Annotated in this window: 43 protein-coding genes, 2 tRNA genes and 4 pseudogenes (2 of these 49 running past the window's edge); 22 read left to right on the top strand and 27 right to left on the bottom strand. The window is 70.2% G+C overall.

Annotation, left to right across the window (positions count from 1 at the left end; all coding sequences use genetic code 11):
- Positions 1-432, bottom strand: the 5' portion of a protein-coding gene (locus ACWENQ_RS03930; RefSeq protein ID WP_449916487.1) for a YqeB family protein. 243 nt of this gene lie to the left of the window's left edge; the window shows 432 of its 675 coding nt (coding positions 1-432); its start codon is at positions 430-432; the stop codon falls past the left edge of the window.
- A gap of 310 nt (positions 433-742) precedes the next feature.
- Here ACWENQ_RS03930 and ACWENQ_RS03925 point away from each other — a divergent pair, with 310 nt between their 5' ends.
- The 5 genes from ACWENQ_RS03925 (at position 743) to ACWENQ_RS03905 (ending at position 6,961) form a co-directional block, all read left to right on the top strand.
- The gene (locus tag ACWENQ_RS03925) at positions 743-1,792 is read left to right on the top strand and encodes an NAD(P)-dependent alcohol dehydrogenase (RefSeq protein WP_449916489.1); all 1,050 of its coding nucleotides are present in this window, start codon (positions 743-745) and stop codon (positions 1,790-1,792) included.
- A gap of 81 nt (positions 1,793-1,873) precedes the next feature.
- Positions 1,874-3,703 (top strand): glycoside hydrolase family 15 protein, encoded by a 1,830-nt coding sequence (locus tag ACWENQ_RS03920; protein ID WP_452412817.1) that lies wholly within the window; start codon positions 1,874-1,876, stop codon positions 3,701-3,703.
- Entirely contained in the window at positions 3,700-5,094 is a 1,395-nt protein-coding gene (locus ACWENQ_RS03915) for a glucose-6-phosphate dehydrogenase (RefSeq protein ID WP_452412816.1), read from the top strand. The genes ACWENQ_RS03920 and ACWENQ_RS03915 overlap by 4 nt, the downstream gene beginning before the upstream one ends.
- Before the next feature lie 193 nt (positions 5,095-5,287).
- Entirely contained in the window at positions 5,288-6,271 is a 984-nt protein-coding gene (locus tag ACWENQ_RS03910) for a GlxA family transcriptional regulator (protein ID WP_452412815.1), read from the top strand.
- An 81-nt stretch (positions 6,272-6,352) separates the two neighbouring features.
- A complete protein-coding gene (locus ACWENQ_RS03905) occupies positions 6,353-6,961 on the top strand; it encodes a cysteine hydrolase family protein (protein ID WP_452412814.1) in 609 nt (202 codons plus the stop codon).
- A 6-nt stretch (positions 6,962-6,967) separates the two neighbouring features.
- On the opposite strand, the gene ACWENQ_RS03900 is transcribed toward ACWENQ_RS03905, so the two are convergent.
- The 4 genes from ACWENQ_RS03900 to ACWENQ_RS03885 form a co-directional block, all read right to left on the bottom strand.
- A complete protein-coding gene (locus tag ACWENQ_RS03900; RefSeq protein ID WP_452412813.1) occupies positions 6,968-8,452 on the bottom strand; it encodes a serine hydrolase domain-containing protein in 1,485 nt (494 codons plus the stop codon).
- Positions 8,453-8,773: 321 nt separating this feature from the next.
- Positions 8,774-10,576 (bottom strand): DUF5107 domain-containing protein, encoded by a 1,803-nt coding sequence (locus ACWENQ_RS03895; protein WP_452412812.1) that lies wholly within the window; start codon positions 10,574-10,576, stop codon positions 8,774-8,776.
- A 249-nt stretch (positions 10,577-10,825) separates the two neighbouring features.
- Positions 10,826-11,869 carry a CAP domain-containing protein gene (locus ACWENQ_RS03890; protein WP_452412811.1) on the bottom strand — a complete coding sequence of 348 codons (1,044 nt, stop codon included), beginning with the start codon at positions 11,867-11,869 and terminating at the stop codon, positions 10,826-10,828.
- Positions 11,870-12,294: 425 nt separating this feature from the next.
- Entirely contained in the window at positions 12,295-14,136 is a 1,842-nt protein-coding gene (locus ACWENQ_RS03885; RefSeq protein WP_452412810.1) for a serine hydrolase domain-containing protein, read from the bottom strand.
- A 394-nt stretch (positions 14,137-14,530) separates the two neighbouring features.
- Here ACWENQ_RS03885 and ACWENQ_RS03880 point away from each other — a divergent pair, with 394 nt between their 5' ends.
- The gene (locus ACWENQ_RS03880) at positions 14,531-14,695 is read left to right on the top strand and encodes a hypothetical protein (RefSeq protein WP_449916514.1); all 165 of its coding nucleotides are present in this window, start codon (positions 14,531-14,533) and stop codon (positions 14,693-14,695) included.
- 137 nt (positions 14,696-14,832) lie between these two features.
- Here the strand turns inward: ACWENQ_RS03880 and ACWENQ_RS03875 are convergent, their stop codons facing one another.
- On the bottom strand, positions 14,833-15,978 hold the full coding sequence (locus ACWENQ_RS03875; RefSeq protein ID WP_452412809.1) for a serine hydrolase domain-containing protein: 1,146 nt from the start codon (positions 15,976-15,978) through the stop codon (positions 14,833-14,835).
- A 123-nt stretch (positions 15,979-16,101) separates the two neighbouring features.
- Between ACWENQ_RS03875 and ACWENQ_RS03870 the strand changes: the two genes are divergently transcribed.
- From ACWENQ_RS03870 to ACWENQ_RS03855, 4 genes and pseudogenes are all read left to right on the top strand, one after another.
- A complete protein-coding gene (locus ACWENQ_RS03870) occupies positions 16,102-19,230 on the top strand; it encodes an AfsR/SARP family transcriptional regulator (protein WP_452412808.1) in 3,129 nt (1,042 codons plus the stop codon).
- Between the two features lie 44 nt (positions 19,231-19,274).
- Positions 19,275-19,391: pseudogene (locus tag ACWENQ_RS03865) on the top strand (serine hydrolase); the annotation flags it as partial.
- A gap of 172 nt (positions 19,392-19,563) precedes the next feature.
- Positions 19,564-19,791 (top strand): hypothetical protein, encoded by a 228-nt coding sequence (locus ACWENQ_RS03860; RefSeq protein WP_452412993.1) that lies wholly within the window; start codon positions 19,564-19,566, stop codon positions 19,789-19,791.
- A 119-nt stretch (positions 19,792-19,910) separates the two neighbouring features.
- Positions 19,911-22,826: a BTAD domain-containing putative transcriptional regulator gene (locus ACWENQ_RS03855; RefSeq protein ID WP_452412986.1), complete on the top strand. Its 2,916-nt coding sequence runs from the start codon at positions 19,911-19,913 to the stop codon at positions 22,824-22,826.
- A gap of 34 nt (positions 22,827-22,860) precedes the next feature.
- On the opposite strand, the pseudogene ACWENQ_RS03850 reads toward ACWENQ_RS03855, so the two are convergent.
- The 3 genes and pseudogenes from ACWENQ_RS03850 to ACWENQ_RS03840 all read right to left on the bottom strand — a co-directional run bounded on the left by ACWENQ_RS03850 (position 22,861) and on the right by ACWENQ_RS03840 (position 26,798).
- Positions 22,861-24,920, bottom strand: a pseudogene (locus ACWENQ_RS03850) (ABC transporter ATP-binding protein).
- Positions 24,917-25,825 carry an ABC transporter permease gene (locus ACWENQ_RS03845; protein ID WP_452412807.1) on the bottom strand — a complete coding sequence of 303 codons (909 nt, stop codon included), beginning with the start codon at positions 25,823-25,825 and terminating at the stop codon, positions 24,917-24,919. Before ACWENQ_RS03845 ends, ACWENQ_RS03850 begins: the two are co-directional and overlap by 4 nt.
- Positions 25,818-26,798, bottom strand: a complete 981-nt coding sequence (locus tag ACWENQ_RS03840) for an ABC transporter permease (RefSeq protein ID WP_449916526.1) — start codon at positions 26,796-26,798, stop codon at positions 25,818-25,820. Before ACWENQ_RS03840 ends, ACWENQ_RS03845 begins: the two co-directional genes overlap by 8 nt.
- 152 nt (positions 26,799-26,950) lie before the next feature.
- Here ACWENQ_RS03840 and ACWENQ_RS03835 point away from each other — a divergent pair, with 152 nt between their 5' ends.
- The 3 genes from ACWENQ_RS03835 to ACWENQ_RS03825 all read left to right on the top strand — a co-directional run bounded on the left by ACWENQ_RS03835 (position 26,951) and on the right by ACWENQ_RS03825 (position 31,410).
- Positions 26,951-28,558, top strand: a complete 1,608-nt coding sequence (locus ACWENQ_RS03835; RefSeq protein WP_449916529.1) for an N-acyl-D-amino-acid deacylase family protein — start codon at positions 26,951-26,953, stop codon at positions 28,556-28,558.
- Between the two features lie 199 nt (positions 28,559-28,757).
- Positions 28,758-30,497 (top strand): ABC transporter family substrate-binding protein, encoded by a 1,740-nt coding sequence (locus tag ACWENQ_RS03830; protein ID WP_452412806.1) that lies wholly within the window; start codon positions 28,758-28,760, stop codon positions 30,495-30,497.
- 127 nt (positions 30,498-30,624) lie between these two features.
- Positions 30,625-31,410, top strand: a complete 786-nt coding sequence (locus ACWENQ_RS03825; protein ID WP_452412805.1) for a carbon-nitrogen hydrolase family protein — start codon at positions 30,625-30,627, stop codon at positions 31,408-31,410.
- A 20-nt stretch (positions 31,411-31,430) separates the two neighbouring features.
- Here the strand turns inward: ACWENQ_RS03825 and ACWENQ_RS03820 are convergent, their stop codons facing one another.
- The 7 genes from ACWENQ_RS03820 to ACWENQ_RS03790 form a co-directional block, all read right to left on the bottom strand.
- A complete protein-coding gene (locus ACWENQ_RS03820; RefSeq protein WP_452412804.1) occupies positions 31,431-31,736 on the bottom strand; it encodes an ATP-binding protein in 306 nt (101 codons plus the stop codon).
- A 52-nt stretch (positions 31,737-31,788) separates the two neighbouring features.
- Positions 31,789-32,967 carry an ABC transporter permease gene (locus ACWENQ_RS03815; protein WP_452412803.1) on the bottom strand — a complete coding sequence of 393 codons (1,179 nt, stop codon included), beginning with the start codon at positions 32,965-32,967 and terminating at the stop codon, positions 31,789-31,791.
- 2 nt (positions 32,968-32,969) lie between these two features.
- Complete coding sequence (locus tag ACWENQ_RS03810) at positions 32,970-33,647, bottom strand: ABC transporter ATP-binding protein (RefSeq protein ID WP_354913179.1); 678 nt, start codon at positions 33,645-33,647, stop codon at positions 32,970-32,972.
- Positions 33,640-35,601, bottom strand: coding sequence for a peptidoglycan-binding protein (locus tag ACWENQ_RS03805; protein WP_452412802.1), 1,962 nt, complete (start codon positions 35,599-35,601; stop codon positions 33,640-33,642). Before ACWENQ_RS03805 ends, ACWENQ_RS03810 begins: the two co-directional genes overlap by 8 nt.
- A 57-nt stretch (positions 35,602-35,658) precedes the next feature.
- The gene (locus tag ACWENQ_RS03800) at positions 35,659-36,411 is read right to left on the bottom strand and encodes a hypothetical protein (protein WP_452412801.1); all 753 of its coding nucleotides are present in this window, start codon (positions 36,409-36,411) and stop codon (positions 35,659-35,661) included.
- Positions 36,412-37,122: 711 nt separating this feature from the next.
- Positions 37,123-37,257 carry a hypothetical protein gene (locus ACWENQ_RS03795; RefSeq protein WP_452412800.1) on the bottom strand — a complete coding sequence of 45 codons (135 nt, stop codon included), beginning with the start codon at positions 37,255-37,257 and terminating at the stop codon, positions 37,123-37,125.
- Between the two features lie 732 nt (positions 37,258-37,989).
- Positions 37,990-39,198, bottom strand: coding sequence for a vanadium-dependent haloperoxidase (locus tag ACWENQ_RS03790; RefSeq protein WP_452412799.1), 1,209 nt, complete (start codon positions 39,196-39,198; stop codon positions 37,990-37,992).
- 410 nt (positions 39,199-39,608) lie between these two features.
- On the opposite strand from ACWENQ_RS03790, the gene ACWENQ_RS03785 reads away from it, so the two are divergent.
- The 3 genes from ACWENQ_RS03785 to ACWENQ_RS03775 all read left to right on the top strand — a co-directional run bounded on the left by ACWENQ_RS03785 (position 39,609) and on the right by ACWENQ_RS03775 (position 44,536).
- Positions 39,609-41,291, top strand: a complete 1,683-nt coding sequence (locus ACWENQ_RS03785; RefSeq protein ID WP_449916545.1) for a hypothetical protein — start codon at positions 39,609-39,611, stop codon at positions 41,289-41,291.
- An 838-nt stretch (positions 41,292-42,129) separates the two neighbouring features.
- Positions 42,130-43,218, top strand: a complete 1,089-nt coding sequence (locus ACWENQ_RS03780; protein ID WP_452412798.1) for an RICIN domain-containing protein — start codon at positions 42,130-42,132, stop codon at positions 43,216-43,218.
- A gap of 475 nt (positions 43,219-43,693) precedes the next feature.
- Positions 43,694-44,536, top strand: a complete 843-nt coding sequence (locus tag ACWENQ_RS03775; protein ID WP_452412797.1) for a sulfurtransferase — start codon at positions 43,694-43,696, stop codon at positions 44,534-44,536.
- 235 nt (positions 44,537-44,771) lie between these two features.
- Here ACWENQ_RS03775 and ACWENQ_RS03770 read toward each other — a convergent pair.
- The 6 genes and pseudogenes from ACWENQ_RS03770 to ACWENQ_RS03745 all read right to left on the bottom strand — a co-directional run.
- Positions 44,772-44,933 (bottom strand): annotated as a pseudogene (locus tag ACWENQ_RS03770) (IS5/IS1182 family transposase); the annotation flags it as partial.
- A gap of 75 nt (positions 44,934-45,008) precedes the next feature.
- Positions 45,009-45,153 (bottom strand): annotated as a pseudogene (locus tag ACWENQ_RS03765) (IS1380 family transposase); the annotation flags it as partial.
- Positions 45,154-45,191: 38 nt separating this feature from the next.
- On the bottom strand, positions 45,192-46,196 hold the full coding sequence (locus ACWENQ_RS03760) for a hypothetical protein (RefSeq protein ID WP_452412796.1): 1,005 nt from the start codon (positions 46,194-46,196) through the stop codon (positions 45,192-45,194).
- 219 nt (positions 46,197-46,415) lie between these two features.
- A tRNA-Ile gene (locus ACWENQ_RS03755) sits at positions 46,416-46,489 on the bottom strand.
- Positions 46,490-47,111: 622 nt separating this feature from the next.
- The gene (locus tag ACWENQ_RS03750; protein WP_452412795.1) at positions 47,112-47,264 is read right to left on the bottom strand and encodes a PEP-utilizing enzyme; all 153 of its coding nucleotides are present in this window, start codon (positions 47,262-47,264) and stop codon (positions 47,112-47,114) included.
- A gap of 492 nt (positions 47,265-47,756) precedes the next feature.
- The gene (locus tag ACWENQ_RS03745; protein WP_452412794.1) at positions 47,757-48,260 is read right to left on the bottom strand and encodes a DinB family protein; all 504 of its coding nucleotides are present in this window, start codon (positions 48,258-48,260) and stop codon (positions 47,757-47,759) included.
- A gap of 42 nt (positions 48,261-48,302) precedes the next feature.
- Here ACWENQ_RS03745 and ACWENQ_RS03740 point away from each other — a divergent pair, with 42 nt between their 5' ends.
- On the top strand, positions 48,303-48,689 hold the full coding sequence (locus ACWENQ_RS03740; protein WP_452412793.1) for a hypothetical protein: 387 nt from the start codon (positions 48,303-48,305) through the stop codon (positions 48,687-48,689).
- A gap of 79 nt (positions 48,690-48,768) precedes the next feature.
- The gene (locus tag ACWENQ_RS03735; RefSeq protein WP_449916559.1) at positions 48,769-49,443 is read left to right on the top strand and encodes a DUF6766 family protein; all 675 of its coding nucleotides are present in this window, start codon (positions 48,769-48,771) and stop codon (positions 49,441-49,443) included.
- Here the strand turns inward: ACWENQ_RS03735 and ACWENQ_RS03730 are convergent.
- Positions 49,377-50,198: a 1-aminocyclopropane-1-carboxylate deaminase/D-cysteine desulfhydrase gene (locus ACWENQ_RS03730; protein ID WP_452412792.1), complete on the bottom strand. Its 822-nt coding sequence runs from the start codon at positions 50,196-50,198 to the stop codon at positions 49,377-49,379. The genes ACWENQ_RS03735 and ACWENQ_RS03730 overlap by 67 nt on opposite strands.
- Before the next feature lie 43 nt (positions 50,199-50,241).
- On the opposite strand from ACWENQ_RS03730, the gene galK reads away from it, so the two are divergent.
- The 3 genes from galK (at position 50,242) to ACWENQ_RS03715 (ending at position 53,956) form a co-directional block, all read left to right on the top strand.
- Positions 50,242-51,357 carry a galactokinase gene (gene galK, locus ACWENQ_RS03725; protein WP_452412791.1) on the top strand — a complete coding sequence of 372 codons (1,116 nt, stop codon included), beginning with the start codon at positions 50,242-50,244 and terminating at the stop codon, positions 51,355-51,357.
- Between the two features lie 230 nt (positions 51,358-51,587).
- A complete protein-coding gene (locus ACWENQ_RS03720; RefSeq protein ID WP_452412790.1) occupies positions 51,588-52,706 on the top strand; it encodes a nitric oxide synthase oxygenase in 1,119 nt (372 codons plus the stop codon).
- A gap of 476 nt (positions 52,707-53,182) precedes the next feature.
- A complete protein-coding gene (locus ACWENQ_RS03715; RefSeq protein WP_449916570.1) occupies positions 53,183-53,956 on the top strand; it encodes an enoyl-CoA hydratase-related protein in 774 nt (257 codons plus the stop codon).
- A 179-nt stretch (positions 53,957-54,135) separates the two neighbouring features.
- On the opposite strand, the gene ACWENQ_RS03710 is transcribed toward ACWENQ_RS03715, so the two are convergent.
- Positions 54,136-55,065, bottom strand: a complete 930-nt coding sequence (locus ACWENQ_RS03710; protein ID WP_452412789.1) for an aminoglycoside phosphotransferase family protein — start codon at positions 55,063-55,065, stop codon at positions 54,136-54,138.
- Between the two features lie 415 nt (positions 55,066-55,480).
- Positions 55,481-55,553, bottom strand: a tRNA-Asn gene (locus ACWENQ_RS03705).
- A 126-nt stretch (positions 55,554-55,679) separates the two neighbouring features.
- On the opposite strand from ACWENQ_RS03705, the gene ACWENQ_RS03700 reads away from it, so the two are divergent.
- The gene (locus ACWENQ_RS03700) at positions 55,680-55,997 is read left to right on the top strand and encodes a YtxH domain-containing protein (RefSeq protein WP_449916573.1); all 318 of its coding nucleotides are present in this window, start codon (positions 55,680-55,682) and stop codon (positions 55,995-55,997) included.
- Between the two features lie 37 nt (positions 55,998-56,034).
- Here ACWENQ_RS03700 and ACWENQ_RS03695 read toward each other — a convergent pair whose 3' ends face one another.
- The gene (locus ACWENQ_RS03695; protein WP_354906518.1) at positions 56,035-56,508 is read right to left on the bottom strand and encodes a hypothetical protein; all 474 of its coding nucleotides are present in this window, start codon (positions 56,506-56,508) and stop codon (positions 56,035-56,037) included.
- Positions 56,505-57,671 carry the 3' portion of an amylo-alpha-1,6-glucosidase gene (locus ACWENQ_RS03690; protein ID WP_449916576.1) on the bottom strand. It continues 111 nt past the right edge of the window, so only the last 1,167 of its 1,278 coding nucleotides appear in the window; the start codon falls outside the window, past its right edge — the gene reads right to left on this strand; the stop codon is at positions 56,505-56,507. Before ACWENQ_RS03690 ends, ACWENQ_RS03695 begins: the two co-directional genes overlap by 4 nt.

The following is a 57,671-nucleotide window of genomic DNA, read 5'->3' as shown; positions in this document are numbered from 1 at the left end:
GCGTTTCGCGCTCAGGTCGGTCTCTTCCCTCGCGGCCTCCCCGCCGTGGTGGCCGAGCAGGACGAGTTGCTTGCCGTCCTTGAACGCCAGGGCGATGTCACCCCGCTCGACCACCTGGGTCTCGTCCCTGGTGGAGAGCGTCACCTGGGTGTCGGAGACGGTGACCGTCAGGGATTCGTGCAGGGCGGTGAGGCCCAGCAGCAGGCCCGCCAGGGCGCCCACGGCGACGACGCCGACGGTGAGCCCCGGTTCCGGGAACGAGTTGAGCAGCTTGGCCGGGCCCTGGAACGGCGCCCAGGGCAGGGACACCAGCCATCGCGCGAGCAGCTTCACCACCCAGCCGAGGACGGCGCCACCGGCGACGCAGACCAGCATCACGATCAGGGCGGAATCGGCGACGACGGTGGCCTCTGGGTCTTTACCGGCTTTCACGTCATCTGTAGATACCGCCAGCCGAGGCGCGTTGTCCGGCGCATGCCCCGATCGGCGACCAAAGTCCGGAAATCAGCGACTTAAGGAGGGTCGGCGGCACCGATCAGGGGCCGTACGCCGCGAGATCGTGGGCACCCTTGCGCGATCCGTCCGTCATGGGTCTTTTGTCCACATAAGGACTAGTCCTTGCTGGAGCCCCGCTTCCGCCCCCCTGGCAGGGGAAGGCCAGATATCAGCCATGTCGCCGGGGTGTCAGGACGATGCCGGCGGCGTTCGGGGAGTGATCATGACAGGACGAACCGGGGGAACCATGAAGGCGTTCGTGATGAAGGAGATCGGACGCGTCGGCTTCATGGACAAGCCCATACCGCGGCCCGGCCCGCTGGACGCCGTCGTACGGACGACCACCGCCCTGATCTGCACGTCGGATTCCCACACGGTCAAGGGCGGCATCGGGCCCCGCGAGAACCTGACGCTCGGCCACGAGGCGGTCGGCGTGGTGCACGAGGTCGGAGAGGAGGTGCGGACCTTCCGGCCCGGCGATCGTGTCCTGGTCGGCGCCATCACCCCTGACTGGGGCGATCTCGCCGCTCAGAACGGGCATCCGTCACAGTCCGGCGGACCGCTCGGCGGGTTCAAGTTCGCCAACTCCAAGGACGGGGTCTTCGCCGAGTATTTCCACGTCAACGAGGCCGACGCCAACATGGCGAAGATACCCGGAGAGGTTTCCGACGAGATGGCGGTCTACTGCGCCGACATGCTCTCGACCGGATTCATGGGCGTCGAGAACGGCCATCTGCCGCTGGGCGGGACGGTGGCCGTTCTCGCTCAGGGCCCGGTCGGGCTCATGGCGACCGCGGGAGCCAGGCTCTGCGGCGCCGGCCTCGTCATCGGGGTCGAATCGGTCCCCCGCCGCAAGAAGCTCGCGCAAACCTACGGGGCGGACGCAGTCGTGGACTTCACCCAAGAGGATGTCGTCGAGCGGATCCTCGAACTGACGCAGGGCCAGGGCGTGGACACCGCCATCGAGGCCCTCGGCGCGGACGCGACCTTCCAGACCGCGATCAAAGTCACCAAGCCCGGCGGGACGGTGTCCAACACCGGCTATTACGGTGAAGGCGAATTCGTGCGCATCCCCCGTGTCGAATGGGGAGTCGGCATGGCCGAAAAGACGATCACGACGGGCTTGTGCCCAGGCGGCCGGCTGCGCATGGAGCGACTGCTGCGAATCCTCCAGACGAAACGGCTCGACCCAACCCACATGACGACCCATTCGTTTGATTTCGAGGAGATGGAGCGGGCCTTCGAGGTATCGGACAAGAAACTCGAGGATGTCGTGAAGGTGCTGATCACCTTCTAGGACCGCGACCGGGCGGCGTTTCGCCCTCGCAAGCAGCGGTGCCCTCCGACGGCGCGTCGTACGACGAAAGAGGAACCTGGCATGCTCGATCCCGATCCATCGTTCCGCCCGATCCGCCGGCGGGAGGGCTACCTGCCGCTGGAGGATCTCGGCCTCATCGGGGACGGCACGACCACGGCGCTGGTCGGCCTGGACGGCTCGATCCGGTGGCTCTGCCTGCCCCGCTTCGACAGCGAACCACTGCTGTGCGGCCTGCTCGATCACGCACGAGGTGGGCACTTCACGCTGACGGTGGAGGATCTGCGGGAGGCCCGGCAGCGCTACGAACCTGACACCGCGGTGCTGGTGACCGAGTTGCGTGGCCCGAGCGGTTCGGTGCGGATCACCGACGCGCTGGCGCTGCGTGCCGGCGCGGATCTCAGCGACGACGCGGGCGCGAGCCGGGCTGAGCTCGTCCGTTCCGTCCAGGTCCTGGACGGGACCGTCCGCGTGTCGGCGGAGCTGCGGCCCCGTGGTGGCGCACAGACCCGGCTTCTGGGCAGCGGCCTGGAGGTACAGGCGTCCCGGCGGCCGGACCTGCGCCTGCATCTGCGTTCCAACCGTCCCCTGACCGGCCTGCACACCGTCCACGACCTGGAACAGGGCGATCGCCTTGATCTCGTGCTGTCCTGGGGTCGTATTCACCGCCACCACCGCTTCGACCCCGAGGCGATGCTGCGAGAGACCGCCGAGGCGTGGCGCCGGTGGATGAGGAACTGCCGCTACAGCGGGCCGGAGGAGCCGCTGGTCCGCCGCGCCGCGATCACGCTCAAGCTGTGCGACGACTGGGTCAACGGCTCGCTGGTCGCCGCCCCCACGTCCTCGTTGCCCGCGCCGATCGGTGGCGTACGCAACTGGGACTACCGCTACACCTGGATCCGGGATGCCGCCTTCGCCGTGTTCGCACTGCGCCGCATCGGCTTCGACGGCGAGGCCGACGCCTTCCTCGGCTGGGTCCTCGACGCCTTCGAACAGAGCCGCCGGCCGCGGATCATGTACAGCCTCTGCGGCGATCCCGTACCTGAGGAGATCCAGGACGCCGACCTGGAAGGCTACCGGCGTTCCGCTCCGGTGCGATGGGGTAACGGCGCGGCTGATCAACGCCAGCACGACGTTTACGGCGAGGTGCTGGACTGCGCCGACCAGTGGCTGCGCTCCGGGGGTGAGATCCAGCCCGCGCTGTGGACCGGCCTGGCGGAGCTGGCCGACGCCGCTGTGAGTGCGTGGCGGCAGCCGGACCAGGGCATCTGGGAGGTACGCAGCGCGGGCCGCGTCTTCACCTACTCGGCCGGGATGTGCCAAGTGGCCCTGGACCGGGCCGCGTCGATCGGCGAGCGGCTCGGCCTGCCCGGCCAGGTCACGACGTGGCGCGCCACGGCCGGCAAGCTGCGTCAGCTCATCCTGGACCAGTCCTGGAACGAGGACGTGCGGTCCCTGGGCGAACACCTCGACGGCAGCGGCGGGCTGGACGCCAGCCTGCTCGCGCTCCCGCTGCGAAGGGTCATCCCGGCCGACCACCCGCGGATGGCGGCCACCACCGCGGCCATCGCCGAGCGTCTGTCCGCCGGCGACGGACTGCTCTACCGCTACCTGCACGACAACTCGCCCGACGGTCTGCCCGGCGACGAGGGCGCCTTCGTGCTGTGCAGCTTCTGGCTGGTCGAGAACCTCGTCCTGCAAGGCCGTGTCGAACAGGCCGAGGAACTCTACGCGTCACTGTGCGCCCGGGCCGGCCCGCTCGGGCTGCTGCCGGAGCAGATCGACCCGTCGACGGGCACCTTCATGGGGAACTTCCCCCAGGCGTTCAGCCACATCGGCGTCATCGCCGCCGGCGTCCGCCTCGCACGAGCGAAGGAAGGGATGATGACGTGATCAACAGGCTCGTCATCTTCGGCGCCACCGGCGACCTCAACGCGCGCTACCTGCTCCCGGCGCTGGCTGCCCTGCGGACAGCCGGGCACCTGGACGACGGCTTCCAGCTGACCTGCGTGGACCGGGCGGACTGGACCGACGAGGGGTTCCGGCGCTGGGCGGCCGACCAGCTCGGCCGGCACGACCTCTCCTCCCCCGCCGACGCCAGGAAGGCGATCGTGGAGTCCGCCCGCTACCTGCGGGCCGACGCCACCGACGTCACCGACGTCGCTGCGGCCATCGCCGGCGACGGTCCCGTGGCCGTCTACCTCGCCCTCCCTCCAGCGATCTTCCCTGGCACGGTGGCGGCTCTGCGCGGCGCGGGCCTGACACCGGGCAGCCGGATCGTGCTGGAGAAGCCGTTCGGCGAGGATCTGGACAGCGCTGTGGCGCTGAATCGGCTGCTGTCGGAGGTCGTGCCGGAGCAGGCGGTGTTCCGTGTCGACCACTTCCTGGCCATGACGACCGTCCAGAACGTGCTCGGCAGTCGGCTGGCCAACCGTGTGCTGGAGCCCATCTGGAACAGCGCGCACATCTCCGAGGTGGAGATCGTCTGGGACGAGACCCTGACGCTGGAAGGCAGGGCGGGCTACTACGACGGCGCAGGGGCGCTGAAGGACATGTTGCAGAACCACCTGCTCCAGGTGCTGTGCCTGGTGGCCATGGAACCACCGCTCAGCCTCGGCGAGCGTGACCTGCGCGACCGGAAGATCGACGTGCTGCGCTCGGTACGCCGTCTCACGGACGACGACGTCGTGCACCGTACCCGCCGCGCCCGTTACCTGGCCGGCCGCGTCGGCGACCGTGACGTTCCGCCCTACGCCGAGGAAGAGGGCGTGGACCCACGGCGAGGTACCGAGACCTTCGCCGAGGTGGAGCTGGAACTCGAAAGCTGGCGCTGGTCCGGCACGGTCTTCCGGCTCCGCACCGGCAAGGCGCTCGAACAGGACCGCAAAGAGGTCGCGGTACGGTTCCGGCCCGCACCACACCTGCCCTTCGGCGACAGCGAGCACGCGCCCAACGTGCTGCGCTTCGGGCTGGAGCCGGAGAGCATGACCCTCGCGCTGACCGGTGTCGGTCCCGGCGGCCATGCCCTTGCCCCGCTCACCCTCACCGCACAGCTGGAGGCCCCCGATCTGCCCGCCTACGGCCGGCTGCTGCTGGACGTCCTGCACGGCAACGCCGCCCTGTCCATCCGCGGCGACGAGGCCGAGGAGTCCTGGCGGGTCCTCGCACCTGTCATGTCGGCCTGGTCCAGGGACCTGGTCCCGCTTCTCGAATACCCGGCCGGATCGGACGGGCCCGCCCGCCCCCAGGAGGTCAGCCCGGCGGGGGCCCGGTCAGGCCGGTGAGGAGTACCTGATGCCATCTCTCCAGGCGGCCTGCGCATCGGCCGATCATCGGCATCGCCCAGACAGGTAGCGGCCTCGTTCCCCGGCCGCTTCCCGCCGCTGAGCCGGACCCGAGCGACGAGCTGCGGCGATGTCCGTATGTGACAGATAACTGTCGTTGCGGCCACTCGGAGGGGCCGGTAACAATCTGCTCATGTCCACCGCGCACCGCGTCGTCATCGCGCTCTTCCCGAACGTCGACCTGCTCGACGTCACCGGCCCGGCCGAGGTGTTCGCCCTGGCCAACCGGATCGGTGGCCGCGCCCTGTACGACGTGCGGCTCGCCGGGCCCCAGGGCGGCCAGGTCACCACGGCCGCCGGGGTGCGACTGGTCGCGGACCTGAGGTTCGACGAGGTCGGCGACGAGGTGGACACCCTGCTGGTCCCGGGCGCCGTGGACGTCACCCCTGACGGGCCGCGCGCCCTGACGGACGCCGAGGTGGTGGCATGGGTGCGGCGGATCGCTCCCTCCACCCGCCGCGTGGCCTCGGTGTGCGTCGGCGCGCACGTCCTGGCCGCGGCGGGGCTGCTGGACGGCCTGACCGCCACCACCCACTGGTCCACCGCCGCGCAACTGGCCGCCGACCACCCGGACGTCACCGTCGACCCCGATCCGATCTTCGTACGGTCCAGCGGCCGGGTGTGGACGGGCGCGGGCATCAGCGCCTGCCTGGACCTGACCCTCGCGCTGGTGGCTGAGGACCATGGCGAGGAGACGGCTCTGGCGGTGGCTCGCGAACTGGTCATGTACCTCAAACGCCAGGGCGGTCAAAGCCAGTTCAGCGTGCCCATGGCCCACGCCGCCTCCGGCCGCCGCGACATCGACGACCTGCGCCTGTGGATCGGCGAGCACCTCGCCGAGGAGCTCACCACGACGGAACTGGCGGCACGGATGGGGCTGAGCCAACGCCAGTTCACCCGCGTGTTCCGGCAGAAGACCGGCACCACCCCCGCCGCCTACATCGAGTCCGCCCGCGTGGAGGTGGCGCGACGGCTGCTGGAGACCACCGACCTGCCGTTGCCGCAGGTCGCGGCCGACAGCGGCCTCGGCTCGGTGGAGACCCTGCACCGCGCCTTCCGGCGCCGCCTGGGCACCGGCCCCGGCTCCTACCGCCGCCGTTTCCACACGGTGGCCTGACCCCCGTTCATCCCGTTCACCCGTTCACCGCGCGCCCGACGGCGGCGTGAGCCTGCCCGAACCCCGAGAGGAAACCCCGCCATGAGCACCACCGTCTCCCCCACCCTCCGTCAGGTCATCGGCCTGCCCACCGACCCGGTGCGCCTGGCCGACGCGACCCTCGTCCTGATCGACTACCAGAACACCTACACCACCGGCGTCATGGCCCTGCCCGCCGCCGATCGGGCTCTTGCGGCCGGCGCCCGCCTGCTGGAGCGCGCCCGCGCCGCCGGATCCCGCGTCGTCCACGTCGTCAACGACGGCGGTCCCGGCACTCCCTACGACATCCGGGCCGAGATCGGCGCCATCAGCCCACAGGTCGCGCCGCGCGAGGGCGAACCGGTGGTGGTCAAGACGTTCCCTGACGCCTTCCACCAGACCGGCCTGCACCAGGTCCTGACCGACCTGAACGCCGGACCCGACCTGATCCTGGCGGGCTTCATGACTCACATGTGCGTCACCTTCACCGCGCAGGGAGCGTTCAACCTGGGCTACCGTCCCACTGTCGTCGCCGACGCCTGCGCCACCCGCCCGCTTTCCGGCCCCGGCGGCGCGCCGCTGTCCGCCGCCGCCCTGCACGCCGCCGCCCTGACCACGATCGGTGACCTGTTCGGCGTGGTGGTGCCCACCGCCGATGCCCTGCCCTCCTGACCGACGCTAGCGTGCCGTCCACGCCACGAGTACGGCCGAGGCGGCGCAGGCCCACAGCAGCAGCGAGGCCGCCGTGGTCACCCAGCGCAGTCGCGGTGTCCTGGCCAGGGGCAGCCGCGGCGCCCTCACCAGCCCCACGGCCGCTCCGGCGGCGAGCGACACCGCCGCCAGGACCCACAGCCCCGGCCACACGACGGCCCAGGCGCCCAGCATCCAGGTGATCGCGAGCAGCACCAGCCCGCGCCAGGTCATCGAGATCAGCTTGAGCCGGTCGGGGAGCGGCAGCATGGGGCGCTTCCCGCGACGAACGGCCACCTCCGCGGTGCGGGCGACGGCGAGCAGGCCCAGAACCGTGATGGCGATCAGCGGAAGCCCGCCGGCGAGCGGGTCGGCGTGGGCCGGCGTCCGGACGCCGAGCAGTGCCTCACCGATGTAGGCCACCGAGGCGGACGAGTTGCCCAGGACGACCACGCCGCGCCCGCTGCCCCGGTCGAGGCCGACGTAGCTGGAGAAGCCGCCCGTGCTGCCGTCGTGCCAGGTGATGGCGCCGGTGGTGCGCCAGCCGTAGCCGATGAAGTCATCGTCGGCGATCTTCCAACGCGGCTCGGTCGCGGACGCCCCCGGCGCGTCGCCCGCGATGGTGGCCGCCAGGTAGCGGGCCAGGTCCTCGGCCGTGCTCCAGCCGCCCGCGCCGGTGGGCGCGTACCCCTCGCTGGGCCAGGGGTCCGCCTCCAGGCCGGAGGTGAGGTAGCCGTGCGCCCGCTGCTCGGGCAGGCGCGCGCTGTCGCTGATCAGGACCGTGTCCCGCATGCCCAGCGGATCGAGGAGACGCTCGCGCAGCAACGCTTCGTAGGTGGTTCCCGCCCGCGCGGCGAGCGCATGGCCGAGGAGGGCGAAGCCGTGGTTGGAGTAGGCGATCTCGCCCCTGCCCACGGGGACCGTGCGCGCGGCGTCGCCGACCACGCGGGCGGTGCTCTGCCCGCGGTAGGGGTTGCCGCCGGTCTCGCCGGCTATCACCGACGAGATGCCGAACGAGGCAGGAAGGCGCGGAACGCCGGAGCGGTGGCCGGCCAGCTCCTCCAGCGATGTCGCCGCCACCGCGGTGCCGCGCAGGGCCGGAACGACCTCGGCGAGAGTGGTCCGCGGGCGGACCTCCCCCCTGTCCACCATGTCGGCGAGGACCATGGCGGTCATGGTCTTGATGACCGACCCGAACTCGAACAGGGTGCGCGAGGTCACGGGCTTCCCGTCTCGCAGGCGGTCGGTGCCCAGTCCCGCGGTCCTGACGGAGCCGTTCTCGATGCGAGCCACGGCCAGTCCGACGTGGCCGGCCGACGGCAGTGCCGCGTGCCGTACCGCTCCTGCCAGCGCCGGATCACCCGTTGTCTGCGGGCCGAGGTGCGGGCGGGCGGGTACGACCAGGGTGGCCAGCAGCGCCGCGACGGCGGCCGACACCGCGACGACGAGGACGCTTGTCCGTTTCCGGATCACAGGGTGTCCACCTCCGGCCGTCGCCCCCGGGTGCGCGTCACCCCTGCGGAGATCGCGGCCGGCCCGGACGACGGCGGGACGACGTTGCGGGAGGGATGCCAGGCGGGTCCGTCTGGTGGGGCGACAGGGCCCGCCGCGAGGAAGAGCGAGAGCAACGACGACTCCTTGGTTCGAACGATCGAAGCTCACGCTAGGAGCCGCCCATCGCCCGTTCCTCCCCACCGTGGACGATCATCGTCTCCTTCCTGGGGCCAGGAGCCGGACCATCCGGTAGTGCCCCGCTCCCACGACGTGGCCGGGTCGCGGACAACGGCTGCGCCGCTAGCTCATGCGGAAGTCGTATTCCGCCGGGAGGTCGCGGTCACCGCCGTGATAGGCGGACCACAGGTCGTCCAGGGCGTCCTCGCCCTCGCGCAGGTCGGGCACGACCAGGCCCTCCTCCAGGATGCGGCCGGTCCGGTCGCGGTCGCCCGCGGCCAGGGCGGCCTGGGCCTCCAGCAGGCGGATGCGGCCGTGGGCGCGGTCGCCGGGGGCCAGGCCGTCGACGAGCGTCAGGGCGTCGGCCGGGCGGCCGGCGGCGATCAGGGCGGACAGGGCCTCGACGGTGAGCGGGCGTACGGCGGGCGCCAGCGTGTGCGCTTCCAGGAGAAGGACGGCCGCGGCCGGGTCGTCGCCGTCGATGCGGTGGGATTCGGCGAGCGCCCGCAGGACCAGCGGATGGCGCCGCTCGGCCAGTGCCCTGCTCCAGGCGTCCGTGGCCTGGGCCCGGTCACCCGTGGCCCACAGGTTGAGGCCCAGATGGTAGAGGCCGTGCCAGTCCGCCGCCGCGCGCAGCAGGCTCAGCCAGTGCGGTCCGACCACGCACACCGCCTCGCCCGGCAACCGGCCCTCGTCGAGGAGGGTCAGCCACGGCTCCTGTTCCTCCCCGAGCGTGTCGTCGGGGAACGGCGTGACCGCCGATGCCGGCAGTTCCCCGGCCCTGCGCTCCAGCGCCCCCCATCCGGATCCGCGGTGGACGGCCTCGGCGACGGGACGATCGGCCCACGCGCCGCCCGCGTGCCCCTGGGCGGCGGTCCGGGTCCGGGCGAGTGTCCCGGCGGTCGCCTCGACGGCCGCGCGCGCCTGGTCGTAGGGGGCGTGGGGGTCGGCGAGGGTGAGGGGGCTGTAGGTCTCGGTCCAGGTCCAGGTGTTGCCGCCGGGGAGGGGGAGGTGCTGCAGCTGGGTCCGCGCCAGGCCGGCCTGGATCTCCAGGTAGGGAGCGTGCGGGCCGGACAGCCAGCGCTGCCAGTGGGCGCCGCCGGGAGAGGTGCCCCAGCCGAACAGCTTGCGGCCCTTCAGGCGGGAGGTGGAGGTGTGCAGCAGGCCGTGGCCTTCGCCGTCGACGGCGGCTATCCAGGGGGTGTCCGACGTGACGTGGAAGAAGTAGTCGGCGGCCGCGCGCCAGGTGCCGGGATAGCTGGCGTCGGGGTCGCCGGGGTAGGCAACGGTGGTCAGGCGCTGGGTGTATCCGAAGTGATCGGCCTGGGCGGCAGGGGCGAGGACGCGAGTGCCGGGCGTCTGCGGGACGGCGATGTTGGACCACCAGTAGACGGGTACGGTCTCCCGGCGCGGATTGCGGACGGAGACGGACACGACCAGGGCGGGAGAGCCGGGCGGGAGGCCGACGTCGATCTGGACGACCAGGCCGCGCAACCGTTCGTACTCGTACAGCCGCAGCACGGGGTACGGCGCCTCCACCCAGGCCGCGTGCAGCGGGTCGCAGGTCAACGCCCAGTGGCCGGTCGTGCCGAGGTTCCACTCCACGCCGCCGGCGAACCACGCGTCGCGCAGGGCGAGGTTGGCCGGTTGGATCACGGGATTGCGGTGCAGCAGTTCCCGGCCGGTGGCGAGGTCGACCAGCGACCACAACCGCCCGCCGAGGCCGGGCAGGAACACCGCCCGCAACCGCTCGTTCTCCAGCGTGACGGCGGGCACCTCCCGCTCGACCGGGTGCCGCCCGTAGGAGTCGCGCCTGCCGTACGGGAGCATCGAGGGCGGGTGCCCGAAGTCGGTGACGGCCACGGCGGGGGGCCGCAGGATCGGCAGCGCGCTGACCGGCCCGGGGTCGGCGATGGTGAGCTTCATCCGGACGTCCGCCCTTCGCGCAGAACGTTTTAAGAAGATCCGGTGCGAACGGTAGAGACCGCCCGGCGGGTCTGTCAACGGCGCCACCGGTGCGTATAACGGTCCGAATACGAGTCATTGACGACAGGTCTGTGCACCGGCAAGTGACGTCATGCCCCCGGCCCGGCGGACGGTGATCCGCTGGGCCACCGAGGTCCGCCCGCCGACATGCTCCCTCGAGCCTGCCGCGCGGGTGGCGTCCTGCGCGGCTCACCTCAGGGCGAAGTTCTGCGTCCAGTACACGCGGTTGTCGTGGCCGAGGGCACGTCCCACGCCGATCACCCTGTACTCGCAGTTGAGGATGGCGTCGCGGTGACCCCAGCTGGACTTCTCATCGTGGTACAGCCACCCGTCCATCGCCTGGGCCAGCGTCAGGTTGGTGCCGAGCGCCCAGTTCTCCGACTTCTGCGCGGGGGTGAATCTCCCGGACTTGATGCGGTCCGGTGGCATCGTTCCGTCAGAACCGATATGGCCGCGCTTGGAGTCCCCTTCCGGGTACGCGGTGATGAGTCGGGCATAGTTCGCGGCCAGGTCTTGGCTGTGAGCTCTCGCTATGTCGCTGAGCCGAACGTCGATCCGCACGCTCGGATCGGGGCAGCGGCCTTCGTCGCGCCGTACCCGGATGACCTGGTCCACCATCTGCTGCATCTCAACGGTGGGGAAGGTCGTCGACCTCGCCCTGATCCTTTTGCCGAAATCCCAGGTCTGGTTGACGGCCCATGCGCTGGAACTGGAGGTGACGCATGACCATTGCTGCAGGGGGGCGCCGACCTGTGGCGGCTTCGGAAAATTCGGATTGGCCGCATCGAGGCATTTCCGACCGTAGACATTCTGGATTCTGACCGGACCCGAGCAGTTGAGCCTGTCGGCCGAACACTGTCCGCCCTCAAGAGGCTCGCGACGCCAGTGCTGGGTCGGGTGCTCGCCGCATTCCTGCTGGTCTATCCTGACCCCGTCCTGATGCGACGCGGGGAACCGGAGAGCGAGGCATTTCCCCGACTGCAGCGACTTGATGCGAAAGGAGCCGTTCCAGCCGTCCGGCTCACCGATGGGCTCGAGCCTGAAGTGGTCATCTCTCGATGACCAGCGCGGATACCAAAGGACCGGCGGCGCGTCGGCGGACTCCGGCCCGGCCTGCACGAGCAGGCCGCTGGCCACGTTGCCGATCCACACGGTCACGGGTTGACGGACTCGGTCACGGCCGACTTCGACGGCGCCGGAAGCCGGGAGGGTCGACGTGACGACGAATGCCATCGCGACAATTGACCGCGACGCACGCCTTCCCGTTTTGAGTACGCTCGCTGCCATGACAGTGCCTCCTCTTACGAGTTGGCCATATCATCCGACTTCACGAAAAGCGTCTTGCGCAGAGCTCACCGAAATGGGCCGGCCGGTTGAGGGAGCAGAAAAAGCATACCGCTGTTTCGACAGGCCTCGCCCCGCATATCACGTAATCTATGATTTGCAAATCCTTGAGTGTAACGGCCCGACGAGAATAAGGACGCCGATTCCCTGGCCTGTCTCAAGGGTTGGGGAGGGAGCAGACCATGTCCCCGCTCCGGTTCGCCCCCGCCCTCCTCGTCCCGGCCGAGGGCGGGAGGCTGACGGCCGCGCCTGCTGAGCAGCCTGCGGCGGCCGTCCCGTCCCAGCCGGACACCTGCCTGCCGGGCCCTGCGGGCTCAGGCCCAGCCGTAGACCGATCGGATGGCCGAGGCGATCTCGTTGACCAGGTCCATGTTGTCGCCGTTGGCCAGGATCGCGTACCCGGCGCCGAGCTGCGGATAGCCCTTGAACACAGACTTGAAGCCGTAGTTGGAGCCGTCGTGGGTGTAGGAGAAGCTGTTCGTCCCGGAGCCGGCGATGAAGAAGCCGCGCCCCATGGTGGGCTGGGGGCCCGCGGTGAGCAGCGTGCGGGTGGAGGCCTTGGAAAGCGGTCCGGCGATGTCACCGGAGGCGGTCCACGCCTTGTTGAGGTAGCACACCAGGCGGCACAGGTCGAGGACGTTGGTGTAGAGGCCGGCGGCGGCCGACTCCGGGTAGCGGTTGCGCTTGCCCGGGATGACTGCGCCCGCCTTGGTGTGGCCGGCGGCCAGCTCGAAGCCGGGCGACAGCGCGTACGAGCTGTTCTTCATGCCGAGCGGCGCGAACACCTCCTTGTCCATGTACTGGGCCAGCGGCAGGCCGGTCTTCTGTTCCACCATCCGCTGCAACAGCACGAACCCCGCGCCGGAGTAGTGGAACTCGGCCCCCGGGCTGGTGGACAGCTCGATCTTCGGGGAGTCGCCCTGGCCGTTCATGACCTGGAGCAGCGAGGGTACGGCAGCGTCCGGGCCGTACCCGGCGAAGCCGCCGCCACCGGCATCGAAGCCGGAGCAGGCGCTGACCGGAAAAGTGGAGCCACGGCCGATGACGCCGGCCCGGTGCGTCAGCAGGCGGTCGATCGTCGGAACCGCCGTCGAGGAGACGCAGGAACGGCCCGGCAGGGTCCAGCCGAGGTAGGGGCGGACGTCGTTGGTCAGGGGCTGCTTGAGCGTCTGCATGAGGCGCAGCACGCCGACCGAGGCCACGGCCTTGCTGATGGAGGCGGCCTGGAACGCGGTCTCCGGGTGCGCCGCGGCGCCGCTGCCCGCCTCCAGCCAGCCGTACCCGGTGGACCAGGCGATCTTGTTGCCGACCACCACCGCGATGGCCACTCCCGGCGTCTTCCACGCGCTCATCCGCTGCCAGATGGTCGCGCCGCCCACCGCGTTCTCCACCTGCCGCGCCCGGTCGGCGGGCAGCGACGGCACCTTGCCGCGCGTGCTCAGCGACCAGCCGCCGGCCGGCGAGAAGTCGACGTTGTGGATCTGCCAGCCGTCGGCCGCGAGGTCGTTCATCTCCTGGAAGCAGGCCTCATCGATGCCGCGCACGTGCAGCTCGTCCTGCGCGACGACCGCCCACCCGCCGCTCTTGGGGAAGGCGACGCGGGTCACCCGCCGTCCGCCCTGGGTCAGGTTGCGCATCATCTGGTAGCACTCGTCGTCGACACCCCGGGCGAAGAAGGCCTTGGTGTCGGCCACCACCCAGCGGTTCCCTCCGGCCGGCGGGAACGCGACGTGCACGACCTGCTGGCCGGCGGCGTAGCTGTCGCTGACGCGCTGGTGGCACTCCTCGGGAAGGCCGCGCGCGGACATCCCCCTGTCACTGGTGATCACCCAGCGGTCGCCGCCCTCCGGCGGGAAGGCCACACAGTGGATCTTCGCACCCGCGTCGACCATCTTGCCGAGCTCGGCGAAACACGCGTCGGGCACGCCGCGGGCGAAGTAGCGGCCGTCCTGGGTGACGATCACCCAACCGTTGGACGGCGTGAAGGCCACAGCCGCGATGCCGTACGGCGCCAACTCCCCCATCTTGGTATGCATCTCGTCAGGGACGCCGCCGTTGGCGAACGGGTAGCTCGCCGCCAGCGCCCGCCGAGGGAGATCCACGGCGAGCAGGCCTGCGGTGGCGCCGGTCAGGGTGAGGAAACGTCTGCGGTCCATGGGGGTGAACTCCTCGGAGCGGGCCCGAGCGCGGGGCACCGACGGTCAAGAAATGCCTTCGAAGCATGGCAGACCACTGAGGCTTCTTGATCCGCCGGACATGTCAGAACCGGTAGCGGAGAACGCGCGCCCCTTGCCGCGACAAGGCGGTACTGCGGGCGGTGAGACGGGTCAGCGCGCGGAGCGGTTGCGGGAACCGGGCGGCTTCCGGCGCGCGGGTGAGGATCTGCTCCTCGACCAGTTCGAGGCCGGCGTCCCAGGACTCCGGTTCGTGCGGGTCACTAGCAACGTCAACGCAGGGCCGGCCCGTTCGCCTCGCCAGACAGGCCAGAACAGATCGGGACAAAGCGCTGTTCGCCCGCCTGACCGCCACGCCGGCGCCGATGCTGGCGACATGGACGCTCACGACAACCCCCACACCCTGACCCCCGAGGAGCGGGCAGACCTCACCGCCGAGGAGCGGCCGGCCATGCCGCTGGAGGACGAGCCGCAGACTGACGCTGTACACAGGCGGGCGCTGGCAGTGTTCGAGGAGCGGCGACGCCGGGGCCCTGCCTGACCGAGCACCCTCACACCGTGGGGGGCGCCCGCCCCCGCACGAGGTGGCCGCCAAGCCTCACCGGGTCTTCCTGCCACGGGCCGGGAACAGCCGGGAAGGTCCACGAAGGCGGCGCGGTCGCTGCCCGAGCCTGGTGCCTATGCGCCGAGCGTGATGCCGAGCTCCGCCTCAGCCATCTTGAAGAGGAGATCCCAGCTCTTCGCCTCGGTGTTGGTGTGGAAGGCGATGGTGCGCTCGCCGTCGGGGGTGCCCAGCGCGCAGAACATGTGCCCCCAGTAGCTGCCGGCCACCCCGCCCACGGTACGCCCGCCCGTCACCGCCCTGTCGAGCTCGAACAGGCCGAGGCCGTAGCGGGTGTGCGGCAGCCAGCCGGCACCCTCGGTGGAGACCGTGGTCCACATCTTGTGGTGCTGCGCGGGTGGCAGCAGGCCGCCGCCGGCCACGGCGTCGACGAACCGGATCATGTCGCCGGTGGTCGAGACGAGGTTCCCAGGCTCCCAGGAGGTGTCGAACTCGGTGACGTCGAGGGGTTCGAGCCCGGGTTCCTCCATCATCGACTCCCAGTTCTCCGGGGTGACGGCTGCCGGGTCGACGCCGTCCTTGTAGAACTGGGTCGAGTACGCGCGCGGGTACGGGCCGCGGTACCCCGTGTCACCTTGGGACCGCACGTAGGTGGAGGACAGGCCGAGCGGCCGGATGACCGTGCGCTCGACCTCGCGGGCGTAGGTGTCGCCGGTGACCTTCTCGATGATCGCGTGGGCGATGGAGAAGCCGCCGTTGGCGTAGAGGAAGCGTTCGCCGGGCTGAGCGACCGGCGGCTGGGACACCGTCAGCCTCAGCAGGTCCTCGAGGGTCCAGACGTCGAAGCGGTGCTCGGCGAATCGGGATCTGCTGGCGTAGCCGGACACCAGCTCCGGCGCGAGACCCGTCGCGAACAGGCCGCCGGTGTTGCTGAGCAGGTGCCTGATGGTGATCCTGTCGCCGTCGTAGCCGCCCGCGTCCAGCACACCGGGCAGCCACCTGTTCACCGGATCATCGATGTCCAGCCGGCCCTCGGCCTCCAGGGTGAGGATCGCGGCGGCGGTGAAGGCCTTGCCTGCGCTGCCGACGGGCAGGTACTCCCCCGGCCCGCGCCTGGCCCCGGTCGTCAGGTCGGCCACTCCTGCGGTGCCGAACCAGGTGCCGTCCGCGTCCTTGACCTCGGCGACGATGCCGGGGATCCCGAGCTCGGCCACCGCCCACTCCAGCAGCCGCTGCGTCTTCTCGTGCCCCTTGCCTGTCATGTCGTGCCTTTCAGGAAGTCGTCGTTGACGGTCTCGACGATGCCGATCGGCGATGACAGCGCTCTTACAGCGCTACGACAGGCGGCGCGGTCCCTGTAAGCGGGTCCTCATAGCCTGGTGGCCATGCGGGTTGAGGTGCTGGGGCCGGTCCGGGCCTACGGCGACGGCGGCGCGCCGATCGACGTCGGCGGGGCCAGGGTTCGTGCGCTGCTGGCCAGGCTGACGCTGGCGGGCGGTGAGGTGGTGCCGGTCGATTCGCTCATCGACGGACTGTGGGGCGACCGCCCGCCGCGGGAGAGCGCCAGAGCGCTGCACGCGCTGGTGTACCGGCTGCGGAGGGCGTTGGGCGAGACCGAGGTCGTGGAGCTGGCGTCCGGTGGATACCGTCTTCACGTACGCGCCGAGGACGTCGACGCCTGTCGTTTCGAGGAGCTGGCCAAGCAGGGCCGCGGCGCGCTGGCCGCCGGTGCCGGACGGGAGGCGGCCGCGCTGCTGGGCGAGGCGCTGGCGCTGTGGCGGGGCGACGCGCTGGCCGACGTGCTCGACGTCCCTTTCGCCGGTACGGCTGCCGCCCGCCTGGAGGAGCTGCGTGCCGCGGCCACCGAGGACTGGTTCGAGGCGGAGCTGCTGCTGGGCGACCACGGCGAGATCCTGGCCGGGCTGGAGGCGGCGACCGCGGCGCATCCGCTGCGCGAACGGCTGGCCGTCCTGCGGATGCGGGCGTTGCACGCGGCCGGCCGCCGGTTCGAGGCGCTGGCCCTGTTCGAGAAGGTGCGCCGCACGCTCGCCGAGGAGCTGGGCGTCGACCCCTCCGAGGAGCTGCGCAGGACGCACCTGGCGGTGTTGCGCGGCGAGGGCGAGCTGCCGGAGCGCTCCCGGGCGGCGGCGGGTCGGCTGCCGTCCCCGCTGACCGGCTTCGTCGGCCGGCAGGAGGAGCTGAAACTGCTCGCGGGCCTGTTGGAGAGCTCGCGGCTGGTCACGGTCGTGGGTCCCGGAGGAGTGGGCAAGACCCGGCTGGCCGTGGAGGCGGTGAGCCGGCATCGGGCCCATCGGCGCGGCCGCGTCTGGCTCGTCCCCCTGGCCGGGGTGGACACGCCGGCCGGGTTGCCCGAGGCGGTGCTGGGCACGATCACCACGACAGCGGCCCTGCCGCCGGGGACGCCGCTGGATCGATCGGTCGCCCTGTTGGCCGGTGGCGAGGGCGTGATGGTGCTGGACAACTGCGAACAGATCTCCGAAGCGGTGGCCGAGTTCGCCTGGCAGGTGCTCGAGCGCCTGCCGAACCTGACCATCCTGGCCACCAGCAGGGAGCCGCTGGAGGTCATGGGTGAAGCGCTGTGCCGGTTGGCTCCGCTCGCCCTGCCCCCGGCACACGCGGATCCCGTTCGCGCCGCGGAGGCGACCGCGGTACGGCTGTTCCTCGATCGGGCGGTCGCCGTACGGCCCGGCTTCGTGCTGGACGAATCGACGGCGGGCCCGGTGGTGGACATCGTGCGCCGGCTGGACGGGCTGCCGCTCGCCCTGGAACTGGCCGCGGCGCGGCTGCGCACGATGAACGCCGGCGAGCTCTCCCGGCGGCTGGATGATCGCTTCCGGCTGCTCGACACCGGCAACAGGACGGCCCAGCCGCGGCAGCGGACTCTACGCGCGGTCATCGACTGGAGCTGGGACCTCCTCACCGATCAGGAGCGGACACTCGCCCGCCGGATGTCGGTGTTTCCGGCCAAGGCCGGTCTCGGCCCGATCGAGGCGGTGTGTTCGGATGGCTCCGCGGGAGATGTCGCCTGTCTGCTGGATTCCCTGGTCGACAGGTCCATCGTGGAGCGGGCCGGTGACGGCTACCGGATGCTGGAGACCATCCGGGCCTACGCGGCCGGCGAACTCCGCTCCGCCGAGGAGCGCGAAGCCGTACGGCACAAGCTCACGCGCCACTACGCCGGCCTGGCCGAGCGTCACGAACCGCTGCTGCGCTCGCACCAGCAGGCGGAGTCGCTGCGGTTGTTCGAGTTCGAGTACGACAACCTCGTGTACGCCCTCCAGACGGCCATCGACGACGGCGACGCCGAGGCGGCGGCCCGGATCCTCGGCCCGCTGTACTGGTACTGGGACACGCTGCGTTATGACGGCCGGGCCGATGCCTACGTGGCGAGGGTGCTGGAGTACGGCGACGCGCTGCCCCCGGCGGCCAGGGCCGCGTTCACCACGATCCACCTGCTGGCCGGTGGAGGAGACGCCGAGCGGTTGCGGGCGGCGGCCGAGGACTGCGCGCGGACGGGCGCGCTGCTGCGCTATCCGATGCTGCTGGCCATGACGCTGACGGCGGCCTTCATGGCAGGCCTGGACGACCTGGTCGACCGGGAGACAACCCGGGTCCGGGACGGCTCGGACGGCTGGGCCATCGCTCACACCCACCTGGTCGAGGCGCTGCGCAGCCGTACCCGCGGAGACTGGGCGGGCGGCGCGAGCGCGGCGGCGAGGGCGTTGCGCGCGTTCGAGGAGTCGGGCGACCGGTGGTGGACCGCGATGATGCTGAACGGCACGGCGCAGATCCATGCCATCGAGGGCCGCCACGACCAGGCGGTCGCCGACCACGAGCGCAGCATCTCGCTCAGTATCGGCCTCGCCTGGCAGGAGGAGATCTCATCCCGGCTCGGGCTCGCCACCGAACGCATGCGCGCCGGCGATCTGAAGGGCGCCGGGCACGACCTCGAAACCGCGCGGCAGGCGGCCTGGGACCACGGTCAGCCCATGCTGGAGATCCAGGTCCACGCCTGCTCGGCAGAGCTGTATCGCCGCTGCGGCGAGATCGACCGAGCCGATCGAGAACTCGACCGGCTGGAACGGGTCGCCCGCGAGTGGTCCCTTCCCGCCGAGACGAGCCAGAGCCTGCTGCTTCCCGCCAGGACGGCCAACCTCCTCACCGCCGGTGACGCCGTACGGGCGCGCGAGATGCTGCCCGCCGCCGTCCAGGCGGCACAGGCGAACATGGACCTACCGCCGGCCGCCCAGCTCCTGGCCCGGCTGCTGCTGCTCGAGGGCGAACCGGCGGGCGCGGCCACCGCGCTCGGCATGAGCGAGGCCATCCGCGGCACCTTCGACCGCGGCGATCTGGAGCTGAACGCGCTCGTGGCCACCCTGGTGGACCGGCTCGGCCGTACCGGCTATGCCAGGGCCTATCAGCGGGGCGCCGACATGCCCCGGCAGGAAGCGATCGACAACCTGATCAACACCCGCACGGAGTCACCGAGCTGATCGGGCCGGCCGGTGGCCTGCGGATCGATCAGCCTGCGCTGAGGGTGGCGGTCTCTCAGCCGCCGGTCGGTGAGCCCGGCGAACGCTTCGAGTACGCCAACGGCGGCTTCCACCTCGCCGGCGCGATCATCGAGAAGGTCACCGGCAACGGCTATGCCGAGGAGGTCAAGCGCAGGGTCATCCGGCCGCTCGGCCTGACCCGCACCTACGTGCGCCCCTCCACGGACACGGGATACCCCGATCCGCACCCGCGGGGATACTCGAACCTGTTCTTCAAGGACGGCGTCGACCCGGCGGCGGTCACCCCTGAGAACTGGGAATCGCTGATCGAGGATGCCGCACGCCCGCTACGGCCTCGGCCTGTTCCAGTTCGACAAGCAGGCGACGGGCGGCCGGACGCTGCGCGGCGTCGGCGGCAGCCTCTGGGGATCCTGGTTCTTCGCGGTGGGCACCCCCGACGGCCGACACACGATCGCCGTCCACACCAACACCGAATGGAAGACCTGGGACCCCATGTTCGAGATCATCGAAGCGGAGTTCGGCATCTCCGTCGGCGCGTAAGCACGCTGCCCGCCACCGGCTCGCGATGTCCGCCCGAGGCCGGCGGACGCCGGTGGCCACCTCGCCGGCCCGGCCACGCGGGGAGATCGGACCGGATTCGCGGCAGGAAAGCGATCTCCATGATTCGGTCGCGCGCGTTCCCCTATAGTTTCGGCCCGGGGGTGTTCGTGGCGGTACGGGTGGCTGTGCTGGGGCCGGTGCGCGGCTGGCGTGACGGTGCGGAGATGCGGCTCGGGCCGCCGAAGCAGCGGGAGCTGCTGGCGGTGCTGGTGCTGGCCGGTGAGCGTACGGTGCCGATCGAGGGAATCATCGACGCCCTGTGGGACGACGAGCCCCCGGCTTCGGCGGTCTCGATCGTGCGCACCTACGTGTCGCTGCTGCGCAAGGCGATAGGCCATGAGCACCTGGTGTCGCGGGGACGCGGGTACGCGCTCACCGGCGTCGGCACGGATCTGGCCGACTTCGAGAGGCTGACCCGCCAGGGTGCCTACCGCGAGGCGTTGGAGTTGTGGACGGGTGAGCCTCCCGGCCTGCGCGGACCTCACCTGCGCCGCCTGGAGGAGGCCAGGCTCCTGGCCATCGAATCGGCCTGTGCCCAGGATCTGGACAGCGGGCAGGCGCCCGGTCAGGTCCTGGCAGAGCTGGCCGAGCTGTCGGCGCGATATCCGCTGAGGGAGCGGCTGCGGGCCTTGCTGATGCGAGCCCTGGCCGCCGGCGGACGCCGTCCTGAGGCGCTGGCGGTCTTCGCCGACCTGCGGCAGACGCTCGCCGACGAGCTGGGCATCGACCCCAGCCCCGAGGTGGCCGAGCTGTTTCAGCGCCTGCTGAGCGCCGACGACGTTCCCGCGCCCGCCGCGATGCGGGTCCCGGCGCGCCCGGCGCAGTTGCCGCCCGTTCCTGCCGACTTCACCGGCCGCGCCGAGCTGGTCGCCGGCCTGGTCGCGACGTTGGCTGCCCGAGCTGGGCAGGCGCCCATGGTCACGGTCATGACCGGCATCGGCGGCGTCGGCAAGACCACGCTGGCCGTGCGGGCGGCGCATGCCGTACGGGAGCACTTCCCGGACGGGCAGCTCTTCGCCGACCTGCAGGGCGCAGGAACCGCGCCGGCCGATCCGGCGGCTGTGCTGGCCGCCTTCCTGCGGGCGCTGGGCGTCGCCGACGAGCTCCTGCCCGAAACGCTGGAGGAGCGGGCGGCGCTGTTCCGCTCCACGGTGGCCGATCGGCGCGTGCTGGTGGTTCTCGACAACGCCCATGATCGCGCACAGGTGTTGCCGCTGCTGCCGGGCTCGTCCTCCTGCCGGGTGCTGGTGACCAGCAGGGCACGCCCCTACCTCCTGCCGGGCGCCGGCCTCGTCGAGGTGGACGTACCGCCCACCGCCGAGGCGCTGGCGCTGCTGGAGCGGATCGTCGGCACCCCGCGGGTGGCCGCGGAGACGGCGGACGCCGAGCACCTGGTCGAGCTGTGCGGGCGCCTGCCGCTGGCGGTGCGGGTGGCCGGCGCCCGGCTCGCCACCCGCCACGGCTGGCCGATCCGCGTGATGGTCGACAAGCTGGCCGACGAGAGCAAGCGGCTGGGCGCCCTGCGGACCGCTGACGTGGCCGTGAGTGCCGCCTTCGAGCTGTCGTATCGCCAGCTCGATCCCTCCCAGGCCCGAGCCTTCAGGCTGCTCGCGCTGTCGCAGGGGCCGGACCTCCCGCTGGCGGCCGCCGCCGCGATGCTGGACCTGAGCGAGGTCGAGACCGAGGATCTGGTGGAGTCGCTGGTGGATCTCAGCCTGCTGGAATCCCCCTCCCTCGGCCGCTACCGCTACCACGACCTGCTGCGCGCCTACGCACGCTCGCTGGCCGAGCCCGACCGGCCGGCGCTCGCCCGGCTGCTGGAGCACTACCTCGCCACGGCAGGCAACGCCTTCACCACCCTCAATCCAGGCGATCCCTCGGCCGCCTCGGTGACGGCTGAGGGAGGGCTCACCTTCGACACGATCGAGGCGGCCACCGCGTGGGTCGCCCGTGAGCGGGATTGCCTCATCCGGGTACAAGCGGTGGATCTCTCGAGCGAGCTGCAGATCCTCGACCTGATCCTGCTGCTCGCCTATGAGTCCAACAGCCTGGTGCCCAGGTTCCACGACCTCGCCGCCCGCGCCGCTACCGCGGGCGAGGTCTTCGTCGAGGGGCGCGCCCGCGCCTCCCTCGCCCATGTCCTGCGAGACGCCGGCCGCCTGGACGACGCGATCGCCGAGTGCGCCGCGGCCCTGGAGGTCACCCTGCGCGCGGGCGACATGAACCACCATTGGGTGGCCCTGTCGACCATGGGCGTAATCCAGGCCGATCGTCACGACCGCCAGGATGTGGCGCTCGACAGTTATCGGCAGGCCGCGGCAGGCTTTCACGAGCTCGGCGAGCGCTATCAGGAGGCGGCCATGCTCTATGGCGTCGGCCAGCGGCTGGCCTCCCTGGAACGCTATGACGAGGCGATCGAGACCCTCCATGAGGCCGAGACCGTCATGCGGGCCCACCTGGGCGACGACGTCCGCGACCCGTACGCCGTGGTCGCGATGGCCAAGGTGTACACCCGCGCCGGACGCCACCATGAGGCGCTTCCCCTGCTGCGGGAGGCGCTGGCGTTGTTCCGGCAGCGGCGCAATTTCTCGTGGGAGCAGTCCACACTGATCTACCTGGTCCGGGTGCTGCTCGCGCTGGATCGCGCCGCCGAGGCTCTGCCCCACGCCGAGGCGGCCGTCGTGCTGGCCGAGGAACGCCGCGGCGGCGGCTGGGCCGACGGCGCGTCCTGGAGCGAGCTGGGCCAGGTACTGCACGCCCTGCGCCAGCACAGCCGAGCGCGCTCGTGCTGGGAACGGGCACTGGAGCTGTACGAACAATTTCCCGCCAAGGCCGCGGAAGTCAGAGCGCTGCTGGAAAGGCCCGTCCCGAGGGGGCCGGCCCAGGCTGCGCGACAGCCGTCTCGCGGCCACGAGAACAGCTCAGCGGTGGGCGACACCGGCAACGCCGCAAGAGACGCGACAGCGGCCCGGTAGGACGCCTGTGCCGGCCATGGCCGGCTTGACTGCTTCACCCGGCGGCGGCCTCCGCGTAGTGGCAGGCGACCGCGTGGCCGTGGCCGCGCTCGGCCAGGTCGGGCGGCTGCTCGACGCAGACCCTCCGCTCGGCCTCGGTGAGCCTCGTGAACTTCGGACAGCGGGTGCGGAACCGGCAGCCGCTCGGCGGAGCGGCCGGGTTGGGCACGTCGCCGCCGATGACGATCCGCTCGCGCGCCCTTACCCGTTCGAGCCGCGGGTCGGGCAGCGGGATGGCCGAGATGAGCGCCTGGGTGTAGGGGTGAGCGGGCCGGTCGAACAGCTTGTCGGTGTCGCCGACCTCGACGATCCGGCCGAGGTACATCACCGCGACCCGGTGGGCGATGTGCCGGACCACCGACAGGTCGTGGGCCACGAACAGGTAGGCGAGACCCAGCTGCTCCTGGAGGTCCTCGAGCAGGTTCACCACGCCCGCCTGGATCGAGACGTCGAGCGCCGACACCGGTTCGTCGAGCACGATCAGCTCGGGCCGCATCGCCAGCGCCCGGGCGATGCCGACGCGCTGGCGCTGACCGCCGGAGAACTCGTGCGGGTACCGGTTGCCGTGTTCGGGGTTGAGCCCGACCGTGGCGAGAAGCTCCCGTACCCGGTCCGGGCCCTCCTGGCGGTAGGTGTCGTGGATGCGCAGCGGCTCGGCGATGGCGTCGCTGACGGTCATGCGCGGGTCGAGGGAGGCGTAGGGGTCCTGGAAGACGATCTGCATGCGCTGCCGCAGCCGGCGCATCTCCGCGGCGCCGACGGTCCCGAGATCCAGGCCATCGAACACCACGTGCCCGGAGGTCGGCGGCTGCAGGTTGAGCACGGCCCGCCCGGTGGTCGACTTGCCGCAGCCCGACTCGCCGACCAGCCCGAGGGTCTCACCCCGGTGCAGGTCGAAGGAGACCCCGCAGACGGCGTGCACCTGCCCCGCCGTACGCCGCGACAACCCCTTGCCGCGTACCGGATAGTGCTTGACCAGATCTCGCACCGACAGCAGCGGCGACCCGTTCATCGTGCGCCTCCAGGGTGGTCGGCCGAGGTCAGGGCGAAGACGTCCTCGGGACGCCGCCCTTCCAGGTCGGCGGAGAAGTGACAGGCGGCCAGATGGTCCGGGGCGGAGGCGGCCAGCAGCTCGGGCTCGGCGCTCTCGCAGACCTCCTGCCGCATCGGGCAGCGCGGCCCGAACGGGCACCCCGGCGGCAGGTCGAGCAGGGACGGCGGCGAGCCGGTGATCGGGACCAGCCGCTCGCCCCTGCGCGCGTCGTCCAGCCGGGGGAGGCTGCCGATCAGGCCCAGCGTGTACGGCATGCGCGGCTCGTAGTAGATGGAGTCGACGTCTCCGAGCTCCACCGGCCGGCCCGCGTACATGACGAGGACCCGGTCGACCGTACCGGCGACGACGCCCAGATCGTGGGTGATCAGCACCATGGCGGCGTCGGTCGCGGCCCGCGCGGTCTCCAGCGCCCGCAGCACCTGCGCCTGGACGGTCACGTCGAGCGCGGTGGTGGGCTCGTCGGCGATGATGACGTCGGGGTCGTTGGCCATCGCGGTGGCGATGACGACGCGCTGGCGCATGCCGCCGGAGAACTCGTGCGGGTAGTCGCGGGCGCGTTCCCTGGGACGGGGGATCTGCATGATCGCCAGCAGCTCGATCGCGCGTTCGCGGGCGGCCGTGGCGCTGACGTCGTTGTGCGCCCTGACCGCCTCGGCGATCTGGTCGCCCACCGGGTAGACGGGGTTGAGCGAGGTCATCGGGTCCTGGAAGACCATCGCGATCCGGCCGCCGCGGATGGTCCGCAGTTCCTTGTCCGGTGCCCCGATCAGCTCCTGGCCGCGGAACCGGACCGAGCCGCCGACCTTCGCCGAGCCCGGCAGCAGGCCCATCACCGCCATCGAGGTGACCGACTTGCCGGAGCCCGACTCGCCGACGATGCCGAGCACCTCGCCCCGCCGCAGGGTGTAGCTGACGCCGCGCACCGCTCTGACCAGGCCGTCTTCGGTCGGGAACGACACGGTGAGGTCCTCGACCTCCAGCACGATCTCGCGTTCGGTCATGGGCGCACCTTCCGCTGGGTGGGGTCGAAGGCGTCGCGCAGCCCGTCTCCGATGAAATTGATGGTCAGGGCGATCACCACGATGAACGCGCCGGGGAAGTAGAACAGCCAGGGCCGGGTGCTGACCGCCGTGGTGGCCCCGCTGACCAGCAGGCCGAGCGAGGTGTCGGGCGGCTGGACGCCCAGGCCGAGGAACGACAGGGCCGTCTCGACCAGGATGGCGGCCGCCACGAGGATCGTGACGTTGACGATGATCGGCCCGAGCGCGTTGGGGATCAGGTGCCGGAAGATGATCCAGCGGTCGGTGGCGCCGAGCGCGCGGCCGGCCTCCACGTATTCCTTCTCCCGCAGCGACAGCACGACGCCGCGCACCACGCGGGAGACGTACGCCCACTGCAGGGAGGCGATGACCAGGGCGACGAACCACCACGAGCCCGAGGTGCCGCGGGTCAGCACCGCGGCGACCGCCAGCAGCGGCAGGGTGAGGACCAGGTCGGCGAACCGCATCATCACGCTGTCGACGACACCTCGGTAGTAGCCGGAGAAGGCCCCCCACAGGGTCCCCACCAGCCCGGCCAGTAAGGCGATGAGCAGGGCGATCTCGATCGAGCGCTGGGTGCCACGCAGCACTTGGGCGAAGGTGTCGTGGCCGAGGTTGTCGGTGCCGAAGGGATGCTCGAACGAGGGCGGCTCCGACACCGCCGAGGTGATGTCGGCGTAGTCGTGGCGCCAGAGCGCGCCGCCGGCGAAGGCCAGCAGGACGACGGCGACGAACAGCACCAGGCTGATCACCGCCGCCTTGTGCCGCAGGAAGCGGCGCAGCACCAGCTCGCCCTGGCTGCGCTGGCGCACGACGGCAGCCGACGGCGAGGGGCGGACCGCCACCGTCTCGGTGTTCTTACTCATAGCGGATCCTCGGGTCGAGAAGGGCGTACAGGAGGTCGGCGATGAGGTTGAACACGATGACCGCCACTGCGACCACGAGCAGCCAGGCCAGCACCGCGTAAGCGTCGCGCTGGTTGACCGAGGTGACGAGGAAGTCGCCGAGCCCGCGCCACTGGAAGACCGTCTCGATGATCACGGCGCCGGAGATCAGGGAGGCGAAGTCGAGCGCGGTCACCGTGGTCATGGGGATGAGCGCGGTGCGCAGCGCGTGCCGTACGACCACACGTCTCCGCGACAGTCCCTTGGCCCGTGCGAACAGCACGTAGTCGCTGTTGAGCACGTCGAGCATCGAGGCGCGCTGGAACCGGCTCCACGCGCCGAACGAGATCAGCGCCAGCGAGATCGTCGGCAGCACCATGTGACCGGCCGCGTCGGCCAGCTGTGCCCAGGCGCCGCCGTCCACGACGACGGATCTCTCGCCGATCGTGTACACGACCTGGTCCCCGACGAGCTGGTTGAGCGAGATCCCGCCCTGCTTGAGCAGGACGGCGAACCAGAACGACGGCATCGACAGGAACAGGAACGCGGCGAAGGTGAACCCGTAGTCAACGCCCGAATACTGCTTCACCGCGCTGAGGACGCCGACCACCACGGCGAGCAGAAGGGCCAGGACGACGGCCACGGCGATGAGCCGCAGTGTGACGCCGAACCTGGCGGCGATCTCGTGGCCGATGTCCAGGTTGGTCCGCACCGAAGGGCCGAAATCCCCGCGGGCCACGCCGGCCATCCAGGTCCAGTACCGCTGCAGCACCGGCTGGTCCAGGTGCAGCCGGTGTTCCTCGACGGCGATGACCTGCGGGGACGGGGGCGGGTTGCGGCCCTTGAGGTTGGCGAGCGGGTCGCCGGACATCGTCACCAGCAGGAACACGACGAAGGTCGAGGCCACGATCACCGGCAGGGCGACCAGGAGGCGGCGGAACGTATAGGTGAGCACGGTCGGATCACCGCTCTCTGTCGCGGGTGAGCTGTGGTCACTCAGTGCAGTCGTTTCGGCCGGCGTGCACTTCGTCGTACGCGACGTAAGATCGGCGTCAGTTCATCGGATCCGATGAACACTCGGCGCGCCCGGCGTCGCAGGATGACCGCATGTCGGCTTCTCTGGTGATCCGCGGTGGCACAGTCCATGACGGCAGCGGCGGCCCCGGCCGCGTTGCCGACGTCCTGGTCGAAGGCGATCGCATCGTCGCCGTCGGCCCCGAGGCGGGCGGCCACGACGCGCCCGCGCTGGACGCGACCGGGCTGGTGGTGGCGCCCGGGTTCGTGAACGTGCTCAGTCACGCGTACTTCACCCTGGAGACGGACGGCCGTGGCCTGTCCGACCTCTACCAGGGGGTCACCACCCAGGTCTTCGGCGAGGGAATCTCGATCGGACCCTTCACCCCCGCCGTCCGGGCCGAGCTGGAAGCGGTCTTCGGTCCCGCCACTCCCCCGCTGGTGTGGGAGCGGTTGTCGGAGTTCCTGGCGCACCTGGAGAGCAAGGGCGTCGTCCAGAACGTCGCAAGCTTCGTCGGCGCGGAGAACCTGCGCATGATCGGGGCGGGCTCGGAAGACCGGCCGATGACCGCCGCCGAGCTCTCCCATGTCCGCGGCGTCCTGGACGAGGAGATGGCCGACGGCGCGCTGGGCCTGGGATCGGCGCTCATCTACCCGCCGGGATGCTTCGCGCCGACCGACGAACTGGTCGCGCTGTGCGAAGTCGTCGCACGGTACGACGGCATGTACATCTCGCACCTGCGCAGCGAGGGCGACCACTTCCTCGACGCGGTCGACGAACTGATCGAGATCGGCCGCCGCGCCGGGGTACGGGCCGAGATCTACCACCTCAAGGCGGCCGGACGTCGCAACTGGCCGAAGATGGCCCGCGCCGTGGAGAAGGTCGAGGCCGCCCGCGCCGCCGGCCGGCCGGTGACCGCCGACATCTACCCCTATCTGGCCGGGCAGACCCACCTGGCCGCCGCGATCCCGCCGCATTTCCACGAGGGCGGCCACGAGGCGCTCGTGGCTCGCCTGGCCGACCCGGCCGAGCGCGCCCGCATCCACGAGGGCGTGCGGACGCCGTCGGAGCGGTGGGAGAACATCTACCTGGCCTCGGGCGGCGCGGACGGCGTGATGCTGCTGCCCGACCCGAAGGGGCCGGTGGCCCGCTACCGGGGGCTCAGCCTCCGGCAGACGGCGGAGAAGCGGGGCGCCGACCCGGTGGAGACGCTGTTGTGCCTGGTCGAGCAGGATCCGTCGCTGCACGCCATGTACTTCATGATGGACGAGGAGGTGCTGCGGACCGCGCTGCGCAACCCGTGGGTCTCCGTCGGCTCCGACGCCGAGACCTTCGCCGCCGAACCGCCCCACACCGACGTTCCCACCCATCCGCGTGCCTACGGGACGTTCGCCCGCGTCCTCGGCCGATACGTGCGCGAGCAGGGGCTTCTCACGCTCGGCGAGGCCGTACGCCGGATGACCAGCCTCCCGGCCGCCAACCTCGGCCTGCGCGACCGTGGCCTGCTCACCCCCGGCGCCTACGCCGACATCGTCGTGTTCGACCCCGCCACCGTCGGCGACCTCGCCACCTACGAGGACCCGCACCGCTACGCCCGCGGGATCCGGCACGTGGTGGTCAACGGGACGACCGCGCTCGCCGACGGCGTCCCCACCGGGCAGCTGCCCGGCCGGGCGCTGCGGCGCGGCAGGTCACGGTGAAGGAGCAGGCGGAGCAGGTCCTCGGCCGGCTCGGCGCGCGAGCCTGGGTGCAGGTACGCCGTGGGCGTCTTCACCCGCGCTGCCGACCCCACCCCCAACGCCCCACGCCTCGACACGCTGATCGGCTGGGCGGCTGCCGAAGCCGTCGCTCAGCTGCGCGGCGAGCGCCACTGAACCTTCTCACCCCTGGGAGCCGACCATGGCTATCCGCAGAACGAACTCGATGGCTCTGACGGCCGGCGCCCTGGCGCTGCTGCTCACCGCCTGTGCGGGCGGCGGCGGCGCGAAGACGGCGACGTCCGGCGACGGCCGCGTCACCGGCGAGCTGAACACGGTCAACACCACCACCGCCGTCGGCACCGGCGGCACAGTGACCTACACGATCACCTATCCGATCTCGAACTGGAACGTCCTGAACACCGGCGGCGCCACCTACTCGGTGATCGACATCTCCAGCGTGCTGCTGCCGAACGCGTTCGTCATCCAGCCGGACGGAACGGTGGCCCGCAACGAGACGCTCGTGACGAGCGCGGAGAAGACCGCCGACAAACCGCAGACCATCACGTACACGATCGACCCCAAGGCCGTCTGGTCCGACGGCACGCCGATCACGGCCGACGACTTCGCCTACACCTGGCGGGCGCTCAACCCCCGCCAGTGCCCGAAGTGCCAGGCCGGCAACACCGCCGGCTACGACCGGATCACCTCGGTCAAGGGCTCGAACCAGGGCCGGACCGTCACCGTCGTCTTCGACCGGCCGTACGTCGACTGGCAGGCCCTGTTCTCGCCGATCCTGCCGGCCCACGTCGCGAAGACCTACGGCCCCACCGACACCCCCGCCGGCCTGGAGAAGAGCTTCAACGAAGGCTTCGCCAAGTCGGTCCCGAAGTTCTCCGCGGGCCCGTTCAGGATCGAGGAGTTCACCGCCGACGGCTCGGTGGTGATGGTCCGCAACGAGAAGTGGTACGGCAAGGCGCCGCACCTGGACAAGCTCGTCTTCCGTCTCATCACCGACGTCTCCCAGCAGCCGACCTCGCTGGCGAACGGCGAGGTCGACGTGATCTATCCCAACCCGCAGGTGGACATCGTGCAGCAGGTCGACGACCTGCCCGCGGTCCGCTACCAGGTGACGCCAAGCGCGTCGGTTCACCAGATCTGGCTGAACCACAACGCCCCGGCCCTGAAGGACGTCGCCCTGCGCAAGGCGATCTTCCAGGCGGTGAGCGTGAAGGACCTGATCGCCAAGACGATCGGCCAGTTCGACAGCACCGCGGAGCCTCGGCTGAGCCAGATGTTCCTCAGCGGGGCGCCCGGCTACGCCGACGTGGTGAGCGCCTTCGAGTACGGCATCGGGGACGCCGAGAAGGCCAAGAAGACGCTGACCGACGCCGGATACACCGGAGTCGGCACGAAGCTCGTCGCACCGGACGGCAAGGCCGTGGGTACGCTGCGTTTCGCCGTCCAGGCGGGCGACCAGCTGCGTGCCAGCGAGGCACAGCTGGTCAAGGCCGCGGTCGCCCCGCTGGGCGTCGACGTGCAGGTGGCCACGGTGTCCAACACGATGGACGCCGTCCAGGAAGGCAACTGGGCGCTCACGGTGGGCACGGTGTCGCAGTCGCCGTTCACCGCGACCAGCAACATCCCGTACTTCCTGAGCTGCGAGGAGGGCGCGAGCTTCTGCCGCTTCAACCTCGGCAACTACGGCAACCCCAAGGTCGACGAACTCCTCGACGACGCCCTGTCGGCGACCGACGCCGAAGAGGCGACCAAGAAGCTGCAGGAAGCCGACAAGATCGTCTCATCGGACTATTCGATCCTGCCGCTCTACCAGAACAGGTCCTTCCTCGCCTACAACGCGAAGCTCGGCAACATCCGCGACAACAGCCTGGCGTTCCCGACCTACAACAGCGAGCAGTGGGGCCTGCTGAACGGCTCATGACCTGCGGCGGGCCCCCTTCGGCTCAGTTCCGGACGATCTTTGACATCTTGGTCACCAGTCTGTTTCGGCCCCACTCTGAGTGCAGACGACGAACGACGAACCGGGGTGGCCTGTGCGAGTTGCAGCCTTGCAGTCGAAACTGGACGGGTGGCGGGCGGGTGGCCTTCCTGCAGCGATCAAGCTGTGTGAGCGGCAGGAGGTCGAGCTGCTGGTGCTGCCCGAGTGCTACTTCGGCGGCATGCGCGCCGCCAGGCCCGACGCGGATGCGGTTGCGATGGCGGCGCCTTACCCGGACTTGGTCGAGGCGCTTCGCGACTGCCCTTCGGAACTGACTGTGGTGGCCGGCTTCACCGAACGAGCCGGCGACGGGGCGCTGTACAGCTCGGCGGCGGTGTTGCGTGCGGGGCGGCTGCTCGGCGTCATGCGCAAGCTGTTTCCTCGAGAGCCGGCTTTCAACCCGGGTGAGGAACTACCGCTCTTTCATCACGGCGGATGCGCCTTCGGTGTCGTGATCTGCAACGACGCCAACTTCGTCGAGCCGTCCCGGCTGCTGGCACTGGCCGGGGCCCGCCTCCTCGTGTGCCCGCTGAACAACGATCTTCCCATGGAGGTCACCCGCGATTGGAAGGTCCGGACGCGATCAGCGCTCATCGCTCGAGCGGTGGAGAACGACTGCTGGGTGATCGCGGCTGATGTATGTGGCAGGGCAGAAGGACGGCAGGGAGGCGCGGCGACGCGGATCATCGGCCCGGATGGCCGCATCCTCGGTGAGGCGGACGGAGCGGAGCCGGGCTTGGTGGTGGCGGACATCGATACGACGGGCAGGTCCATGCTGCCGCGCTGGGATGTGGCGCAGAACCCAGCTGTCTTCGGAAAGTGGATGGGAGCCCTGGCCGATCGCGCCAGTGGTTGAGGCAAGGCGTGATCGCTTCCTCATCGGTCTCGCCGCCCGAGCGCGCCCTTGAGCGCGTCGGCCTGTGCGTCGGGGAGCCCGTCCACCCTGGCCAGCCCAGGCAGGAGCACCTGGTGCAGGGTCGCGAACGGCAGTTCGGCCTCGGTTTCCACGCCGGTGCAGCGCAGGATCCCACACCCCTCGGCCGCGCGTGCCGCGCTGTCGAGGAGCGCCGTCTTGCCGATGCCCGGGTCGCCGCGGACGACCAGGACCCCGCTGCGTCCGGCCCGCGCGCCGTCCACCAGGTCCCCGATGGCCCGCTCGTCCTGATCTCTCCCGCGCAGCATGCCAAGCAATGTGGCGATCGCGGGCCGCTCACCCCCGCCGGCCGTTCGCCGGTCAGCGCAGGGCGTCGACGGGCTCCATCCGGGCGGCGCGCAAGGCCGGATACAGTCCCGCCAGAAGCCCGACCAGCGCGCCGACCGCGGGGGCGGCCAGGGCCAGACGGATGTCCAGCACCGGGGTCCACTGGCGGACGGCCGCCACCACGACGACGGCGACGGTGCCCAGGCTGGCGCCGATGACTCCACCGGTCAGGCCGATCAGGCTGGACTCCAGCAGGAACTGAGCGGCTATGTGGCGACGGGCGGCCCCCAGAGCTCGGCGCAGGCCGATCTCGGCGACGCGTTCCATGATGGTGACCAGGGTGACGTTGGCGATCCCGACCGCGCCCACGATCAGGGAGACCAGGCCGAGGATGAGGAACAGACCGTTGACGTCGTCCTGGGCGCCGTCGCGGGCGCGCTTGGGGCTGGGCGGGGCGATCACCTGGAGTTCCCCGGTGTGGTTGGGGCTGAGGGCGAGGGGGGCCTGGCGGGCGATCAGCTCGGCGGCGCCCAGCTGGGTGCCGACCAGGACACGGGTGACGTTCTTCAGGCCGAAGTCGGGGCCGAGGGTGGGCGGCACCAGGACCGCGCTGGCGAGGATCTGCTCGCGCTGCAGGCCGCCGATGATGCCGATGACGGTGTAGGCGCGGTCGTTGATGAACACCGCCGGCGCGTGGTCCAGCCGGGTGATGCCGAGCATGGCGGCGGCCTGCTCGCCCAGCACGACGACGCGGTCGCCGCGGGTGAGGTGGCCCGCGTCGTAGAAGCGGCCGGTCAGCAGTCTGCCGCGGGTGGTGGCCGGCAGGTCCGGGGTGGCCGCGACGACGGCGAGCGTCTGCCCTGCCACCTGGGTCGGGTCGAGCAGGTTGTTGGCGGTCACCACGAGGTTGGAGCTCTTGTCGCTCTGCGCCAGCGCGGTGGCCGATACCACGCCGCGCAGCCGCCGCAGGTCCGCGGCGGCCTCCCACGACACCAGGGCCTGGCGGCTGTTCTGCGGCACCTCGACGGTGACACTGGTGGCCAGCAGTTCGTCGAAGCGGCCGACGATCTGGTTGCCGGCGGTCGCGGCGATGCCCATGGTGACCACCAGCGTGGTGATCCCCAGGACGGTGCCCAGGGTGGTCAGGGCCGATCGGACGGGACGGGCCAGCATCCCCGCCAGGGACTCGGCCCACAGATCGCGGATGTTCATGCTCACCCCTGCTCGGTCAGGATGCCGTCGCCGATGCGCACCCGGCGCTTGGCGTGGGCGCTGACCTCGTCCTCGTGTGTGATCACCAGGATGGTCAGGCCCTGGGAGCGCAGCCCGTCGAACAGGTCGAGCACGGCCTCGGTGTTGCGGCTGTCGAGGTTGCCGGTGGGCTCGTCGCACAGCAGCAGCGACGGACGGGCCATCAGGGCGCGGGCGATGGCCACCCGCTGGCGTTCGCCGCCCGACAGGCGGTCCGGCCGGAAACCGATGCGGTGTCCCATGCCCACCTGCTCGAGGGCCTGCTCGGCACGCGCTAGGCGACCGCGGCGCGGGTGCTGCCCGTAGACCTCGGCGAGCATCACGTTTTCGGCCACCGTCCGGTGCGGGAGCAGGTGGAAGGACTGGAAGACGAACCCGATGCGCGCGCCGCGCAGCCGGGTTCGCGCGCCGTCGCGCAGGGCGGTGGTCTCGATGCCGTCCAGCCGGTACGAGCCCGAGCTCGGCCGGTCCAGCAACCCGAGAATGTTCAGCAGAGTGGACTTGCCGGACCCGGACGGGCCGATGATGGCCACGTAGTCGCCGTGGTCGACGCGCAGTGTGACGTCGTCCAGCGCGCGCACCGGCGGGTCGGCGGGGAACTCCCGGCAGACGCCGGTCAGCTCGATGACGGGCTCAGGCATCGCTCACCACGACCCGGTCGCCTTCCTTGACCGTCCCGGCCTGCACGGGCGTGATCTCCACGTTTCCGTCGGCGGTCAGCCCGGTGCGCACCTCGACCTCGCGGGTCCTGTCGCCGTCGAGCGCCACCCGCACCCGAGGACGGCCGTCGGCGGAGGTGACGACGGCGGCGACCGGCACGCTGAGCACCTCCCCTTCGGTCGAGCCGACGGAGATCCGCACCGTCAGCGACGAGCCGACCAGCGCCTTGAGCCCCTTGGCGGTGTCGGGAGTGAGCAGGACCGGCACCGAGCCGGTGTCGGGCGTGTCCTGCTTCTCGTCCTTCTTGTCCTGCGAGGTGACGCGGGCGGCCTCCCCCGTGGCGGTCAGCCTGGCCTGCAGCAAGGTGCCGTCGAGGGTTTCCATGGTGGCCTTCTGGTTCCGGCGCAGCAGCTTGGCCTCCTTGGCGTCCACCGACCCGGTGATCGCGAAGGCGGAGCTCGTCACGGTGGCGACCTTGGACTCGATGGTGTCGCCGGGCTTGACCTCGGCCTTGTCGATACGAGCCGGCAGCGTCGGGAGGAAGACGACCTCGCCCGCCGGGAGACTGACGCCATAGGTCTTGAGGAACCCGGCCAGCATGTCGCGGGCGTCGGCCAGGCCGGCGGCGCTGTTGCTGACCTTCATCCGCAGCGGCGAGACCTCCCGGGCCCTGCGCAGGCTCTGCTTGGCGGTGGCCTCGGCTTCCTTGGCGGTGCGCACCCCCTTGCGCAGCTCCTCCAGCCGCTTGTCCTGCTCGTCGCGGACTTGCTCGAAGTAGTCGTCCACGGCCGTGCGGGCCTCGTCCAGGGCCTGCCGGGCGTTGGCGAGCTTCATCTCCAGCAGGCGGGTGTCCGTCGAACGGAACGGTGTGGGAGTGGGCAGCGGTGGCGCAGGTGGTGGCGGGGTGCCGGAGGGTGTGCCGGACGGCGTCGGCGCGGGCGGCGGCGCCGGCGGCGGGGTGTTGTTGTTCTGCTCCATGGCCTCGGTCAGTTCCTTCTCGGCCGCGAGCACCGCTTCCTCGGCGGTGCGCACAGCCTGCCGCAGGCTCGTCAGCTTGGCGGCCTGATCGGGCGTCATGTCCTGCCGCATCGCCTCCCGCAGCGCCCGCTCGGCCGAGCGCAGGTCGCGGCGGGCGTTGTCGAGGCGCAGCTTGAGCGGCTGGACATCGAGACCCTCATCCAGCGCCTTGCGGGCCTCGGCCAGCTCCGCCTGCCTGTTGCGCACGGTCTCGCGGTAGGTCTGCAGGTTCTTGCGCGCCTCCATGTCAGGCTCCTGGGCCTGGTAGCCGCGCTTGGCGTACCAGCGTTTCACCGCGGTGACGGTGGCCTGGTCGAAGACGCCCGAGACAGGCACCCGCACGCCCTTGCGGCGCAGCGCGCGCTGCAGTTGGCGGACGTCGTCTCCTTCGGTGCCCGGCACCAGCGGCCGGTACATCGGCAGCCGCCCGCGAAAGACGAACACCGGCCGCCCGTTGACCTGCATCAGCACGTCACCCTCACCGATCGGGCCGGTTTGGGGCGCCTTGGTGACGCGCTGGGGCGTGCCGCCGCCTCCGCCCGTACCGCCGCCTCCACCCGTGGCGCCGGTCACGCCGACCGTGCCGGCCAGCGTGACCGGCAGCGGGGAGCCGTAGGTGAGCGTGCCGTTCACGGTGACGGTGCTGGTGAGCTTCCGCCGTTCGACCAGTGCGGTGACCAGGGACGGCTTCGGCGGGCGGCGCGCGGCCAACTGGTCGGCGGGGGAACGCAGATCCGCACCCACCGCCCAGCCGACGCCGGCGAGCGCCACCACCGCGGCCACGACACCGGCCAGCACCTTGTTCCTCGAGAGACCGGCCTTCGAGGCACCCGACCTGCCTGTGCCTGGGCCGCCGGGACCGCCTGGACCGCCGGGCTCCGCGGCCGGCTCGCCTGCGGACGCCCTGAACTTGCGCATACTGAACTCGCTTCGATGCAAAGGGAGGGAGGGGTGGAAGCGGCGGGCCCTCAGGGGCTATCCCTCGACGGCCATGGGCATGCCCATGCCCGCGAACGGGCCGGCCTGCTCGTAGACGGCGTTCAGCTTGGGCCGGTAGGCGGCGTAGAAGTCCTTGCCGCACTCCAGGTCGTCCAGCGCGGCCTTGATCTCGCGCGTCAGGAGAGGGCGGGCCTGCTCGGGCGTGGGTTTCTCGCCGAGCTTGCTCAGCTCCTGCCCGAACGACCCCTCGGTGCTGTTGGCGATCTCGACGGGTTGCTGGGAGGTAACCGTGAAGCCCTTGCCCTTGAGACAGTCGGCGAACCGGCCGGCCAGCTCCACCAGGCGGGCGTCGCCGTTCAGCTCGCGGTTGATCGCCTGCTTCATCATCTCGGACTGGGCCTTCGCCGCCTCCTGCATGGAGGTCATCTTGCGGCCGGTTTCCTTGTTGAGCATCTCCAGCATGCACGCGTCCATCCCGGCGAAGTAGGCGTCCCGCTGCGCCTTCGACAGCCCGGCGACGACCTTCGCGTTCGGGTCGTCGCCCGGGCCCTCAACGGTCCGGGAGACCATGCGCCCGCCCGGGTCGTTCGGATAGACGATCGAGGCGGCCCAGCCGAAGCCGTACTTGCTCCGGTGCTTCTTCATGGCCTCGTAGTCGCCGGACATCTCCTTCTTCTGCGCTTCGGGGAGGTCCGGCGCGGAGACGATCGGGTGGTAGGTGAAGCCCTTGCCCTTCATGCAGGCGGCGAGCTGGGCCTGGTTCTGGCGCTGCTTGTTCTGGGGATCCACGGAAGGAGCCGCCGATGGCTGCGCCTGACCGGTCGAAGCGCAGCCGGTCATAGCGGCCAGCAGGGCCGCGCCGGCCACCACGGTTGCGAGCGATCTGTGGGAGTGAATCATGGGGGCCTCTCGCAGGTGACAAGGGGATGAGCGGGCAGCACGAAGCACCGCGGCGCAACCGTGCAGTCAGGCCCGCTCATCGGAGTTCGTCCATCGGGGGTGGTCTCGCGGTACTGGGCCGCGAAGCCGGTTCACCTTCCCGTGGGCTTGCTGAAGCGAACCTGAACGCACCTGAAGCGCGGTGCACGGATCGAGGGCAGCGAGCGACCGCGTACGCCCTCGACCCCCCTGCCCGGCTTCGTCACTGCGGAACTGCTGGCCGCGGGCTCGGCTTCGTTGATCATTCCGTGTATGTTCCGGATCCTGCTGTGGCGACGTGCCAATCTGGCGGACATGGAGACTGGTTCCGCGCGCAGGGTCCTGGCCGTAAAGCGGGGTGGTCCGTGGCTGGTGCTCGTCAACGGGACCACCTGGAACGTCGAGTCGCGAAACGCTGGGGTGGATACCCCAGCGTTTGCACTCTTACCGCTCTTGGAGAGGCCTAGGGACGAAGGTGAGAGGCTTGCCGGGCAGGTGCTTGGTCCCGGTGATCCAGACATCGCCCAGGTCCTGCATGCGGTCATCCAGTGTGGGCTTTCGGGGCCGTCCGAGTATTGGATCTCACGAGCGCTGGCGTGGATGATCAACGATGAAGTCGGGCTCTTCGCCGGGCTGCTCAGGGAGATCGCTGTCGGGCGGTCCAGTTCTCAAGCCACACAGCATGCCGCGAAACGGCTCTTGAAGCAGAACGGTCATTGGCCAATCATCCGGCGCCAATCTCGCAGCTAGCGTGGAAGATTTGGGGCGGTCCCGCTCTGAGCTGCCAAGCCGCAGGTCAGAGGGCCTTGTTGAGGTCGCCCTATGTCCCCGTGATTCCCGTTGTTGACCTTCCATACGGGCACGTAACGAGCACGGTCTGACCTTCCCACCCGTGGGCCCCAAACGATCTCAAGAGTCGTTCGGAATCGTTCACCCTGCTGGTTGCCTGGACTACGCAAGTCCGTCCGGCTTCATTCGTGATCGTCCGCACGGATGGCTCCTAAGATCCCAGTGGATCGGAAGGCATCTCCCAGATGCAGCCACCAGGTTGGAGCGACTGGTGTTCTGGCATCAGAAGGATTCGCTGTCCCCGGAGCTCGCTCTTTTCGTTGACGGCAGGCTCCATCTGAGCGTCCATGATCGGAAGTCTGAAGCCATCCCGTCGCCGCAGTTCAAGCGCTTTCCCCGGGCGCCAGTCTCCAGAACGCCAGTGTCCGATGATCCTGACGCGCAACCCCGGTTCTAACTTCAGACTCATTACCCGGAAATGAAACAGCCCTCCTTCCCCGCGTGAGGCGACTCGGTACCGCTCCCCACACTCACCGCACGTCCGCTCAGCCGGCCATGGCGAGGTATGAACAGTTCGGTCGGCGTCGTACTGGATCACGCCCGTACTCTAGGCCGCCCAGCCGGCCGGGTTGACTGGGCGGCCCGAAAACGGTCCTCGGTTCAGCGGAACAGCGCCTGGGCCCTGGGCAGGTCCCACAGGGCCACGCGGTCGCCGAGCCGCGCGCCGCTCTCGTCGGAGAAGCGGAAGTGGATGCCCGACCAGACTCGGCCGTTCACGTTGTCCCTGGTGAGCTGCCGCCACTCGGTGTAGGTGCGGCTCGTACCCGCCGGGCCCGTCATCTGGAACGGCGCCGTCCTGGGGCCGGCCAACCGCGTGAGGACCTGTTCGGCAGCGCCCGCGTAGGTGGAGTGGCCACCGGGGTACTCGGGGTGCGCGGGCGTCGTGATCAGCGGCTCCCAGGCCGGGTCGCCGCCCTCTCTGATCGCGGTGATCGGCCGCCAGCGCGTGTAGGTGTACTTGGCGTCGAACACCGCGATCTGCGCGTCCACGGTCACCGCGTGGAAGACGGCGACCAGTTCGGCGCGCCGAGCGGGAGATCCGCCGGCGTGCGCGACGGCCGCGCGCAACGCCTGGGTGTAGCCGGACAGGGAGGCCTGCGACCACAGCGTCGCGGTCGCCGTCTGCTCCGGCGTCCGTACCGCGCTGTCCTTGACGCCGTAGGCGCGCACCTCGGCGAGGTCCCTCAGGTACCGCGCCGAGTCGAGGGCGGGGGCGGAGCCTGGACGGAACCGGTCGGCCTGGCCGAGCAGGAACGTCCTGCCACGAGCCTGCCCTGCCTGTACGGCGCTCTCCTCGCCGGGAGGCGTCGGCCGCCACACGCCGGGCGCCGCAGGCGGAGGCGTGTAGGGGGTGTTGACCGACGCGGCGTCGAGGCCGTCGCCGGCCCGTTCCGCCAGGGTGCGGCGGGCCTGCTCACGCCCCGCCAGCACGCCGCGGTCCCTGGCGGCCCCGGCGGGGACGCGGTCCAGCGTGCGGGCCAGCGCACTGTCGAGCGTGCCGGTCTGGCCGGGGACGAGCGCCGCCAGCGAGTCGTGTACGGCCTGCGCGAGCGCCGCGTTCTGGAAGTCGCGGGACCGGCTGTCGCCTCGCAGCGCGCGGCTCGCGGCGATCCAGGCGATCGCCCACGCCCGGCCGTTGGTCACCTGAGGCGTCTGCCGGGTCGAAGGCGGGATGACGGACGCGGACACGTCAAACCATTCCAGGACCGTGTCAGCAGGAGCGCGTCCGGCGGACCAGGCGGGGGCGGACGTCCCCGCCAGGGTGGAGGTCATGGCCACGAGCCCGGCCAGGAGAGCTCTTCGTCGCACGGAGATTTTCCCTTCTGCGGATGAAAGCTGCGCAAGGGAATACGGAGCCCGCCCCGCCCGCGTTGGCCGTGGACGCGGCGAGCTCAGGAAATGCGCTGGGGGGCTGGGCGGGAGATCTCGCCCTCCGACTCCGTCGACTCTGGCCGCTTGGATGAGCCGCGATCCGACCGTCCGAACAGCTCGTTCTGGAGCTCCACGGGCGACTCACGCAGCCCGGGCGTAGCCACCCAATCGGGGATCGCCCAATGCTCGAAGCGCGTCGTCCACCACATCGTCGGCCGGCCCGGTCGCCCGCGTGGCCATCTCGGCCCCCAGAAGTGCTGAATGACCGGCCCCGTGATCCCTTCCAGCAGATCCGCTGTCAACCGACTGGTTATGGATCGTCAATCCGAGCCCGCCACCGTCAGCTCATGCCCTCGAGAACCCTTGCGGCCCTGACGGTCGCCGTGATGCTCACCGCGACCGCGACCGCGTGCTCGGACACCGAGGACAGCGGCGGCAAAGGAAACCTGACCTATGGAACGGCCATCGACGACGCCCCCACCGGGAAACTCATCGCCGACAGCGGCTTCCGACCCGAGACCAACGGTTTCGGGTTCGAGAACTACGGCGGCGGGGACGAGACCAACCTGACCTCCCAGGAGGTCCACAACCTGTTCGGCGACGCCGTCTGCATCGACGCGGAAACCGAGTCCTGCGAGCTCATCCCGCAGGCCGAGGCGTGGATGGAGCACACCAACAAGTCCATGGACGGCGGCCATTGCTACGGCATGTCGCTGACCAGCCTCCAGATGTGGCAACAGACGCTCAACGTCTCGGACTACGGCGCCGACACCACCCCGGAACTGGCGAAGGAGGACAACCAGCCCCTCCAGAGCGTCATCGCCCAGAACTTCGCCACCCAGTACGGCGCCGTCGTGAAGCAGCAAATGATCAAGGGCACGCCCAGCCAGATCGTCGACCGCCTCATCCAGGCCTGGTCCGCCGAGGAGAAGGAGGGCATGTCGCTCGGCTTCTACAAACGTGACGGCTCCGGCGGCCACGAGATCACGCCCTACGCGATCGAGAAGGCTGGCGACGGGCAGGTCAACATCCTGGTGTACGACAACAACTACCCGGGCGTCACGCAGAAGGTCAGGGTTGATCTGACGCGCGACACCTGGGAGTACAAAACCACCACCAAACCCGGCGAACCCGTCGACCTCTATGAGGGCGACGCCGAAACCGGCACCCTGGAACTGACCCCTGTCGAGGCCGTCACCGAGATCCAGCCCTGCTCTTTCTGCGGCAGGAACGACGACAGCGAGCAGAGCGGCAAGGGCTCCGCCAAGGGCGAACCGGCCGCCGACACCAAGCTCGTCTACCTGGACGGCGACGCCGCCAACCACCCGCACCTGCTCCTGACCGACGACGCCGGCCGTAGAACCGGCTACGTCGACGGCAAACTGGTGAACGAGATCCCCGGTGCCGCAGTCAGCAAGCCCAAGGGCGGCAAACCCGGTGACGACCCCGAACCCGAGTACACCATTCCCGGCGACAACCACATCACCATCACCGTGGACGGCGGCCATCTGACCAAGGACGTGAAGGACGTCCAGGTGGGCATCATCTACGACGCCTTCGACGTCGCCGCGGAGCAGATCCAGCTCCGCAAGGGAGCCAAGGACGTCTTCGACGTCAGTGCCGACATGAGCAAGTTCGGCTACACCGCCAGCGACACGGTCTCCCCCGTCGTCCACTTCGGCGCCAGCATCTCCGACGACGAGTACCTCACCTTCAACGTCTCCAACTCCGCCGACGTCGCCGGTAGCACGATGAGCGCCGAACTTCCCCTGGACGGCAAGCGCTTCGGCCGCTTCATCCTGGACACCAGCAAGGTCAAGGGCGACAGCGCAGCCTATGGCATCGAGGTCATCTACCAGGACAAGAAGGACGAGATCCGGTTCACCACGGACGACGTGGAGATGAACACCGGCGCCAAGGCCGCCGTCCGTTGGGACAAGGTGAATGAGAAGCGGCCGTACATGCCCCTGCTGGTTCAGGATGCGGGCGAGCGGACCTGGAGCAAGCTCGAACCGGCGGTCAATGAGTGACCCGTTCGAGGCAGGTGGAGATCTTGGCGGTGCGGCCGCGCCCTGCCCGTCGTGTCTGAAGGTACCCCGGCCGCCGTGTGCACGCTCCGCGTGTCCGGCACCACCAGGCTCGGGTCGGCTGGTCGTCCCCGCCTCTCCCGTCCCTGCCGGCGCAGCAGGTCGTGGGGCAGGAAATCCCGCTGGCGGCCGGTCGGCCCTGGTAGAGGATCGCGTTGACGATCTCCCGCATCTCGTGGCCACCCCGGTGGCCGCTGACCGATGGGTGGACCCCCGGCCGGCGGCCATGCTCTTTCACTCCTCGATCGCGGTCACATTGCTTTCCGCATGAGCATGAGGAAGACGGCGGAAACCTGTGACGGAAGCACACGATCGCGAGGCTTCGGGTCGTGGGACGCAACCGGAGGACCGCCTTCTCGCCGCCGACTGCGGCATGCCTGCTTGCGCACGCCGAGGGCACCACCGCTGGACAGCGAACGGCAGCTGAGGCCGCCGGGCCTGACACGAAATGGCGAAGCGAACTGCGACAGGCGGCGGCGTTCTTGGGACCGAGCACAGGCGGGCGGCTCGGTCGCATTCCTGCCGCGAGCCGAACGCTCGTTGTGCGATGTCCGTCAGTTCTGGACCGTTCACCGGAAAGCAGGCGATGCGGTCGCGGTTGGGACGCGGCGCGCGCGGAGGATCTCCGCCAGGGTGGTGAACACCGCCTCGTCCTTGGACTGCGGATGGACGCCGTGTCGACTTCGCGGACCTGCTCACCTATCACCGAGTAATCAGCTGTCAAAGCGAATCTTGTGGACTCTCCAGCGAGAAAGATCCCGTTCTCGAGGAGTGGACACAAGTGAAACGAAGCATCGCCGGCGCGCTCGTCGGCATCATCGTGGGCGCGAGCCTGGTATTCGGGGCCGCGGGTACGGCACAGGCCGCCACGGCCCAGGTAAACGCCGGAGTTCAGCAACGCATCCTGCCGGTTGTCGTGGCCAAGATCGGCCGCCGGCTGGCCAAAGAGCTCGTCAAGGCCATCGTGCGGCACTTCAAGAACGAGGCCCAGAAGGCGAATGATCGCCGAGAGTACATGCGGGCGGTCCTTGACGACGTCTGGAACAACGACAGTCCAGGGGTCGACGACCAGCTCCCGTTCGGGTACCACGTGCTCATCGCCGACGACAGCCGAGTCGACCTGAGCAAGCTGCGGTGCGACGACTGCCCCGACGGCAGGCCGATCCTCGAGCAGGAAACGGTCGACCTCGGCGCGGACGGCACCCAGCAGACCTTCTCCTACAGCATCGCCATCTTCGAGAAGGGCGAAGCCACGCTCAAGGGGCGTAAGGGCCAGCGCGACCGGATCCAGTGGATCGAGCCGGAGACGGCCAACCGCGCCGACGACGGCGTCCAGGTCAAGGAGGACGACTATCTCGGGTCCTGCGGCGCCGGCGGCTGCAACGACTGGCAGACCAGTGTGACATTCGCCCCCTACGGCGTCGAGAACAAGCCGGACTGCGGGGATGAGGACCTGGAGGACGGATGCCAGGGCGGCGGCGGCGGCTCCAAGCCCGTTCCGGGTAACCGTCTCGAGCACGGCAAGCAGCTGACCATCACCGCACAGGGCGGCTTCTCCCTCGGCCGACGCACCGTGTGGGACAAGGGCGACGGCACCTGGGAGATCGAGGTGCCCGCCACCGGCAACGTCCTGGAAGTCATCCCGAACAACTGGCGCGTCGAGGACAGACGCGCCCACCACGGCCCCACCCAGCTGTGGCGCTTCATCGACCCCGAAGGGGACGGCTGGTACAGCATCAAGAACGTCTACAACATGACCCACGGCTACCCACAAGGCGGCTGCCTGACCGTCGACGACAACGGCGGCAGGCCCATCTGGGCGATCGACTGCAACAAGCCGGGCAACCAACAGCTGTGGAAGCTGTCCTGACCTGACCGTCGGATGGGTGCCAGCCCCCGGGCGCTCACCCGACGGTCAGCCGGGCGCGCACCTCGTCAGCCTTCGGCACGCCGACGCCCTCGAATGCGTCAAGCGCCGCCGACCACGAGGTGCGCGCCCCTTCCGGCTGACCAAGCGTGAGCGTGGTCAATCATGGCGACCGCTCTGGCCGGTCGGCGGCTGGTTCGACGAAGATCGGCAGGGCAGCACCGCGTGTGGACGGTGTCCCCTGCCGGCACGGACGTCTTTCAGACGTGGCGAGGAGCAGCGTGCCGGCGCCTGTCGTGAGCTGATTCCACTTCGGCAGAGGTCTCCCCGTCGAACGTGGTCGACCTCTGGATCCTGCGGTCACGAACTTGATGATTGATTGACGGTCTCCGAGATCCGTCATCGGCCCTGTCATCCGGCGTCAATCCGCCGGCTTCACGCTGGACCCAGCACATGTCCGGATAGAGAGGGCTTTCCCATGAGCAGGGACACAGCGCTGGTGGACGCTGACTGGGCGCAGGCGCATCTGAGCGACCCCCGGGTGGTCTTCGTCGAAGTGGACGAGGACACCTCCGCCTACGACAGAGGTCATCTGCCGGGAGCGGTTCGCCTGGCTTGGACCACGGACCTGCAGGATCCCGTCCGGAGGGATTTCGTCGACAAGGCCGGGTTCGAAAGGCTGATGGCCAGAAAAGGCATCTCCAGTGATCACACGGTGGTACTCTACGGGGGCAACAGCAACTGGTTCGCGGCCTACGCCTACTGGTACTTCACGATCTACGGCCACGCGGACGTCCGGCTGCTCGACGGCGGACGTAAGAAGTGGGAGCTCGATGGCAGGGCGCTCACTCTCGATGAGCCTGCCCGCCGGCCCACGGCCTACCTCGCCCACGAGCCCCGCACCGACATCAGGGCGTTGCGGGAAGACGTGATCAAGGGCGTCGGCAGCGTCAAGCTGATCGATGTGCGCTCGCCCGACGAGTACGCGGGCCGCCTGCTCGCCCCTGCCCACCTGCCTCAGGAGGGTGCGCAGCGGCCTGGACACGTGCCCACCGCCACGAACGTTCCCTGGTCCAGGGCCTGCGCTTCCGACGGCACGTTCAGGTCCCAGGAAGAGCTGCGCGCACTCTATGGCGAGCCGGAGGGCCCAGTGATCGTCTACTGCCGGATCGGCGAGCGCTCCGCGCACACCTGGTTCGTCCTGCACGAGCTGCTCGACCTGCCCGAGGTGCGCAACTACGACGGGTCGTGGACGGAGTACGGCTCCCTCGTCGGCGTCCCCGTCGAGCTGGGCGACGGCCGGATCTGGGACAACGTCTGAGTGTCTCCGGCAGGCTCACCCAGCGGTGCCGCCCGTTGGCGGGCCTCGGCGCCCGCCACGCGCACGATCGCCGACACTCGCCACGCTGCTGGAAAGGGTCCGACGCGATCCTCGGCGACTGGGCCTGGTGAGCCCGCGGCGAGAGCGTGTAGCGGCTGGGAGGGGACACGCGGCCGGCCACCGCTGTCGAGATCGTGATCGGGCTCCTCGACGCCGCCAGCCACGCGCCGCTTACGAGCCGCCGATGCTGCATCAGCCACCCCAACGTGCGTTCGACAACCCAGCGGCGCGGCAGCACGTGGAAGCCGCTTTCGGAAAGACGCTTCACTACCTCCACGGCGATTCCGCGCCGAGTACCATGCCGGATCACAGCGGCGTTGTAACCGCCGTCGACCCACACGGTCGATACCTAGAAGCCGTTGTCTTACCGAATGTAGTTCCTGCGTTTCCGCTGGTGAGCCCAGGGGTGTTCGCAGCGAACGCGGTTTACGTCCACGTCGGTGGCCCACAATTGGGCGCCGGGGTGCGGGCGTTCCTTCCGCACGACCAGCCCCGTCCCACGCGTCCTCGCCGACGGTGCCGTCGGCTTCGACGGTCGGGGTCCACGCGCTCGCGGGAACCCCGAACCGGCACAACAGCGCGCCTGGGCGGGTGCCTACCGCAGGACGGGCCTGCCCTCAAGCACCGCCTTCAGGATCTTCAGGCTGTCGCAGATTCTGTCCTCTTCGAGGAACTCAGGGAGGACCGCCTCCGCCACGCTGACGGCCTTGCCTTCCCCGCCGAGGTAGACAGCGGCATTGGCTCCCTCGGCGTACTCGTCCAGGTGCCCGCGAACACAGGTGTCGGTCGTTGGTTCGCCGGCGAAATAGATACAGCCCCGGCCGCCCATCTCAAGCCAGGTATGTGCAGACACCGGCCCTTTGACGACGAGGGCGGCCGGGTCGTACAGCGAAGTCGCGAGAAGGTTCCGGACGGTCAAAGACCGGCCGACGAACAGGCAACTGTCCCAGAGGCACACCAGATCCTGTGCCACGACCGAGCCGGTGACGTAGAGCGAAGTGTAGACGTCCGCGTTGCAAAAGGTGATGGGACCGCTGACGGTTAGATCGCCATCGATGACGTAGACCGTGTCCTCGTCCTCGCCAGGCGTGTTGCCCAGCGCCAGCGCACCGTCGATCGTCAGGTCACCGCGGTGGACGTAGAAATGCTCGGGTTCCTCACCGAAATAGTCGTCGACATCCCAGCTGGTGCGGTTGCTCGCTTCGGCCATGTCGTACTGCTCCAGCGCCTCCTCAACTGGCACGGCATCCCAGTTTGCGGTGGGCGATTCGAGAAACATGCCTCTCCTTTCGACAGTGGGGTCATCGGCGGGTGGTCGCCGCCGCAGCGTTCGATAGCTGCCGTGATCCTCCCTCACAGCTACGACAGCATGCTGACGGGCGATCCGAGTGAAGGTCACTCCCACCCCCCGCCGCGGCAGGAAGGCCACAAGGCCGTCGTAGGCGTGGCCGGCCTGCAAGCAGTGGAACAGACAGCCAAGCATCCGGTTAAAGGTGTGGCGCAATGCGCTGGAATGCCGGTCACCATCGGCTCGCCGCCGATCAGCGAGCACTCGCTCAGCACCGATTGGTCTCGCATGGCTGACGATGAGCGCGCTCACGTTGCGCTACCCCCGTCCGCCAGAAGCGCCAGCAGCACGGAGGCGCTTGGCCTTCTGATGGTCGTATTGACAACCCGAGTTGACATTACGCACCTAAGCGATCTACACATCAACACGGTCCGTACACAAGAGCAGCCAGCGAGCAACCACTCGCCGCCTTCGACTCACGGCGAGTCGGAGAAGAACCGAGAAACCCCAGGTCAACGCGATGGGAATGAGTAGGGCGGGTGGGACTTGAACCCACGACCCACGGATTATGAGTCCGATGCTCTGACCGGCTGAGCTACCGCCCCCTGCGAGAGTGCAGTCTCCCACAAAATCTCGCGCTTGCCAGCATAGATCGCATCCCACCGGCGGGGGCGCCAATGGCGTTCCCTCGCGTCCCTTCCTTCTGGCCCCCTGCCCCGTGGAGGGCCGGGGCACCTCGGTTCCGAGAGCCGGGAAGGGAGCCGGGAAGGGAGCCGGGAAGGGAGCCGGGAAGGGAGCCGGGAATGGATGCGCGGCTCCCGGGGTTAGATCCTTCGTGGCCGGTGTGCCCAGTGTCCCCGGGCCTCACCTATTGCCTTCACGGAATACCGTTCGGCTGGAGCCGTGTTGCGCCTTTCGCCGAGAGGCGACCTGCACACCGGTTCGCACACGTGGGGAAACGCCCGCCCGATCCCGCCGGATCGGGCGGGCGTTTCTTCGTCCCGCCGCCCCGTCTCGCCGGATGAGCCAGGCGTTTCGGGTGGGCGTCTCCCGGCCGATGCCGCAGGATCAAGCGGGTGTCTTCTCGTCCGCGGGCCGCCGCGGTTCGAAAGTCCCAACCCTGCCAAGGTCCTGGCAAGCCTTACGGTAGGCCTCGCACCTGGCTTCCAGCTCCCGTTCCTCCTCAGTCATGCCTGGCATCCTGGCCGTCCTGTACGGGGCGACCGGTCAACTTGGCAGAACCTCTACCGTTCCCCGCTCTCCGTCGACCCGGACGCGGTCGCCGTCCTTGATGCGCATGGTGGCGGTGCCGGTGCCGACGACGGCGGGGATGCCGGGTTCGCGCGTGACGATCGAAGCGTGGGACAGCGGGGCGCCCATGCAGGTGACGACGGCGGCGCGGAGGAACAGCGGCGTCGTTGGTCAGGGTGGTGGCAAGGATCTCGCCCTGTTTGAGCCGTTCGTCCTCTTCCGGCCCCGGGATGACTCTCGCCACGCCTTCGACGATGCCGGGCGCACCGGGGAAGCCGGTCACCGCATCGGACACCTCGTACGGCACGCCGCGCGTCGTAGAGGTCGGCGCGGCCGTGGGGCGAGGCGGCCCAGCGGACGGGGTCGAAACCGAGCGAGTCGCGCGGGCTAGCCTGCGCGACGTACGCGGCGGCGTCGAGATGGTCCTGTGTCGCCTTGGCGACGGCCTGGGGGTCGTCCGGCTCGCTCACCCCCACCGCACGCTGCCACACGTCGGCCGGCAGGTCGGCGAGCCGTTCGCCGGGCCGCTTCGCCGAGGCAGGCGGGCGGTACCAGGCGACCAGGAACCGGGCCGCTTCGCCGAGGCGGGCGGGCGGTACCGGGTGATCAGGGACCGGGCGGCTAGACGCCCTTCACCCCGTCGATCAGTTCCCGCACCACGTCGAGATGGCCGTTGTGCCGCGAGGTCTCCTCGATCAGGTGCCCGAACACCCATCGCAGCGTGAACTCGTGGCCGGCGCGGCCCTTGCGCGCCGACAGCTCGTCCAGGTCGTGGTCGGCGAGCTTGCGGTCGATCTCCGCGCACGCGCGCGTGTACTCGTCCACCACATCGGCCAGCGTCCGCGAGGGGTCGGGCGTGAAGTCCATGTCGGGCGCCTCCTCCGACCACGGCGCGCGCACGTCCTCGCCGAGGAACACCACTTCGAACCACCAGTGCTCGACCCAGCGCAGGTGGCTGATCAGCCCGGCGATCGTCATGAGCGGCGAGTCGGGCAGCGGCGCCTTCCGCGCGGCCTCGTCGCTCAGCCCTTCGCACTTGGCCACGGCCGTGGCACGCGCGTAGGTCAGGAAGGTCTGCACGGTCGCTCGCTCGTCCCAGCTTCGCGGGACATCGGTTCTCTCCATGGCCCCAAGCTACTCATCCGTCATTTCGGGTAGCTGTCGGCTATGAGGTCCGCCGTCGTTGTGCTCGCGCTGCTCGTGCCGCTCGCCGTCGCAGGATGCGCCGCCGACACCGGCGCGCCCGCCCGTACGGCGGAGCGGTTCGTCGCCGCCGTGACCGCCCGGCAGGGAGAGGCGGCCTGCGCGCTGCTGGCCGCGAGGGCCGCCCAGAAGCTGCCGGACAAGGGCCAGACGTGCGCCCAGGCGCTGGTGGAGCTCGGTCTTCGGGAGGGCCCGGTGGTGTCGGCCGTCGTGTGGGGTGACGAGGCGCAGGTCCGCACGACCGGCGACACGATCTTCCTGCACCGCTTCGGCGGCGGCTGGCGGGTCAGGGCCGCGGGCTGCACGCCGCGGGGCGACGACCTGCCGTACGACTGCGAGGTGGAGAGCTGATGCGCGCGGTGTTCGTCACCACGGTGCTCATCGTCGTGGTGGGGCTGACGTGGTTCTTCGCGATGGGGCTGATGCACCGATGAAGCGTTTCCTCAAGGAGAACTCGCTGTCGCTGTTCTTCCTGCTGATCTTCGCCCTGGCGCTGGTGGGCCAGGCGGTGGCGGGCAACGGCCAGTACAACGACCGGCAACTGGTCGACGGCGGGCAGCCGATCTCGGTGGTCGAGTACGTGGCCTCGTCTGACTTCGCGGTGGACGTGGCCGAGAACTGGCAGTCCGAGTACCTGCAGTTCCTGCTGTTCATCGTGGCGACGGTGTGGCTGGTGCAGCGGGGCTCGCCCGAGTCCAAGGAGGTCGGCAAGGAGGGCGGCGAGTCCGACGAGGACCAGATGATGGGCAGGCACGCCCAGCCCGAGTCGCCGAACTGGGCCACGGCCGGCGGCTGGCGCAGCGCGGTGTTCAGCAACTCGCTCGGCTGGGTGATGGGCACCATCTTCGTGCTGTCGTGGCTGGCCCAGTCGGTGGCCGGGCTCGCCGCGAACAACTCCGAGCGGCTGGCCGAGCTGCGTGACCCGCAGGACTGGGGCGCCTACGTCATCGGCCCGGAGTTCTGGAGCAGGACGTTGCAGAACTGGCAGTCGGAGTTCCTCGCCGTGGCGTCGATGGTGGTGCTGTCGATCTTCCTGCGTCAGCGCGGGTCCCCGGAGTCGAAACCGGTCGGCGCTCCCCACGACGCGACGGGGGTCGAGGGCTGACCCGTGACGACGGCGACGACGCGCGTGCCGGGGGCGAAGGCGCCCTGCCTCGCCCGGTCGACGATTCCGTAGATCATCTTGGCCACGTAGACCTGCTCGAAGGAGGGGTCGAGCGCGGGCGAGAGCTTGGCGTAGCCGCCGAAGTGGTAGTCGAGGTCGAGGTCCCAGTTGCCGCTCACCTCGCCGTAGGCCTCGCGCTGGAGCCTGGCCACCTCGTCGGCGAGGAAGGCGGCGCCTTTGAGAACGGCGAAGCCGAGCGCGCGCTTTCCCTCGGGCAGCCCGGCCGCGATGCCCGCCAGGGTGCCGCCGGTGCCGACGGGGCAGCAGATCAGGTCGTAGTCGACGTCGATCTCCCCCGGCAGCTCGGCGCAGCCCCGCACCGCGGCGGCGTTGCTGCCGCCCTCGGGCAGGATGGCGACGTCGCCGAACCGCTCGCGCAGGCCGTCGAGCACGGGCGGGGTGTGCTTGAGCCGGTAGGTGGCGCGGTCGAGGTAGGTCAGGCGCATCCCGCAGGCCTTGGCGTAGGCCAGTGAGGGGTTGAGCGGCAGACGCTCCTCCCCGCGCACCACCCCGATCGTCTCGAAGCCGTGCTCCATGCCCGCTCTGGCCAGCGCGCGCAGGTGCCCCGAGTAGGCGCCGCCGAAGCTGAGCACGCGCGGGTGGCCCAGGTTGTACTTGAGCTTGCGGGCCTTGTTGTCGTCGTGCTTGAGGAAGAGCCTGACCGTCCCGAGCCGGGGATCCCTCATTTCCTCCATCGCGCTAGTCTACGGTCGAACCGTTGTTGAGGAGTGTTCGATTATGCGCGTTATTGAAGCTTTCCGTGGCGCCTACGGTGCCGAGCCGGCGACCGTGTGGCGGGCGCCCGGACGCGTCAACCTCATCGGCGAGCACACCGACTACAACGACGGTTTCGTGCTCCCCTTCGCCGTGCCGTGGGGTGTCACCGCCGCGCTCAGCCCGCGCACGGACGGCACGATCAGGCTGCTGTCGCTGCAGTCGCCCGGCGCACCCGCCGTCATCGAGACGTGGGAGTCCGCCACCGGCTGGACCCGCTACGTCGTCGGCGTCCTGGCCATGCTCGGCTCGCGCGTCCAGGGCGCCGACATCGTGATCGACGGCGACCTGCCCGCGGGCGCGGGGCTCAGCTCCAGCGCGGCCCTCGAGGTCGTCGTCGGCTCCGCGCTCAACGAGGTGTACGGCCTGGGCATGACGCCCATGGAGATCGCCCTGCTCGGCCAGAAGGCGGAGAACGACTTCGTCGGCATGCCGTGCGGCATCATGGACCAGGCCGCCTCGGCGCTGTCCGAAGAGGGCAAGGCGCTCTTCCTCGACTGTCGCTCCCTCGGATACCGCGCCATCCCGCTGGACCTGGCCGCGTACGGGCTGCGGATCCTCATCATCGACACCGGCGTCCACCACGAACTGGCCGACGGCCAGTACGCCAGGCGCCGCGCCGACTGCGAGTCCGCCGCCCGCAAGCTGGGGGTCGCGGCCCTGCGCGACGTGACGGACCTGGCCGGGGCGCTGGCCGTCCTGCAGGGTGACGAGCGCAAGCGCGTCCAGCACGTCGTCACGGAGAACCACCGCGTCGAGGCGGTCATCGGGCTGCTGCGCGCGAAGGCGGTCGCCGAGATCGGGGCGCTGCTGAACGCCTCGCACCTGTCGCTGCGCGACCAGTACGAGGTGTCCGCGCCCGAGCTCGACGTCGCGGTGGAGGCCGCCGTCAGGGGCGGGGCACGCGGCGCGCGGATGACCGGTGGCGGGTTCGGCGGGTCGGCGATCGCGCTGGTGGCCGAGGAGCGGGTGCCCGCCGTCCAGGAGGCGGTGCTGGCCGCCTACGCCGAGCGTGGCTGGAAGGAGCCCCGGTTCCTGCCCGCCACGCCCGCCAGGGGCGCCCACAAGCTCACCCTCTGAGCGCGGCGCGACGGTCTCCGGCCGGCGTCGCGTGACGCTCCGGAGCGCTTCGATCACACACTTTCCCGGTTCGGGGGACAAATCATGCCGAGCAGGGTGAAGATGTGATCTGCTGCGGGTCCCATGAGGGCGGCGCGGAAAGGGCGCCGCCACAGGAACGTGCCTCCGACCCGGAATCGGCAGGACGCTCCGCCAACCCGGAATGCGCTGGGTGCCAGGTGCTTACGTGGATGAGATCCCTTCGTCCCTTCGATGTCCACACCGCCGCCGAGAAGACCGTCGACTTCCGCGAGGCGGAACGATTCATCCGCCTGTTCCACGCGGAGAACCCGGACGCGGGAGACGTCACCGCGCGCCTACGCCGGATCGCGAGGGACGCGGCGAAGTTCGGCACCTACACGCACACCGCCGAGGAACTGGAGTTCGGCGCGAAAGTGGCCTGGCGCAACAGCAGCCGCTGCATCGGAAGACTCTACTGGCGGTCGCTGAAGGTCAGGGACCGCAGGGACGTCTCCACCGCCGAAGGCGTCGCCGTCGAATGCGTCGCCCACCTGCGAGAGGCCACGGGCCATGGCAAGATCCGGCCGATGATCACCGTGTTCGCCCAGGACCACCCCGGCTGCCCTGGACCGCGCATCGTGAACGAGCAGCTGATCCGCTACGCCGGCTACCAGCTCAAGGACGGCGGCGTGCTCGGCGACCCGCGCAACGTCGCCTTCACCGGACAGGCGCTCGCCATGGGCTGGCGCGGCGGCCAGAGAACCAGGTGGGACGTGCTGCCGCTGGTCGTCCAGCCCGCCAAGGGACAGCCGCTGCTGTGCAGCGTGCCAGGGGACGCGATCCTCGAAGTACCGATCAGGCATCCCGAGTACCGCTGGTTCGAGGAACTGGACCTGCGCTGGCACGCCCTGCCCGCCATCTCGAACATGTGCCTGGAGATCGGCGGCATCTGCTACCCGTGCGCGCCGTTCAACGGCTGGTACATGGGGACCGAGATCGGCGCCCGCAACCTCGCCGACCACGACCGCTACGACCAGCTCCCGCTGATCGCCCGGCGGCTGGGCCTGGACACCTCCAGCGAGCGCACCCTGTGGCGCGACCACGCGCTGGTGGAGCTCAACGTGGCGGTGCTGCACTCGTTCGAGCGGGCGGGGGTGACGATGACCGACCACCACACCGAGTCCAGGCGGTTCCTGACCCACCTGGAGCGGGAGGAGAAGGCGGGCAGGGTCTGCCCGGCGGACTGGTCGTGGATCGTGCCACCGATGTCCGGCGCGACCACCCCGGTCTTCCACCGCTACTACGACCGGCACCGCCTCACCCCCGCCTTCGTCCCCGCCCACCCGTGACTCCCCCGCTCCCCGCTCCCCGCTCCCTGTCTCTCCATGGCAGCGCAGGCACCTCTCCACGGCAGCGACAGACCTCTCTTCACGCAGCAGCGCAGGCACCCCTTCACGGCGGCCCAGACCTCTCTTCGCGCGGACAAGCGCAGGCACCCTTCACGGCGGCCCAGGCCTCTCTTCACGCAGCGCAGGCACCCGTTCCAGCGGCCCAGGTCTCTCTTCACCGTGCGGGCCGCTCTTCACGGCAGCGCGGGCGCGGGCCGTCCGGCCGGCGCGTCTTCCTTCTGTACGGCAGGCCCGCCCAGGCGCCTCCGCCCGGCACGGGGTCCCGCCCGTCCAGGGGACGCTCCTCGGGCGCGCGTGGCGGGGGTGGGCGACGGCGATCCCCACCCGACCTGCCCGATCACGGCTTTCCGGACCTGCCCCCCTTGGTGTAGAACGTTGTTCTGTAACGTCAGTAGCAGGCGCCTGGAGGGTGCGCGATGTCGGAGCTGGTGCTGTCGTCGGTCGACCAGGGCGTGATGACGCTGACGTTCAACCGTCCCGAGCGCCTCAACGCGTGGACGGACGCGATGGGCCGCCGCTACTACGACCTCCTCGAACAGGCCGAGAAGGACCCCGCCGTACGGGCGATCGTGGTCACCGGCGCGGGCAGGGGCTTCTGCTCGGGCGCCGACTTCCAGACCCTCGACGCCATCCGGTCCGGCACCTATGACGAGGAGCCCGACCCGAGGCCGAACACCTTCCCCACCACCATCCGCAAGCCGATCATCGCCGCCGTCAACGGGGCGTGCGCGGGGCTCGGCATGGTGCACGCGCTGGTGTGCGATCTCGTCTTCAGCGCCGAGGACGCCAAGTGGACGACGGCCTTCGCGCGCAGGGGACTGATCGCCGAGTACGGCCTGTCGTGGGTGCTGCCGCGGCTCATGGGGCAGCAGCGGGCCATGGATGTGCTGCTGTCGGGGCGGGTGTTCACCGGCGCCGAAGCCTGCGCGATGGGCCTGGTCAACCGGGCGGTCCCGGGCGAGGAGCTGGTGCCGCAGGCGCAGGCGTACGCGCGGGAGCTGGCGGTGCACAGCTCTCCGGCGTCCATGGAGGTCATCAAGCGCCAGGTGTGGGGCGACTGGGACCAGACGCTGGAGGCGTCGGCCAAGGCCGCGGAGCGGGAGATGATGGCCTCGTTCGGCCGCCCCGACTTCACCGAGGGGGTGGCCGCCTTCCTCGAACGCCGCGACCCCCGCTTCCCTCCCCTGTGACCCCGCGTGGAGTCAGCCGGTCAACCAAGTTCAGCCTCGTTCGTGCCCGTTCACACCGGCTGACTCCCCCTTCGACTCCTCAGCCCATCACGGCGGCCGGGTGATGCGGCCTGTCGGTGCGATGCGGGCCCCACGGGGTGATCGGATCCGCTCGGGCGCCTCGGATGCCACTCACTGTGTCACTCGCCAGGGCTCCCTGCTGAGTACTCAGCGAAGATCTCGGTCAGGACGCGCCGTGCGTTCAGCGCCACCTCGTCGGTATCGCCCAGGGTGTCTGAGCAGGTGGCCATCGTCTTCCAGAGAGCCCAGCCACGCCCGCGCGCCCACTTCGCATCGTCAACGGACAGTCGCTCGCGGAACGCCTGGCGGCCGTCGGCGGTCAGCAATGTCCACGCGATCGCCAGGTCGCAGGCCGGGTCGCCGACGCCGCACGTGCCGAAGTCGATGACGGCTGCCAACCGCCCGTCCTCGAGCAGCACGTTGCCCTGGGCAAGGTCACCGTGGAACCACCTGTCCACACCGTCCCAGCGTGCGTCCAGCGCGGTCTTCCAGATCTCGCGCGCCAGGCTGACATCGACGTGGCCGTCCAGTTCCTTCAGCGCGTGCTCGAGCAGCCCCTCATAGGTGCGCAGTGTGGCGCCCCGGAACCAGTTGTGCTTTCCCGGCCGGGGACCGTCAGCGGTGTCGACGCTCTGCAAGGCCGCGACGAAGCCGGCCAGGTCGACCGCGAAGCCGACCGGATCGGCGATCCGGTCGGCGCTCGCAGGCTCGCCGTCGAGCCACTGGTAGATCGACCACGAGAAGGGGTAGCCCGCACCTGGCTCGCCCTTCGCCAGCGGGGTGGGAATGGGCAGCGGAAGCTGGGAGGCGAGCGGCGGAAGCCACCGGTGTTCCTTTTCCACCGCCAAGGCGTACTCGGCTGCGCTGGGCAGACGCATCAGCATTCCGTCGCCGAGATGGAAGGTCACGTTGTCCCAGCCACCATTGGAGACGGGCTCGACCGGGAGGTCCGCCCACTGAGGAAACTGCTCGGCGACGAGCCGATGAGCCTGCTCCGCGTTGACCGTGACGCGCTGGGGCAGTGGGCCAAGATCGGGTATACCGCTCAACGAGACCTCCCTGTCCGGCGACGGACTCGAGTGTGCGACCAGCTAGGCATCCTGCCAGCCGGCGTCCGTCAGCGCGCAAGTGCGAACAGACGCCACCGCCCCGGCCTGCCCGTATGCCGTCGTCCCACCTGCAGGGAAGCGGGCGGCTGAGAGGCTGGCCCTGCCACGCGCCCGGTGACGGGGCTGAGCGACGTTTCGGTCTACTTCGACGCGAGCACGAACGCGTCCGGCTCAAGGACCTGCGCGCTGGAGCAGGCCGTGGCGGTCCTGAGGGCGTGGGAGGGGGCGAGAAGTTCGACAGCGTACGTCCCAGAGGAGGCCCGCACGCTCCCGTTCTGACGCTCTTAACGACTCAGGCCCTCCCACCTGTCACCAGGTAGAGGGCCTGAGTCGTATGTTCCTTGGCTGAGCCAAGCTCCCGCGATAGGACTCGAACCTATAACCTGCCGGTTAACAGCCGGCTGCTCTGCCGATTGAGCTACACGGGATCGGACTTTCGCGCTTCCCGGCCGGGGCTTGGGGCCCTTCCGTTCGGCGCAGGAATAGATTAGCGCACATCTGGAGTGCGTGTCGCATCGTGAGCGGGGTAGGCCCGGAGACAGCGGAGGTGGAAAATGCGATATCGGATGATGTTCGCTGTCGGATTGGCCGTTGGCTACGTGCTCGGCACCAGAGCGGGGCGGGAACGCTACGAGCAGATCAAGCGCGCGGCCCGGCGTGTCGCCGACAGTCCGAGGGTTCAGGAGGCGGCCGGGCTGATGGGGGCCCAGGTCTCCAAGGTGGCCGGCGTGGCGCGGGCGAAGGTCGGCGACAAGGTGCCGTTCCTGGGGAAGGGCCGCGAGGCCGACCATCTGGACACCGGGACGGGCTGGCCCGAGTCCGAGAAGCCGGAGTCCAAGACGCAGGCCGACGACAGCGGCGTGCCGTACTAGACGCACGAGGGGGCCCGGGGGGACAGCCGGGCTCCCTTCAGACGCCCATGCTGCGCCTGATGCCCTCCAGCGCCTGCTCGGCGTGGGCGCGCAGCCCGGGGTCGTCCGGGTCGAGACCCTCGTCGAAGTGCAGCTTCCAGGTGAAGTCGTTCGAGCCGGGCGCCCTGCGGGCCACCAGGCGCACCCCTCCCCTGCTGGGCAGCGGCACGTACTTGTTGACGACGATCGTGGAGTTGACCCGTTCGCGTACGGCCTCGGGCAGCCGGTTCGGTTCGGTGACGGGCGCCGACAGGCGGCGGCCGTCGGACGTGGTCAGGTTGAGCCCTTCGTCGTCCCATGCCGCCCGCTCGACCTGCTCCCACGGCACCCGTTCGCCGTCGGGCAGGAACAGCGCCAGGTCGGTGGCGACCACGTAGCCCTCGCCGGACCGGGCGAAGGTCAGCACGCGCTCCCCGCTCGTGGTGGCCAGGTTCTTGCGCACGTCGGACGGCAGGCGGCGGAAGATGCTCATGAGGCCAAGGTATCGGCGAGCAGATCCAGGGTGAGCGCCGCACTCCAGGAGAAGTCCCTGCACCCCCTGCCGCTGCCGTCGAAGGGGTCGAAGCACTCGCGGAAGCCCGCCTGCCGTACCAGCCGGAGGGTGCCGGTGGTGAGCAGTTGGGCCAGGTGGGGCAGGTCGTGGAGGATGGCGGCGCGGCGCAGCAACCAGTTGGTGTTGACCCAGGACGGGCCGCGCCAGTAGCGGGTCCGGTCGAACTGGTGCGCGCGGATCTCGCAACTCGGCACGGGGTAGCCGGCGGCGCCCATGAAGCGGGCCGACTCCAGGATCTCGACCAGCGCGGTGACGGTGTCGCGGGGCAGTTCGGGGTCGAGGAGGGGGCCGAAGGCGCCGATGGTGGTGACCGGGATGAGGCGGTTCGCGCGCAGGTCACGGGCGTAGAAGCAGCCGTTCCAGAGGCGCTCGGCGAGGGCCGTCCTGATCCTGGCGGCCTGGTCGGCGTGGGGCGCGGGGTCGCGGCCCGCGACGGTGGCCAACTCGGCCAGGGCGTGACAGGAGGCCAGCCAGACGCCGTTGAACATCGGGTCCTCGACGGCGAACGGGTGGTCGTCGCGCAGGTACTCGTGGCGGTAGCCCGCGTCGCGGTAGCGGAGGGCGAGCCAGACGTAGCGGTCGTGGTCGCTGTCGGGGTGGCGCTCGTCCAGGCTGGGGGTGCGGTAGCCGTACCTGATCTCGGGGAGGGCGGCCAGCGGCTCGTCCCAGGTGGGGCTGTCGTCCATGCCGGACTCCCACGGGTGGACGATCGCGGCCAGCCCGCCGCCGCCGAGGTCGCGGGCGGTGGCCAGGTAGGCGTGCTGGGCGGCGAGCGCGGGGAAGACGCGCCTGACGTAGGCCGTGTCGGCGGTGTGCCGCCACACCCACCAGACGGCCAGCGCGTGCAGCGGCGGGGTGGTCAGGCCCGAGGTGAGGATGCCGGAGGGGGCGTCGGGGTGCTCGGAGGAGCGCCAGACGGAAGGCCCGGGAAAGTACGCCTCGGGGGTGTGGAAGACGATGTGCGGGATCATTCCCGTCGCCCACTGGCCCTTCAGCAGGCCGTCCAGCTCGGCCGTCGCGCGCTCGGGCCGGTGCCTGGCCAGCCCGATCGCGACGAAGGCGGAGTCCCAGCTCCACTGGTG

Source organism: Nonomuraea sp. NPDC004354, assembly GCF_053602555.1.
Note: the sequence above shows the minus strand (reverse complement) of the source record. Positions and strands in the feature narration are given on the sequence as shown.

Excerpts from the sequence above, each read along its gene's own strand:
- ACWENQ_RS03925 (WP_449916489.1), top strand. The coding sequence starts at position 743 with ATGAAGGCGTTCGTGATGAAGGAGATCGGACGCGTCGGCTTCATGGAC.
- ACWENQ_RS03920 (WP_452412817.1), top strand. The coding sequence starts at position 1,874 with ATGCTCGATCCCGATCCATCGTTCCGCCCGATCCGCCGGCGGGAGGGC.
- ACWENQ_RS03910 (WP_452412815.1), top strand. The coding sequence starts at position 5,288 with ATGTCCACCGCGCACCGCGTCGTCATCGCGCTCTTCCCGAACGTCGAC.
- ACWENQ_RS03905 (WP_452412814.1), top strand. The coding sequence starts at position 6,353 with ATGAGCACCACCGTCTCCCCCACCCTCCGTCAGGTCATCGGCCTGCCC.
- ACWENQ_RS03895 (WP_452412812.1), bottom strand. The coding sequence starts at position 10,576 with ATGAAGCTCACCATCGCCGACCCCGGGCCGGTCAGCGCGCTGCCGATC.
- ACWENQ_RS03890 (WP_452412811.1), bottom strand. The coding sequence starts at position 11,869 with ATGGCATTCGTCGTCACGTCGACCCTCCCGGCTTCCGGCGCCGTCGAA.
- ACWENQ_RS03885 (WP_452412810.1), bottom strand. The coding sequence starts at position 14,136 with ATGGACCGCAGACGTTTCCTCACCCTGACCGGCGCCACCGCAGGCCTG.
- ACWENQ_RS03880 (WP_449916514.1), top strand. The coding sequence starts at position 14,531 with ATGGACGCTCACGACAACCCCCACACCCTGACCCCCGAGGAGCGGGCA.
- ACWENQ_RS03875 (WP_452412809.1), bottom strand. The coding sequence starts at position 15,978 with ATGACAGGCAAGGGGCACGAGAAGACGCAGCGGCTGCTGGAGTGGGCG.
- ACWENQ_RS03870 (WP_452412808.1), top strand. The coding sequence starts at position 16,102 with ATGCGGGTTGAGGTGCTGGGGCCGGTCCGGGCCTACGGCGACGGCGGC.
- ACWENQ_RS03860 (WP_452412993.1), top strand. The coding sequence starts at position 19,564 with ATGCCGCACGCCCGCTACGGCCTCGGCCTGTTCCAGTTCGACAAGCAG.
- ACWENQ_RS03855 (WP_452412986.1), top strand. The coding sequence starts at position 19,911 with ATGATTCGGTCGCGCGCGTTCCCCTATAGTTTCGGCCCGGGGGTGTTC.
- ACWENQ_RS03845 (WP_452412807.1), bottom strand. The coding sequence starts at position 25,825 with ATGAGTAAGAACACCGAGACGGTGGCGGTCCGCCCCTCGCCGTCGGCT.
- ACWENQ_RS03835 (WP_449916529.1), top strand. The coding sequence starts at position 26,951 with ATGTCGGCTTCTCTGGTGATCCGCGGTGGCACAGTCCATGACGGCAGC.
- ACWENQ_RS03830 (WP_452412806.1), top strand. The coding sequence starts at position 28,758 with ATGGCTATCCGCAGAACGAACTCGATGGCTCTGACGGCCGGCGCCCTG.
- ACWENQ_RS03820 (WP_452412804.1), bottom strand. The coding sequence starts at position 31,736 with ATGCTGCGCGGGAGAGATCAGGACGAGCGGGCCATCGGGGACCTGGTG.
- ACWENQ_RS03815 (WP_452412803.1), bottom strand. The coding sequence starts at position 32,967 with ATGAACATCCGCGATCTGTGGGCCGAGTCCCTGGCGGGGATGCTGGCC.
- ACWENQ_RS03810 (WP_354913179.1), bottom strand. The coding sequence starts at position 33,647 with ATGCCTGAGCCCGTCATCGAGCTGACCGGCGTCTGCCGGGAGTTCCCC.
- ACWENQ_RS03805 (WP_452412802.1), bottom strand. The coding sequence starts at position 35,601 with ATGCGCAAGTTCAGGGCGTCCGCAGGCGAGCCGGCCGCGGAGCCCGGC.
- ACWENQ_RS03795 (WP_452412800.1), bottom strand. The coding sequence starts at position 37,257 with ATGACCGTTCTGCTTCAAGAGCCGTTTCGCGGCATGCTGTGTGGCTTG.
- ACWENQ_RS03785 (WP_449916545.1), top strand. The coding sequence starts at position 39,609 with ATGCCCTCGAGAACCCTTGCGGCCCTGACGGTCGCCGTGATGCTCACC.
- ACWENQ_RS03775 (WP_452412797.1), top strand. The coding sequence starts at position 43,694 with ATGAGCAGGGACACAGCGCTGGTGGACGCTGACTGGGCGCAGGCGCAT.
- ACWENQ_RS03750 (WP_452412795.1), bottom strand. The coding sequence starts at position 47,264 with ATGGGCGCCCCGCTGTCCCACGCTTCGATCGTCACGCGCGAACCCGGC.
- ACWENQ_RS03745 (WP_452412794.1), bottom strand. The coding sequence starts at position 48,260 with ATGGAGAGAACCGATGTCCCGCGAAGCTGGGACGAGCGAGCGACCGTG.
- ACWENQ_RS03740 (WP_452412793.1), top strand. The coding sequence starts at position 48,303 with ATGAGGTCCGCCGTCGTTGTGCTCGCGCTGCTCGTGCCGCTCGCCGTC.
- ACWENQ_RS03735 (WP_449916559.1), top strand. The coding sequence starts at position 48,769 with ATGAAGCGTTTCCTCAAGGAGAACTCGCTGTCGCTGTTCTTCCTGCTG.
- ACWENQ_RS03730 (WP_452412792.1), bottom strand. The coding sequence starts at position 50,198 with ATGGAGGAAATGAGGGATCCCCGGCTCGGGACGGTCAGGCTCTTCCTC.
- galK (WP_452412791.1), top strand. The coding sequence starts at position 50,242 with ATGCGCGTTATTGAAGCTTTCCGTGGCGCCTACGGTGCCGAGCCGGCG.
- ACWENQ_RS03720 (WP_452412790.1), top strand. The coding sequence starts at position 51,588 with ATGAGATCCCTTCGTCCCTTCGATGTCCACACCGCCGCCGAGAAGACC.
- ACWENQ_RS03715 (WP_449916570.1), top strand. The coding sequence starts at position 53,183 with ATGTCGGAGCTGGTGCTGTCGTCGGTCGACCAGGGCGTGATGACGCTG.
- ACWENQ_RS03700 (WP_449916573.1), top strand. The coding sequence starts at position 55,680 with ATGCGATATCGGATGATGTTCGCTGTCGGATTGGCCGTTGGCTACGTG.
- ACWENQ_RS03695 (WP_354906518.1), bottom strand. The coding sequence starts at position 56,508 with ATGAGCATCTTCCGCCGCCTGCCGTCCGACGTGCGCAAGAACCTGGCC.